The sequence below is a fragment of the Petrocella sp. FN5 genome, from assembly GCF_029210395.1.
Taxonomy (GTDB): domain Bacteria; phylum Bacillota; class Clostridia; order Lachnospirales; family Vallitaleaceae; genus Petrocella.
This window is the reverse complement of sequence record NZ_JARGDP010000010.1, coordinates 1-57,671: the sequence shown is the minus strand read 5'-3', so window position 1 is coordinate 57,671 and position 57,671 is coordinate 1. Positions and strand designations below refer to the sequence as shown.

Annotated in this window: 48 protein-coding genes and 1 pseudogene (1 of these 49 running past the window's edge); 33 read left to right on the top strand and 16 right to left on the bottom strand. The window is 38.2% G+C overall.

The features are described from left to right. The 6 genes from P0N36_RS04730 to P0N36_RS04705 all read left to right on the top strand — a co-directional run. Positions 1-758, top strand: the 3' portion of a protein-coding gene (locus tag P0N36_RS04730; protein WP_275841684.1) for a metal ABC transporter solute-binding protein, Zn/Mn family. Its footprint begins 259 nt before the window's first position; 758 of the gene's 1,017 nt are visible here — the last part of the coding sequence; its start codon lies beyond the left edge, outside the window; the stop codon is at positions 756-758. Between the two features lie 10 nt (positions 759-768). Continuing rightward, a complete protein-coding gene (locus P0N36_RS04725; protein WP_275841683.1) occupies positions 769-1,518 on the top strand; it encodes a metal ABC transporter ATP-binding protein in 750 nt (249 codons plus the stop codon). Next, on the top strand, positions 1,511-2,350 hold the full coding sequence (locus tag P0N36_RS04720; protein WP_275841682.1) for a metal ABC transporter permease: 840 nt from the start codon (positions 1,511-1,513) through the stop codon (positions 2,348-2,350). The genes P0N36_RS04725 and P0N36_RS04720 overlap by 8 nt, the downstream gene beginning before the upstream one ends. Before the next feature lie 19 nt (positions 2,351-2,369). Further along, the gene (locus tag P0N36_RS04715) at positions 2,370-3,926 is read left to right on the top strand and encodes an ABC-F family ATP-binding cassette domain-containing protein (protein WP_275841681.1); all 1,557 of its coding nucleotides are present in this window, start codon (positions 2,370-2,372) and stop codon (positions 3,924-3,926) included. Positions 3,927-4,093: 167 nt separating this feature from the next. Beyond that, positions 4,094-5,104, top strand: coding sequence for a fatty acid desaturase (locus P0N36_RS04710; RefSeq protein WP_275841680.1), 1,011 nt, complete (start codon positions 4,094-4,096; stop codon positions 5,102-5,104). A 131-nt stretch (positions 5,105-5,235) separates the two neighbouring features. Then, the gene (locus P0N36_RS04705) at positions 5,236-6,183 is read left to right on the top strand and encodes an AEC family transporter (protein ID WP_275841679.1); all 948 of its coding nucleotides are present in this window, start codon (positions 5,236-5,238) and stop codon (positions 6,181-6,183) included. 8 nt (positions 6,184-6,191) lie between these two features. Here the strand turns inward: P0N36_RS04705 and P0N36_RS04700 are convergent, their stop codons facing one another. Genes P0N36_RS04700 through P0N36_RS04690 form a run of 3 tightly spaced genes read right to left on the bottom strand, consistent with a single transcriptional unit; the run spans position 6,192 to position 11,029 of the window. Then, a complete protein-coding gene (locus P0N36_RS04700; RefSeq protein WP_275841678.1) occupies positions 6,192-9,215 on the bottom strand; it encodes an efflux RND transporter permease subunit in 3,024 nt (1,007 codons plus the stop codon). Further along, positions 9,208-10,455, bottom strand: a complete 1,248-nt coding sequence (locus tag P0N36_RS04695; RefSeq protein WP_275841677.1) for an efflux RND transporter periplasmic adaptor subunit — start codon at positions 10,453-10,455, stop codon at positions 9,208-9,210. Before P0N36_RS04695 ends, P0N36_RS04700 begins: the two co-directional genes overlap by 8 nt. Positions 10,456-10,465: 10 nt before the next feature. Then, positions 10,466-11,029: a TetR/AcrR family transcriptional regulator gene (locus P0N36_RS04690; protein WP_275841676.1), complete on the bottom strand. Its 564-nt coding sequence runs from the start codon at positions 11,027-11,029 to the stop codon at positions 10,466-10,468. Positions 11,030-11,167: 138 nt separating this feature from the next. Between P0N36_RS04690 and P0N36_RS04685 the strand changes: the two genes are divergently transcribed. The 11 genes from P0N36_RS04685 to P0N36_RS04635 all read left to right on the top strand — a co-directional run bounded on the left by P0N36_RS04685 (position 11,168) and on the right by P0N36_RS04635 (position 22,894). After that, positions 11,168-12,307, top strand: a complete 1,140-nt coding sequence (locus tag P0N36_RS04685; protein WP_275841675.1) for a CdaR family transcriptional regulator — start codon at positions 11,168-11,170, stop codon at positions 12,305-12,307. Positions 12,308-12,481: 174 nt separating this feature from the next. After that, entirely contained in the window at positions 12,482-13,390 is a 909-nt protein-coding gene (garR, locus tag P0N36_RS04680; RefSeq protein WP_275841700.1) for a 2-hydroxy-3-oxopropionate reductase, read from the top strand. A 42-nt stretch (positions 13,391-13,432) separates the two neighbouring features. Further along, positions 13,433-14,770 (top strand): enolase C-terminal domain-like protein, encoded by a 1,338-nt coding sequence (locus P0N36_RS04675; RefSeq protein ID WP_275841674.1) that lies wholly within the window; start codon positions 13,433-13,435, stop codon positions 14,768-14,770. A 74-nt stretch (positions 14,771-14,844) separates the two neighbouring features. Further along, positions 14,845-15,873 (top strand): tripartite tricarboxylate transporter substrate-binding protein, encoded by a 1,029-nt coding sequence (locus P0N36_RS04670; RefSeq protein WP_275841673.1) that lies wholly within the window; start codon positions 14,845-14,847, stop codon positions 15,871-15,873. Positions 15,874-15,999: 126 nt separating this feature from the next. Next, positions 16,000-16,410, top strand: coding sequence for a tripartite tricarboxylate transporter TctB family protein (locus P0N36_RS04665; RefSeq protein WP_275841672.1), 411 nt, complete (start codon positions 16,000-16,002; stop codon positions 16,408-16,410). A gap of 50 nt (positions 16,411-16,460) precedes the next feature. Continuing rightward, positions 16,461-17,951, top strand: coding sequence for a tripartite tricarboxylate transporter permease (locus P0N36_RS04660; protein WP_275841671.1), 1,491 nt, complete (start codon positions 16,461-16,463; stop codon positions 17,949-17,951). Between the two features lie 100 nt (positions 17,952-18,051). Next, complete coding sequence (garD, locus tag P0N36_RS04655; RefSeq protein WP_275841670.1) at positions 18,052-19,566, top strand: galactarate dehydratase; 1,515 nt, start codon at positions 18,052-18,054, stop codon at positions 19,564-19,566. Positions 19,567-19,620: 54 nt separating this feature from the next. Beyond that, on the top strand, positions 19,621-20,529 hold the full coding sequence (locus P0N36_RS04650; RefSeq protein WP_275841669.1) for a dihydrodipicolinate synthase family protein: 909 nt from the start codon (positions 19,621-19,623) through the stop codon (positions 20,527-20,529). A gap of 14 nt (positions 20,530-20,543) precedes the next feature. Beyond that, on the top strand, positions 20,544-21,791 hold the full coding sequence (locus P0N36_RS04645; protein ID WP_275841668.1) for a glycerate kinase type-2 family protein: 1,248 nt from the start codon (positions 20,544-20,546) through the stop codon (positions 21,789-21,791). A gap of 60 nt (positions 21,792-21,851) precedes the next feature. Beyond that, positions 21,852-22,199, top strand: a complete 348-nt coding sequence (locus tag P0N36_RS04640) for a CidA/LrgA family protein (protein ID WP_275841667.1) — start codon at positions 21,852-21,854, stop codon at positions 22,197-22,199. Further along, the gene (locus P0N36_RS04635; protein WP_330683953.1) at positions 22,187-22,894 is read left to right on the top strand and encodes an LrgB family protein; all 708 of its coding nucleotides are present in this window, start codon (positions 22,187-22,189) and stop codon (positions 22,892-22,894) included. The genes P0N36_RS04640 and P0N36_RS04635 overlap by 13 nt, the downstream gene beginning before the upstream one ends. Before the next feature lie 526 nt (positions 22,895-23,420). Here P0N36_RS04635 and P0N36_RS15655 read toward each other — a convergent pair. After that, a pseudogene (locus P0N36_RS15655) lies at positions 23,421-24,113 on the bottom strand (ISNCY family transposase); the annotation flags it as partial. Between the two features lie 564 nt (positions 24,114-24,677). Continuing rightward, the gene (locus P0N36_RS04625) at positions 24,678-25,376 is read right to left on the bottom strand and encodes a hypothetical protein (protein ID WP_275841666.1); all 699 of its coding nucleotides are present in this window, start codon (positions 25,374-25,376) and stop codon (positions 24,678-24,680) included. A gap of 409 nt (positions 25,377-25,785) precedes the next feature. On the opposite strand from P0N36_RS04625, the gene P0N36_RS04620 reads away from it, so the two are divergent. Together P0N36_RS04620 and P0N36_RS04615 are read left to right on the top strand one after the other, a co-directional pair. After that, complete coding sequence (locus P0N36_RS04620) at positions 25,786-25,995, top strand: hypothetical protein (protein WP_275841665.1); 210 nt, start codon at positions 25,786-25,788, stop codon at positions 25,993-25,995. A 183-nt stretch (positions 25,996-26,178) separates the two neighbouring features. Further along, positions 26,179-26,529 carry an NPCBM/NEW2 domain-containing protein gene (locus P0N36_RS04615; RefSeq protein ID WP_275841664.1) on the top strand — a complete coding sequence of 117 codons (351 nt, stop codon included), beginning with the start codon at positions 26,179-26,181 and terminating at the stop codon, positions 26,527-26,529. Between the two features lie 127 nt (positions 26,530-26,656). Here P0N36_RS04615 and P0N36_RS04610 read toward each other — a convergent pair whose 3' ends face one another. From P0N36_RS04610 to P0N36_RS04595, 4 genes are all read right to left on the bottom strand, one after another. Beyond that, positions 26,657-27,514: a thiamine pyrophosphate-dependent enzyme gene (locus P0N36_RS04610; RefSeq protein WP_275841663.1), complete on the bottom strand. Its 858-nt coding sequence runs from the start codon at positions 27,512-27,514 to the stop codon at positions 26,657-26,659. A 2-nt stretch (positions 27,515-27,516) separates the two neighbouring features. After that, positions 27,517-29,202, bottom strand: a complete 1,686-nt coding sequence (locus P0N36_RS04605; RefSeq protein ID WP_275841662.1) for a 2-oxoacid:acceptor oxidoreductase subunit alpha — start codon at positions 29,200-29,202, stop codon at positions 27,517-27,519. A 714-nt stretch (positions 29,203-29,916) separates the two neighbouring features. Beyond that, complete coding sequence (metH, locus tag P0N36_RS04600; protein WP_275841661.1) at positions 29,917-33,561, bottom strand: methionine synthase; 3,645 nt, start codon at positions 33,559-33,561, stop codon at positions 29,917-29,919. A gap of 107 nt (positions 33,562-33,668) precedes the next feature. Then, positions 33,669-34,853 carry an HD-GYP domain-containing protein gene (locus P0N36_RS04595; protein WP_275841660.1) on the bottom strand — a complete coding sequence of 395 codons (1,185 nt, stop codon included), beginning with the start codon at positions 34,851-34,853 and terminating at the stop codon, positions 33,669-33,671. Between the two features lie 274 nt (positions 34,854-35,127). Between P0N36_RS04595 and P0N36_RS04590 the strand changes: the two genes are divergently transcribed. Further along, positions 35,128-36,351 (top strand): patatin-like phospholipase family protein, encoded by a 1,224-nt coding sequence (locus P0N36_RS04590; protein WP_275841659.1) that lies wholly within the window; start codon positions 35,128-35,130, stop codon positions 36,349-36,351. A gap of 12 nt (positions 36,352-36,363) precedes the next feature. Here P0N36_RS04590 and P0N36_RS04585 read toward each other — a convergent pair whose 3' ends face one another. Beyond that, positions 36,364-37,044: an SOS response-associated peptidase gene (locus tag P0N36_RS04585; RefSeq protein ID WP_275841658.1), complete on the bottom strand. Its 681-nt coding sequence runs from the start codon at positions 37,042-37,044 to the stop codon at positions 36,364-36,366. Positions 37,045-37,095: 51 nt separating this feature from the next. Here P0N36_RS04585 and P0N36_RS04580 point away from each other — a divergent pair, with 51 nt between their 5' ends. The 4 genes from P0N36_RS04580 to P0N36_RS04565 all read left to right on the top strand — a co-directional run bounded on the left by P0N36_RS04580 (position 37,096) and on the right by P0N36_RS04565 (position 40,412). After that, the gene (locus P0N36_RS04580) at positions 37,096-38,097 is read left to right on the top strand and encodes an aromatic acid exporter family protein (protein ID WP_275841657.1); all 1,002 of its coding nucleotides are present in this window, start codon (positions 37,096-37,098) and stop codon (positions 38,095-38,097) included. Positions 38,098-38,101: 4 nt separating this feature from the next. Next, complete coding sequence (locus P0N36_RS04575) at positions 38,102-38,824, top strand: Crp/Fnr family transcriptional regulator (RefSeq protein ID WP_275841656.1); 723 nt, start codon at positions 38,102-38,104, stop codon at positions 38,822-38,824. A gap of 122 nt (positions 38,825-38,946) precedes the next feature. Beyond that, a complete protein-coding gene (locus tag P0N36_RS04570) occupies positions 38,947-39,186 on the top strand; it encodes a DUF1858 domain-containing protein (protein WP_275841655.1) in 240 nt (79 codons plus the stop codon). Then, a complete protein-coding gene (locus P0N36_RS04565; protein ID WP_275841654.1) occupies positions 39,183-40,412 on the top strand; it encodes a DUF438 domain-containing protein in 1,230 nt (409 codons plus the stop codon). Before P0N36_RS04570 ends, P0N36_RS04565 begins: the two co-directional genes overlap by 4 nt. A 63-nt stretch (positions 40,413-40,475) precedes the next feature. On the opposite strand, the gene P0N36_RS04560 is transcribed toward P0N36_RS04565, so the two are convergent. After that, positions 40,476-41,024 (bottom strand): CDP-alcohol phosphatidyltransferase family protein, encoded by a 549-nt coding sequence (locus P0N36_RS04560; RefSeq protein ID WP_275841653.1) that lies wholly within the window; start codon positions 41,022-41,024, stop codon positions 40,476-40,478. A gap of 164 nt (positions 41,025-41,188) precedes the next feature. On the opposite strand from P0N36_RS04560, the gene sufC reads away from it, so the two are divergent. From sufC to P0N36_RS04525, 7 genes are all read left to right on the top strand, one after another. After that, entirely contained in the window at positions 41,189-41,932 is a 744-nt protein-coding gene (gene sufC, locus P0N36_RS04555; protein ID WP_275841652.1) for a Fe-S cluster assembly ATPase SufC, read from the top strand. A 9-nt stretch (positions 41,933-41,941) separates the two neighbouring features. After that, complete coding sequence (gene sufB, locus P0N36_RS04550) at positions 41,942-43,348, top strand: Fe-S cluster assembly protein SufB (RefSeq protein WP_275841651.1); 1,407 nt, start codon at positions 41,942-41,944, stop codon at positions 43,346-43,348. 8 nt (positions 43,349-43,356) lie between these two features. Beyond that, positions 43,357-44,511 carry a Fe-S cluster assembly protein SufD gene (gene sufD / locus P0N36_RS04545; RefSeq protein WP_275841650.1) on the top strand — a complete coding sequence of 385 codons (1,155 nt, stop codon included), beginning with the start codon at positions 43,357-43,359 and terminating at the stop codon, positions 44,509-44,511. A 9-nt stretch (positions 44,512-44,520) separates the two neighbouring features. Next, positions 44,521-45,750: a cysteine desulfurase gene (locus tag P0N36_RS04540; protein ID WP_330683951.1), complete on the top strand. Its 1,230-nt coding sequence runs from the start codon at positions 44,521-44,523 to the stop codon at positions 45,748-45,750. Beyond that, the gene (sufU, locus tag P0N36_RS04535) at positions 45,740-46,183 is read left to right on the top strand and encodes a Fe-S cluster assembly sulfur transfer protein SufU (RefSeq protein ID WP_275841649.1); all 444 of its coding nucleotides are present in this window, start codon (positions 45,740-45,742) and stop codon (positions 46,181-46,183) included. The genes P0N36_RS04540 and sufU overlap by 11 nt, the downstream gene beginning before the upstream one ends. A 95-nt stretch (positions 46,184-46,278) precedes the next feature. After that, positions 46,279-48,876, top strand: coding sequence for a heavy metal translocating P-type ATPase (locus P0N36_RS04530; protein ID WP_275841648.1), 2,598 nt, complete (start codon positions 46,279-46,281; stop codon positions 48,874-48,876). 11 nt (positions 48,877-48,887) lie between these two features. Further along, complete coding sequence (locus tag P0N36_RS04525) at positions 48,888-49,151, top strand: metal-sensing transcriptional repressor (RefSeq protein WP_275841647.1); 264 nt, start codon at positions 48,888-48,890, stop codon at positions 49,149-49,151. Between the two features lie 574 nt (positions 49,152-49,725). On the opposite strand, the gene P0N36_RS04520 is transcribed toward P0N36_RS04525, so the two are convergent. Further along, positions 49,726-50,127, bottom strand: coding sequence for a hypothetical protein (locus tag P0N36_RS04520; protein ID WP_275841646.1), 402 nt, complete (start codon positions 50,125-50,127; stop codon positions 49,726-49,728). A 251-nt stretch (positions 50,128-50,378) separates the two neighbouring features. Here P0N36_RS04520 and P0N36_RS04515 point away from each other — a divergent pair, with 251 nt between their 5' ends. Beyond that, the gene (locus P0N36_RS04515; protein ID WP_275841645.1) at positions 50,379-51,371 is read left to right on the top strand and encodes an aldolase catalytic domain-containing protein; all 993 of its coding nucleotides are present in this window, start codon (positions 50,379-50,381) and stop codon (positions 51,369-51,371) included. Between the two features lie 497 nt (positions 51,372-51,868). Here P0N36_RS04515 and P0N36_RS04510 read toward each other — a convergent pair whose 3' ends face one another. From P0N36_RS04510 to P0N36_RS04500, 3 genes are all read right to left on the bottom strand, one after another. Next, complete coding sequence (locus tag P0N36_RS04510) at positions 51,869-53,473, bottom strand: peptide chain release factor 3 (protein ID WP_275841644.1); 1,605 nt, start codon at positions 53,471-53,473, stop codon at positions 51,869-51,871. A gap of 94 nt (positions 53,474-53,567) precedes the next feature. After that, entirely contained in the window at positions 53,568-54,815 is a 1,248-nt protein-coding gene (locus tag P0N36_RS04505; protein WP_275841643.1) for an EAL and HDOD domain-containing protein, read from the bottom strand. A 273-nt stretch (positions 54,816-55,088) separates the two neighbouring features. Next, complete coding sequence (locus P0N36_RS04500; protein ID WP_275841642.1) at positions 55,089-55,562, bottom strand: chemotaxis protein CheX; 474 nt, start codon at positions 55,560-55,562, stop codon at positions 55,089-55,091. A 176-nt stretch (positions 55,563-55,738) separates the two neighbouring features. Between P0N36_RS04500 and P0N36_RS04495 the strand changes: the two genes are divergently transcribed. Next, complete coding sequence (locus tag P0N36_RS04495) at positions 55,739-56,575, top strand: HDOD domain-containing protein (protein WP_275841697.1); 837 nt, start codon at positions 55,739-55,741, stop codon at positions 56,573-56,575. 186 nt (positions 56,576-56,761) lie between these two features. On the opposite strand, the gene P0N36_RS04490 is transcribed toward P0N36_RS04495, so the two are convergent. Then, positions 56,762-57,481: a helix-turn-helix domain-containing protein gene (locus tag P0N36_RS04490; protein WP_275841641.1), complete on the bottom strand. Its 720-nt coding sequence runs from the start codon at positions 57,479-57,481 to the stop codon at positions 56,762-56,764. Positions 57,482-57,671: the final 190 nt, after the last annotated feature.

Below are 57,671 nucleotides of genomic sequence, written 5' to 3'. Positions count from 1 at the left end.
AGCCTTCCCCAAAAGAAATGAATGCACTTGCTGAATCCCAGGTTTACTTTAGCATTGGTATGGGTTCGGAAGTGGCCAACATATTGCCTAATATGACAGCGTTAAATGAAAATCTAAAAGTGGTTCATTTGGATGAAGTGGTGGATTTGGTTTATCCGGCTATGTATTTTGAAGATTATGAAGATAATCATATACATGAAGAAAACCATGACCACGACCATGACCACGAAGATGAACACGAGGACGAAGAGGACCATGAACATAGTCATGAAGGTAGAGACCCTCATATGTGGATGTCACCCAAACGCGTTGTAGTTATGATAGAAGCCATAAGAGATGAACTCATAGCCCTTGATTCTGACAGTATTCAGATTTTTGAAGAAAATGCTAAAGCGTATATTCAAGAACTAACAGCTTTAGATGAGCAGATTCTGGGATTCATGACAACAGTATCAAACAAGAAATTTATAATTATGCACCCATCTCTGGGCTATTTTGCGGATGACTATGACCTTGAAATGGTTGCCATTGAAGAAGATGGGAAAGCAACGACAGCCAGACGCTTAGGTGAAATCATTGAATTTGCTAAAGCAAATGATATTAAAGTTGTATTGTATCAAAAAGAATTTGACAATCAACAAGCGAAAACATTAGCGGATGAAATCGGTGGTAGTACCATGGTTTTTGAGCCATTATCAAAAGACTATTTAGGTAGTCTAAAAAGTCTTATTGATGTTTTTGAAGCAGTATTAAAATAGAGGTGACAGTATGTCAGGCATACACATTCATAATTTGGAAGTTAGGTATGACCAAGTAACAGCTTTAAAAGACGTTACTTTTGATATCAAAGAAAATGAGTTTTTAGGTATTATTGGACCTAATGGCGGTGGCAAGACAACCTTGGTCAAAGCTATACTAGGTCTTATAGAGCCTGCTGTGGGAACAATAACTGTAGACCATCAGGATGTGATTGGCTATGTTCCACAGATGACCACCTTTGACCGTCAATTCCCGATTACAGTCTTAGAAGTCATCTTGATGGGGCATCTGCCAAGAACCATCAAGATCGGACATCGATTTAATGAGCATGATAAAAACCATGCTATGATGGTGATGAAACGCTTAAAGATTGAGCATCTAAGTAAGCGACAGATTGGTCAGCTTTCCGGTGGGCAAATGCAAAGGGTGCTTATTGCGAGAGCCCTTATGAACCATCCGAATATTCTGATTTTGGATGAACCGACAGCCAGTGTAGATGAAAAGACCAAAGAGAGCATCTACAGAATGCTGAAAGAACTAAATAAAAATATGACGGTGATTATGATTACCCATGATACAGCGCTTATGTGGCCATATCTAGATAGAGTTATCTATATCAATAAAACCGTTCATCTTCATGATCAGGCTAAAGAGGGTAAAACGGCGGAAGCCATGGATACATGCCCTATCGATTGGTTTGTTGAAGGTGAAAAAATACAAAAGGAATTACTGATTGGAAAAGGAGTAAAAAATGATTGAAGCCATACTCAAATACAATTATATGCAAAACGCATTAATGGCAGCAATCTTAACCAGCTTAATCTGCGGTATCATGGGAACAATTATTGTTGAAAAGCGTTTGGTCAGCATGAGCGGTGGCATTGCTCATGCTTCTTTTGGTGGCATTGGCTTGGGTTATTTCCTGGCTATTGAACCGATCATTGGTGGGCTACTTTTTGCCACCATAACTTCGGTTAGTGTTGGTGTCATACAAAGAAAAACAAAAAACAACGCAGACACCATCGTGAGTATGTTTTGGTCAGGGGGAATGGCACTTGGTATTTTCTTTGTAGCGCTAACACCAGGTTATCCCCCAGACATGACATCTTATCTTTTTGGAGATATTTTAGCTGTTAATCAAACCTATATTCGACTCATGATTATATTAACATTAATCATTCTATTTATAATCTTACCTTTGTTTAATTATTGGAAGCTCTATCTTTTTGATGAAGAGTATGCTAAAATAATGGGCGTTAAGGTGATTTTACTGGAGACGGTACTATATGTATTAATTGCCTTAAGCATTGTTATATTAATCAAGGTAGTAGGTGTCATATTATCTTTGGCCTTATTAACCATACCCCCAACCATAGCAAAACTATTCACCTATCAACTTAAATGGATGATGGGTTTGTCCGTTTTATTCGGGATCATCTTTAGTTTGATGGGGTTAAGTCTTTCATATTACGTCAATATTCCATCTGGAGCGACGATTATACTGGTAGCAATCGGCGGCTATTTTTTGGCGGTAATTACAAAAATAATGTGGCATAAACGCAAACATCCAAAAGAGGATGTAATGCTGTAAATAGAAATAGGAGTAAGCAATGAGTATATTAACAGTGGAAAATGTCAGCCATGATTTTGGTGGCAGAAAAATATTAGAAGACGCATCATTTAGACTCTTAAAAGGTGAACATGTAGGACTTGTGGGTGCCAACGGTGAAGGGAAATCAACTTTTCTTAACATCATCACTGGGAAACTTATGCCAGATGAAGGTAAGATTGAATGGTGTAAACGGATTACAACCGGTTATTTAGATCAGCATACTCTACTTGAAAAAGGTCAAACCATTAGAGATGTTTTGCGTATGGCCTTCAAACATATGTATGAAATGGAAGAGGAAATGTTGTCTATTTATGAAAAGATGGGTGATGCTTCTGAAGATGAACTGGTTGAAATGATGGAAGATGTTTCGGAAATCCAACATGACTTGGAGCATCATGGCTTCTATATAATAGACTCTAAGATTGAATCCATAGCCAACGGCCTGGGCCTTGGTAATATAGGACTTGATAAATTAGTAGACGAATTAAGCGGTGGACAACGGACAAAAGTCTTATTAACGAAATTGTTGCTTGAAGCACCTATGATTCTCATACTGGATGAGCCTACTAACTATCTGGATGTAGAGCACATTGAATGGCTAAAAAATTATTTAATCAACTACGAGAACGCATTTATTCTTGTTTCTCATGATGTGCCTTTTATGAATGCGGTTACTAACATTATATACCACGTTGAAGGTGCTGATTTGACAAGATACGTTGGCGACTATGAGAATTTTATTCGTATGTATGATTTGAAAAAACGTCAAGTTGAACAGGCCTATGATAAACAACAAAAAGAAATCAAAAAATTGGAGGATTTTGTTGCAAGAAATAAAGCCAGAGTAGCCACATCCAATATGGCCAAGTCCCGTCAGAAGAAGTTGGATAAAATGGATATGATCGAGTTGGTTAAAGAAAAAGTAAAGCCTAATTTTGGTTTCAAGGACACTAGAGCTTCAAGTAAGTTCGTTATTGAGGCTCAAGATTTGATAATCGGCTATGATGCGCCCCTAACTTCTCCTCTAAATATACAATTAGAACGAGGACAGAAGATTGCCATCAAGGGGGTCAATGGACTGGGTAAATCCACTTTACTAAAAACGCTACTGGGCAAACTAAAGCCTGTTGGAGGTAAAGTGATTCTTGGAGATTATTTGTCAGCTGGTTATTTTGAACAAGAGGCCATAAGAGATACGGATAACACCGCTCTTGAGGAAATATGGTCAAGCTATCCGTCGATGACCAATGCAGAAGTAAGAGCCGCATTAGCCAGATGTGGTTTAACCACAGAGCATATAACCAGTAAAATGATGGTGCTAAGCGGTGGTGAAAACGCTAAGGTAAGGTTATGTAAGCTTATGTTGGAAGAATTGAACTGGTTAGTTCTTGATGAGCCAACCAACCATTTGGATGTGGATGCAAAAGCCTCTCTTAAGCAAGCTTTAATAGATTTTAAAGGCACTATTATCTTGGTGAGTCATGAACCTGAATTTTATCAAGATTGGGTAACAGACGTTTGGAATGTTGAAGACTGGACAACGAAGGTCGTATAAAGAATAAATAAATCTCCCGGTGATGATAACACATCATGGGAGATTTTTATTTCTAAAGGGAAAGAATCTTAAGAACAGCTCGACATTGATAATCGTTTGCAATACAATAATATATAGTATATAATACTATGTATACCATTGAATGTATGACCATAAAGGAGATTATTATGTCAAGAAAAGAATGGAATATTTATCTAAAAGACTATGCGAAAGCAGACCATAAAAAAGTGATTTTACAGATGTTGAATACCGTCTTACCTTACATCTTGATTTTAGTTAGCATATTCTATCTGGCGAGTCAGGGTACAAAATTTATCATCTTATTCCCAATGAGCATCGTTGCTTCTGCGCTAATGGTTCGAACCTTTATTTTTTTTCATGATTGCACCCATCAATCCTATATAGGCAATAGCAAAGGGAATCAAGGCTTAGGTAATTTTTTGGGTATACTGGTTTTTACGCCCTATGAAGCATGGAAAAAAGAACACAATATTCATCACGGAACGGTAGGTAACTTAGATGAAAAAGGTGTTGGTGACATATGGACCATGACCTCTAAAGAATATGAAGCTGCATCAAAGTTTGATAAAATGATCTACAGGATCTTTAGAAATCCGGCTTTTCTTTTTACCATAGCACCGATATTTCTTTTTACGGTGTTACAAAGAATTCCAAAAAAAACAGCTACGAAAAAAGAAAGAAAAAACTATGTTCTAGTCAATAGCATTCTTCTTGTTTATGCGCTTACCCTTTCTTTTCTTTTTGGATGGCAAGTTTTTATCACTTACCAGCTGTTAATTTTAGGGATGGCCGCTTCAGTAGGGGTATGGCTATTTTATGTTCAGCATCAATTTGAAGAAGTATACTGGGCAGGCAAAGAAGACTGGGATTTGGTGGATGCTGCTTTGGAAGGTAGCTCATATTACAAGCTGCCTGCAATTTTAGAGTGGATTAGTGGTTATATTGGATATCACCATATTCATCATTTGAATGCAAGAATACCAAACTATAATCTAAAAGCCTGTTATAAATCAAACGTCAAACTTCAAGGCAACAAGACCGTCCGCTTTATCGAGAGCTTTAAGTTGGCTTTCTTGTTTATCTATAATGAAAATGAAAAACGAATGATGTCTTATAAGACCTATAAGAGTTACAAAGCTCAAAATAATCCGGCATAGCAGATATATGTTATGAATTAATAATGGCCTGTATATGCTGTACATAATATAAACGATTTTTGAGGCAGAAAAGACATGTCTTTAAGTGCCATATCCTATATAATAAAAACATTAGGATAAAGGAGAAGGATATGTTAGAAAATTTTATTTTTAGCTTGACCAGTGCCATACCTATTTTTATGGTTATGATTGTAGGCTATTATCTAAAAAAAAGAAAGCTGGTTGATGAGAACTTTGTAAAAATGGCCAATAAGTTGGTCTTCAATGTTGCATTACCCATAAAATTATTTAGTGATGTGTTTAAAACATCATTGAATCAGTATCTAGACCTTAAATTCATTATCTTTATACTTACCGGAACAGTTCTTAGCGTTGTTTTGGTCTGGATTCTGGTTCAGGGGTTCATCAAAGATAAGGCAAAACTAGGTGCTTTTCTTCATGGTTCCTTCAGGGGTAATTTCCTATATATTGGCTTATCTCTTATGGAGAATGTGACAGGGTCTATTGGTTTGAAGGCACCTTTGGCCATAGCTTTTATTATTCCGACCTATAATATTTTGGCGGTTATCATCTTAACACTAACCTGTAGCCATAAGGATTTGTCAAAAAATACATGGGGGGTTATAAAAAATATCATAAAAAATCCTTTAATCATTGCGGTATTAGTAGGTATACTTGCATCTAGAATTGAACTCACTTTGCCTCTTGTGGCGTCAAGGACTATGGGTTACTTTGAAGTGCTGGCCACCCCTCTTGCCCTAATCACCATAGGGGCTTCCTTTAGCTTTGAAAAATTGACAGCAAACCTAAAAGTATCCTTGTTGGCCAGCTTGTTTAAGTTGGTGATCATACCAGCTTTTGCTGTTGCTGCGGCGTTAATGATTGGTTTTTCGAATGAGGATATTTTATTGATTTATATTATTTTTGGTGTTCCAACAGCCACAGTTTCTTATATTATGACGGTAGCCATGTATGGTGATCGGGATTTGTCCTCGAACATTATTATGACCTCAACGATTTTGTCCAATGTTACCATGACTTTATTCATTTTTGCATTTAAAACAATGGGCATCCTATAAGTAAATTATTATTTATCAGTCTTTACCCTGTGCCCGGGGATTATTATGGTATACATAAGAGGTATGAAAATTAGTGTTAATAGGGTGGATACCAGTAGGCCAAAAACCAGTGCTACTGCCATAGGTTTAAACAACTCACTATTGGACAGTAATAAAGGTATTAGTCCGGAAATGGTAGTGATAGTAGAAAGCACAATAGGGCGTAAACGAATGCCAGAGGCCTCTTTTGCAGCTTCTTCTATGCTATTTCCTTCTCTACATTTAATGTTAATATAATCAATCAATACAATAGCGTTATTGACAACGATACCGATTAAACTAATAATACCAATAAGCCCTGTAAAAGAGATGGGCTGATTCATAAGAAACAGTCCGAAAAGTGCACCTGCAGAGGATAAAGGTACGGTAATCAGCACAATAAAGGGTTGTCGCATATCTTTGAACTGGAATAATAGAATCAGGTAAATGGCAAAAACTGCAAATACAGCAGCACTGCCTGCACTTCCAAAATTCTCCTTAATCAATTCAGCTTCACCATCAAAACTATAAGTTACATTTTTAAAATCTACATTTGAAAGCTTTAGGTATAGGTCTTCAAGAATGAGAGCCCTCTGATAACCTAGATAGATATCGCTATATAAGGAGATGGAATATTCACCCTTATATTTTTTTATAGTGGGTTGTTTTTCAACCAACTCAATAGTTCCAATGTCTTTTAATAAATATTTATGACCACTTACACTGGATTTTATCATAAGGTTTTCAATATCACCAAGTTGTCTACCATTACCTCTAAGGCGAATATCGTATTCTTTCCCCCCACTTCTATATGTGGAAGCTTCCCGTCCCCTTAGGGCGATACTAACCTCATTGAGAACATCGTATTTTAATAGTCCTAAATAGGAGAGTTCATTTTGATTCAATTTGATTTCATATTCTAGTTTTTTTCCATCATAGTCAGTTCGAACATTTTTGGTGCCTTCAATACTTTCTAGTAATGATTTCACTTCAGAAACAGTATCATAGATTGTATCAAAATCACTGCCGGTAAAGCGAAGCGCAATCGGCGCTTCACTGGGAAAAGCATTTTCTAGCTCTTTAACTGTGGCTTTGCCGCCTAAAAGTCGTTCATCGATTTTTGATTGAAGGTATTCAGCGTATGGCGTATTTTTGGTATAAGGGGTTTGACTAAGGTCCACTCGAAACATAATCTGGGCGTTTTGAGGCAGTTGGGTATAGATGTTCATGGCTGTGAAGAACTTGGGTATGCCACCACCAATGGCTGTGGTGTAGGAGATAACCCCTTTTTCATTAGCTAATAGGGCCTCTACTTGATCGGAAATGGTTTCTGTTGTTTCCAAATCAATAATTTTTTCGGAGACGATATCTACATACATAATATTCTTATCTGCTTTTGGGAAAAAAATAACTTCCAAGAAGAGCAGTGTGCTCCCTAGCAGAGCAATGATAGCAATAACACTTAGGACACTTAAGATTTTATGGTGCATCATACGGTCTAACATCTTATACCCGAATCTTGAATGGGCATGTTCTTTTCTGTTTTTGCTGGGCTTAAAAAACATATAAGCCAGTACCGGTGTTACAAATACCGCAATAATAAAGGAGGATATTAAAGCTATAATCACCACCAAAGGTAATCCGAGTATATAATCACCTACAATGGAGTTCAAAAATAATAAGGGTGAAAGGGTTGCAATGGTGGTTAAGGTAGAAGTGAAAATGGGTATGAGGACTTCTTTTGCACCAGTTTCACAGGCCATCAGTCTATCCATACCTTCGTCCAATTTATTCTGAATTGAATCACTTACAACGATTGCATTGTCAACAAGCATACCAAGTGCAACGATTAAAGCAATAATGGACACTTGATGAATGGGTGTGTCTACAATAGGCATAACAATAAAGGTCATAATGATGGCAAGTGGGATAGCCGTTGATACGATGATGGCATTTCTAAAGCCCATACCAATAAAGACAACCAGTATGACCAGGATAATACCTTGTAGTAGGTTCAGCATAAACTCATTTAAGGATATATTAACATCCTCCGGTTGAAAGATGACTTCATTAAATATTAAATCCTCAGGCATGTCCTTCTTAATGGCTTCAATCGTAGCTCGAACATCTTTACCAATAATTAATACATTTTCATCTTGTTTAAAGTAACCACTAAGCAAAATGGCATTTTGGCCATTGTCTTTATAGCGAATCTCATTTTCCCGCTCAACCATATCAACGCTTGCTATATCTTTAAGACGAAGAACAGAGTAATCTACATCCGACATACCGATGACGATATTTTCTATTTCAGTCAATGATTCGAAGGAACCGGTTATATTTAGAGCGATTTTACTGGATTCGTTTTCTATAAGGCCGGAGGGTATTTCTAGATTTTGACTTCTAAGAAGTTCCACTAAGTCCTGATAAGACAGACCAAGACGGTTGAATTGCCTATAATCGACAGTCACTTGGACCTCACGAGCAATCTCACCCATGAGTTCAAAACGTGTAACCCCTTGAATATCTGCTAGGCGCTTTATAATCAGTTCACCGTATTCGCCAAGTTCCTCATAAGTATAATCACCACCGGATAAAGCAATAATGAGACCGGTGGTCTCAGCTAAATTGGTTGCAACTTGAATATCATGACATTCAGGTGGCAAATCAGACTGTAATTGCTGCATTTTTGTACCTAAATCTGCCCAAACTTTATCAATATCTTTACCATACTCAATTTGGAGGACAATGGTAGAGACGCTGTTGTTTGAGTAAGAGATACTGAAACTATAGCCTTCAATGGTTTTGATTTCCTTTTCTATTTTACTTGTAACAAGGTTATCCACATTTTCTTGAGAAGCACCGGGATAAATCGTTGTAATAATTGCAACAAAGGGTGTGACGTTTGGTGACGCCTGTTTTGGCATATGATAATAGCTGTATATGCCAAGTAGTATGATAAGCAGAATAAAAAGAAGCAAAATTTTACGATTAACAATAACCGATTTAATCATCGTCTTTCACCTCATTTACAACTGAAATGATTGTTCCATCCTTAATTTTTTTTATATTTTGAAGAATCAATGCATCACCCACATCCAAGCCGGATACCATGATGTGATCATCTAGTATTTCTTCAATAATGATGTTCTTGCGACGTGCCTCATGGACCACTTGAATATAAACGTATGTCTCTCCATCTACGATAACGGATTCTATTGGAATCAATATACCTTCTTTTTGGCCAACTATAATCTCACATTCAACAATCTCACCCATAAGAAAATCTTGCTCATTTAGTGATACCTCTAGTTGGTAGAGGTGGGTGGTCAAATCAGGGATATTGGATTTTCTAGAAACCACGCCATCCATTGTTTTTGTATTTTTTAAAATACGGACATTGTCGCCTAGTTCAATTTTGGCGTAGTCTTCCTGGGTAATCCCAAGGGCTACGACGGCTCCATCTTTTCGAATGTGAATCACCGGTTGGCCTGCAGGAACTAAAGTGTTAACTTCATAGGGCAGACTGACCACGGTACCGGTAATTGAAGATATAAGGGATGCATCTTCAATTAAGGCTGCTTTTTGATCATACATGATTTTGGCTTGTTGGTACCGGCTATAGTATAGATCCAACAGTGATGGATCCGTTCCTTCCATGACAGTTATATAAGCTTGATTGGCGGTCTCATAATCATTTTGTGCCATTGTTGTGTCAAGAACCACTTGATCATAATCCTTTTTTGATAAAATACCTTCATCATAAAGTAGCTTCATTTCACCTAAGGTATTTAATTTAAAGTCATAGACTTCTTTAGCTTTTTTAAGTGCCAGACCTGCTTGTTCAACCTCTTGAGGTGTTGGGCCTTTTTTTGCCAGCTGATACTGAGCATAAGCGCCTTCCATGGCTTGCCTAGCCCCATCAAGCTCATAAGTGATATCGACAGTATCAAGCGTAATCAATGTTTCACCTGCTTCTATAAGGTCACCTTCTTTAACATGGATTGTCTTTATCTTACCAGGACTTTTAAAGCTTAATGATTGTATGCCATCGGATTGAACGGCGCCAATGTAGGATAGAACTTCCTCATATATGGTTATTTCTATGGGCATAATGGTAACAGGAATAATGGATTCAGTTTCTTCAACCATTTTCTTTAACTTGGTTTGATTTCTTTGTACAACAATAATAGCAATAATGGAGGCGATTACGGCAAAAACAATAAGCACCTTCGTTATTTTTTTCCACTTCATGGTACGCCTCCTATTCGCAGATACCTTTTAATAAATAACCATATGCAGTTTTACTTTTTTCTACAAAACGTTCACCTGTATAACCTAACCGGATAAATTCTGTACTAATGCCGCGCAAACAATTAAAGAGTAATTCAACATCAATATCAGCTCTTAGATGACTACGTTCTCTCACTAACTCAAATAGTTCAGCTAGAAGCCATCGCATTTCATTAATCTGATTCTCAATACGTGGTCCGTTTCCGGGAAATTCTATTAAGACTTCTTTTAAGTATTTTCCGTGTAAGTTGGAAAAGGTCAGAAGAAAGGTATCGATTAAGTCTTCAATCATAATGGTATCAGCTTCTGTTTTCAATCGTTTTTTTAGATGATGTTGTACTTCATCCATATCTCTATAGATAACGCTCAAAACGGCTTCTTTTTTTGAACCAATAATCTTATAAAGTGTATTCTTAGCAAGGCCGGAAGCCATAGCCAACTGATCCATACTCCATCCCTTGACGCCTTTTTCATTTAATAGTGTCTTTGTATTGTCCAGTATTAACTCAAATATATGCTCATTATTGTATTTCAAACCATCACCTCTTTATACTAATATAGTATATTCGGTATAAAAAAGCAAGAGAGATACAAGTTAATTTGGATTTGACAAAATAATAAATCCTCTATACAATAAAGCCATTAGAGTGGTTTTTGAAAGAAGGTATATTTTATGTCCATCCTAGAACCGGCACTGGCACAAAAATTTATTGAAAAAACAGCTAAAAATCTTGAGTTCAACATTAATATTATGAACGATCAAGGCATTATCATAGCAAGTAAAGACGCTTCTCGTATTGGTGATTTTCATGAAGTTGCATCGAGTATGTTAAACGGCACTTTAGATACCGGGGTGGTGGATGAGAATCAAAAGTTCCTCGGCACCAAACCGGGTGTAAACATGTTTATAGATTACAAGAACAAACATGTAGGTGTCATCTGTGTAACGGGTAATCCGGAGAATGTTAAGGCGTTTGCCGGTTTGGTAAAAACATCCATGGAGGCCATGCTTGAGTATGAGCTTCAGATGGAAGGGGAGCGTCGAAGGAAAAATAAGGCAGAACAGTTTTTATATTACTTACTGTTTAATGAGACGGTGGACTTTGCTGTTGCAAGTAAAATGGCAGAAGGTTTAGAGTTGAAAAAAGACATCCTTAGAGTATGTATATTGATCAAGTATGATGCCCAGTATCAGCCAAGAAAGATGATTGAGGCACTTACAAAAGCGGAAGGTCATTCTTATCAAGATATTATTACAGTAGCCAGAAACGATGATATCATTCTATTTAAGGCTTTAAGTGGCGACTTACAAGTGTCTATTCAAGAATATAAAGAATTGCTGGATGGGTATATATTGTCTTTTATTAAAAAGTTACCGGAAGGCTATCAAAAGGATAAGATTTGCTTTTTTGTTGGTTCCTTGCAGATGGACATTAATCATTTTAAAGAGTCATTTGTTCATGCTCAAGAGTTGGGTCTTCGAATTAAAGCAGACAAGGGTACCTATTATTTTAATGAGCATGTTCTGGATTACTATAGAAGTCTTGCGACAATCAAAGCCTATGACAATGCCTTTAATATCTACGATATGTTACTTTCAGATGATGATCAGATGCAACTGGTTGAGATTGTAGATGCTTTGTATAAGAACAATTATAATGTTGTCTATACCGCTAAAGACCTTTTTATTCATAGAAATACTTTGCTCTTTAGGCTGAACAAGCTAAAGGGGCTACTGAATATAGATCCTGTTGCCAATGCAAGTGACCGAGAGTTTTTAAATGAATTGGCCTATTATTTTAAACACAAATAACCCCCCCAAAAAAAAATTGTAATCTTACTAGGCATAATAGACGAAATAATTTAAAATGAGACCGATATTTGTACATACCATACAAGTATTGGTCTCATTTTAATATAGGAAGGACATGTTCATTCATGTTGACCCACGTTATAATGATATTAGTCAAAAAAAGAACCCTTAATAATTGGAAATAGGAGGCACAAGATGAAAGTAGGATTTATTGGACTTGGCATCATGGGTAAACCCATGAGCAAGAACTTAATTAAAGCGGGACATGAACTGGTGGTTTGTGATTTTAATAAGACTGCTGTAGATGAGATTGTATCTCTTGGGGCGTCATCTGCAGAGAATGGCGCAGAGGTAGCAAAAGTGTGTGATGTCATTATAACCATGTTACCAAATTCACCTCACGTTAGAAGTGTGGCACTAGGAGAAAACGGCATCATGGAAGCGGCAAAATCAGGTACAGTCGTGATTGACATGAGTTCCATTGATCCGGTTGAGAGTAAAGCAATTGGTGATGCACTGGCGACAATTGGTGTAGATATGTTGGATGCACCTGTAAGTGGTGGTGAACCCAAGGCTATTGACGGCACACTATCCGTTATGGTAGGTGGTAAAAAAGAAACCTTTGATCGTTTCTATGATTTATTAATGACCATGGCAGGTTCAGCCGTCTATGTTGGTGAACTTGGATCCGGTAATATTACAAAGCTGGCCAATCAGATTATCGTAGCCCTTAACATCTCAGCTGTATCAGAAGCTTTGACTTTTGCTAGTAAAGCGGGGGCAAGTCCGGAGCTGGTTTATCAAGCCATTCGTGGTGGATTAGCAGGATCTACAGTACTGGATGCTAAGGCACCTATGATGTTAGATCGTAATTTTAACCCGGGCTTTAAGATAGAATTACATATCAAAGATCTAACAAATGCTTTAAATGCCAGCCATGCAGTTGGGGCAGCCGTACCACTCACAGCTCAAGTCATGGAAATGATGCAAGTACTTAAGATTGATGGCTTTGAGAAAGAAGATCATTGTAGCCTATTGAAGTATTATGAGAAGTTAACCAACGTTGAGATTAAAAGAGCTTAAGTAAGATTAGATTATTAATCTAGGATTGAAAGGAAGTATAAGATGACGCCAACAATTGTGAAAATGGATGTTTACCCTGTTGCAGGTAAAGATTGCATGTTATTAAATCTTAGCGGTGCACATGCACCTTATTTTACCAGGAATATTGTCATACTGTCAGACAGCAATGGCGATACAGGCCTTGGAGAAGTACCGGGTGGAGAGAAAATTACCAAGGCACTAGAAAAGATCAAAGAACTGGTCGTCGGTACCAGTATCGGTGATTATAAGAATACGCTTCTTAAGGTTCAAAAAGCTATGCAAGGTGACAAAGAAGATGTAAGGGGTCAACAGACCTTTGATCTTAGAACAGGTGTACACGTTGTAACAGCTATTGAAGCCCCTTTACTGGACTTGCTAGGCAAACACTTGGGTGTTCCTGTGGCTTCACTTCTTGGTGAGGGTATGCAAAGAGATAAGGTAAGAATGCTGGGCTATCTATTTTATGTAGCCAATCGAAAAAAGACAGATTTACCCTATGACAGCAATCCTGATAGCGATTGTGATTGGTACCGTTTACGCCATGAAGAAGCCATGACACCGGAGGGTATTGTTGCTCTGGCTAAAGCATCCAAAGAGAAATATGGCTTTTCAGATTTTAAGTTAAAAGGCGGCGTACTTGAAGGTAAAGAAGAGATTAAGGCGGTAAGAGCTTTAAAGGAAGCTTTTCCAGAAGCTAGGATTACTTTAGATCCTAATGGTGGTTGGTTACTCCAGGATGCTATAGAGCTTTGTAAGGACCTACATGGTGTATTAACTTATTGTGAAGATCCCTGTGGCGCAGAAGGGGTATTTTCAGGTAGAGAAATCTTGGCAGAATTTAGAAGAGCAACAGGCCTGCCGACAGCTACCAATATGATTGCCACAGATTGGCGGGAAATGACCCATTCCATGGCCTTACAGTCCGTGGACATACCACTGGCAGACCCACATTTTTGGACCATGTCCGGATCGGTTCGTGTTGGTCAGATGTGTCATGATTTTGGTTTGACTTGGGGTTGCCATTCGAACAATCATTTTGATATCTCATTAGCTATGGTGGCACATTCAGCAGCAGCTGTACCGGGTAACATAAATGCCATAGATACCCACTGGATATGGCAGGAGGGTGCCGAGAGACTTACGAAAGCGCCAATGGAAATCATAGATGGCTGTATAGAAATCTCAGCAAAGCCAGGACTTGGCGTTGAGGTGGATATGGATCAAGTCAAGCGTGCCCATGAAGTCTACATAGCCAATTGTCTTGGCGGTAGAGATGATAGTATCGGTATGCAATACCTTATACCGGGATGGCAATTTGACCCCAAGAAACCTTGTTTGGTTCGACAAGTAGTAGAATGAAGCAAATTAAAGCACCTATAACTTGAAATGATTCAAGTTTATAATAGGAATATGATTGAAAAAGGAGAAGAGAAATGAAAAAAGTATTGGTACTGTTTATGGTGGTGTTATTAGCAGCAACAAGTTTGGCGGGATGTAAAAAAGAAGAAACAACGACCTTTGATGGGAAAAATGTAAGAGTCGTCATCGGTTCCACATCAACAACAGGGGATTCGTATATGATTGCTGACATGGCCATGCGTTATTTGTCAAAAGCCCTTAATGCAAACACAAAAGTAGATGCTGTTGGGGCAGGACCTGCATTTGAGACATTGGCTAAAGCAGATCCGGATGGCAACACAATTATGATGTTCCATGATATGACCTATCTTGGCATATCCTTTGGCGCCTTTGATGAGCAATATGGTCTTGAGAATATGGTGATTGGTCCCCGTATCGGACTGAACCCTGGTGGATGTTTTGCGGCATCGGCAGATGCGCCTTATGATGATATGAAAGAAATGGCGGACTACTTAGCAGCCAATCCAGACGAAATCGTACGTGCAGCAGTTGAAGCCGGCGGTGTATCTCATATCGGTTTTATATCTTACTATGAATGGGTTGTAGAAGCTTATGGTCAAGATGTGGCCGATCGAATTGTCGTCGTAGTCGGTGGGTCCACAGCTGAAAAATCTCAAATGCTTTGGGATGGCAACACCGATATTATTTTTGCTGACTATTCTTCTTTACTTCAATATACTGAGGAAGGTGTCGAAGACCAACTTAAGATGAAGTTTGTAGCTTTACTAGATAAGATTGATGGAACGGATATCCCTACTTTTGCAGATCTTGGTGTAACTTTAAACGGCGCGCCATTTGCCTTTTCAAAAGAGTTTATCATCTATCTTCCAAAAGAAACACCTCAAGCTTTTGTAGATGAACTGGATCAAGCTGCTCTTGAGATTTCAAAAGACCAAGCCTTTATTGATGATATGGCAAAACAGAAGTACAAGGTGGCATATTTACCATCAGCAGATACAAAAACACATATTATGGCTAAAAGAGATTCATTAGATGCTTTAATTAAGGCAGCACCTTCTCTTGATGTATTAACTGTACAATAAGGTGACTGTGATTTAAAATAATGATAAAAGACTTATGAGGGTAGAATGTACATCCTTCTACCCTCATTATTCCTTTAGATAACACTTAGAAAAGATCTTAAGTAACATATAGAAGGAGCTTAAACAATGTCAGACTTATTTAGAATTAAAATTGTTTACTCACAATCCCATACCATAGGACCCAAAATTATTTTCGGCATATTGATTATTTTTTCTATAATTCTGTTGATTCAAGCAATTATGAAAGCGAAGAAAGAGAACCGTCCCTTATTGAGTTTGAAGCACAAACATTTTTTTATTGAAAATTATGATCGAGTGAAGCTACTTGGAACAGGCATACTCTTGATTTTATATATCATGACCATGAACCTTTTAGGTTTTATTCCGGCCGGTATCTTATTTATTTCTTTGTTCAACGTGCTTTACAAAGGCAGTCGAGAAATAAAATCGATTCTTATATCCATAGGTATCGCCACTATTGAAACGATGTTGATATGGTTCATATTCGGTTACATGTTCGGCGTTACTTTACCATAAAGGTTGAGAGGTCAAATTTATATTGATTTGAACTCATTTAGAAAGGGAAGATGATAGAGATGATAGAGTTTGGTATTTTAGAAGGTGTCATAGCACTCCTTGGTGTGGTTATAGGGATCATATTTGGTGCCCTACCGGGTATGACAGCAACAATGGCCATTGCAATATTTTTGCCTTTGACCTATGCTTATGACTTAACAACATCGGTATATTTATTATTAGGATTGTATGTTGGTGGTATCAGCGGTGGTCTTGTACCTGCGATTCTCATGAATATACCAGGGACACCATCATCGGTTACAACGGGTTTTGACGGACATCCCATGGCAATGAAGGGTGAAGGGGTAAGAGCACTTAGAATAGGGATTACAGCGTCTTTGTTCGGTGGTATACTCAGCTTAGTGGTATTAGCCTTATTCACGCCGGTATTGGCACGACTTGCCATTAAGTTCTCCGCAGTTGAAAAATTCTTAATTATACTTTTTGCCATGACGGTTATTGCTGCATTATCCAAAGGAAAAATGACCAAAGGTATATTTACTGGGTTTTTAGGTGTTTTTATATCTTTAATGGGGGTCTTTCCGGACAATCAAACACTTAGATTGGTGCCATCGATGTTCTCTATGGAACTGCGAGATGGATTCCAACTCCTACCCGTACTGATTGGACTTTTTGCTTTTTCCCAGCTATTCCAAGAAGCTGAAAAAGGGATGAAGCAAACCATGATGCATACGGATATACTAAAAGGAGATCAGTCCAAAAAGTTTTCATTTAAAGATTTTAAAGGACAATTTATCAATATGCTAAGATCCGGTTCTATTGGTACTTTTATGGGTATTTTACCTGGCATTGGTGGTAGTGCCGCTTCCTTGTTGGCCTATTCTCAGTGTAAAACCTTTTCAAAAGACCCTGAAAAATTAGGTACAGGCGCTGTTGAGGGTTTGGTTGCCAGTGAGTCGGCTAATAATGGTCTAACCGGTGGTGCCTTAGTGCCGCTCTTGTCTCTTGGGATTCCAGGTGACAGTACAACAGCCGTTTTAATTGGTGCCTTTATCCTCCAAGGCATACAAGTTGGGCCTTTATTCATAACGCAGAATCCTGTGATATGGAACACCATATTATTTGCCTTATTGATTGCCAATATTTTCATGTTCATTGTTATGTTCTACCCCATTAAATACATCGCTAAGATAATTAATATACCCAAAAACAAACTGTATCCTGGCATTGTTTTGCTATGTGTCGTTGGCGCTTTTTCAACCAGAAGTGGGAATATGGTGGATGTATTTACCTTGGTCATCTTTGGACTTGTAGGTTATATATTTTCTAAGTTGGATTTACCGGTTACAACTTTCTTAATTGGTTTTATCTTAGGACGTGATCTTGAGAAATACTTCATTGATTCTCTAAAAGGATCAGGTGGTCATTTAAGTGTCTTTTTCTCAAGACCGATTGGATTGGCTGTTTGGGTTCTTATTCTTGCCTCCTTAGCCTATGCTTTTTATGACAATAGAAAACATCATAAAGAAACACGAGTATAGAGTGGTTATTACACAATCTTAGAGTTCAGTCATGAAATAAGTAGAGAAAGATCTTAAGAAGAATACAAATGTGAGTGGCAAAAATATAGAGGAGATCAATATGAGTAAAAAGCCATTATTAATAAGAGTGAATCCCATGGATAATGTGGAAATTGTCGTAGATGAAGCGGGTATTAAAGCCGGTACAATCCTATCGGAAGATTTAACCGCAGGTGAAGACATACCTCAAGGCCATAAAATAGCCCTTCAAAATATTGAAGTGGGTGACACCATCATACGATATGGTGAGGTCATAGGTTATGCCAAGTCAACCATACAAAAAGGCAGTTGGATTGATGAAACCATGGTGGTGCTTCCGGCAGCCAAGCCACTTGAAGAACTGTCCGTAGCCACCAAAGTGCCCAAGCCCCTGCCTGTACTGGAAGGTCAAACCTTCCTAGGCTATAGAAACAAGGATGGTCGTGTGGGTACCAAAAATATGCTCGGCATTACGACCAGTGTTCAATGTGTTGAAGGTGTACTTAATATTGCCGTTGAACAAATAAAAAGCCTATTGCCAAATTACCCCAATGTGGACGGCATTATGCCGATTAATCATAATTATGGTTGTGGGGTAGCCATTAATGCACCGGAGGCAATTATACCCATTAGAACCCTTAGGAATCTATCCACACACCCCAACTTTGGTGGTGAGATGTTGATGGTAAGTTTGGGATGTGAGAAGCTTATGCCGGAGCGATTGTTTTCGGATATCATACCTGAAAATTTGGTGATGTTACAAGATGAGATGGGCTTTATGCCTATGGTTGAAGCCATCGTTTTTAAGGCAAAGGTCATCTTAGAGCGTTTGAACAAAAGGGTTCGAGAAGTATGTCCTGTATCGGACTTGGTTATAGGGTTACAATGCGGCGGTAGTGATTCTTTTTCAGGCGTAACCTCTAATCCGGCGGTTGGCCACACAGCAGATCTACTGGTTCGAGCCGGTGCTACCGTACTTTTTTCTGAGGTATCCGAAGTCCGAGACGGTGTGCACTTATTAACCCCTAGAGCCATCAATCAAGAAGTAGGAGACAAACTCAAAAAAGAAATGGCATGGTATGATGATTATCTAGCCAGAGGTTGTGTGGATCGTGATGCCAACCCCACACCCGGCAATAAAAAAGGCGGCTTGGCCAATATTGTAGAAAAATCTCTAGGTTCAATAGCAAAATCAGGATCATCAGCGATTGTTGAAGTCTTGTCACCGGGTGAGAAAGCCACAAAAAAAGGCCTTGTTTATGCCGCAACACCGGCCAGTGATTTTGTATGTGGCACATGTCAGCTTGCCTCAGGTATCACGTTGCAAGTATTTACAACAGGCAGAGGCACCCCTTATGGACTTGCTATGGCACCGGTCATAAAGGTTGCCAGTCGCAACGCGTTGGCAGACAGATGGCGTGATCTTATTGATATCAATGCCGGAAAGATTGCTACTGGAGAAGCGACCATAGAGTCGGTCGGACAGGAAATCTATGATATGATCTTAGACGTTGCCAGTGGTAAAAAGCAGACCTGGGCAGACCGTTGGGGCATAGAAAATGCTATTTGTCTTTTTAACCCGGCCCCTGTAACCTAAAGTATAGGTGAATAGGCATCATTAACAGAGCCATACAATCAAGGAGGTAGTAAAATGTTGAGCATAGATGATTTAAAAGGCGTGATTCCACCGATTATTACGCCGGTAGATGAAAATGAGAAGGTGGATGAAGAAGGGCTTAAGAGGGTCATTGACTATGTTCTTGAAGGCGGCGTCCATGGTATTTTTGTCCTTGGAAGCAACGGTGAGTTCTATGCCCTTGATGAAGCCAGTCAGAAAAAAGCAGTTGAGATCACCGTAGCTCATGTAGACAAGCGGGTACCGGTTTACGCCGGAATAGGCGCAATCACCACCAGTGCTTGTATAAAAACAGCCCAAATGGCTGAAGCGGCAGGTGCAGATGCGGTCACTTTACTGACCCCTATGTTTATCAATCCCAATGAAGAAGAGATGTTGCATCATTTTAAAGCCGCTGCAGACGCTATTAAAATACCGGTAATCTTATATAACAATCCCGGTAAAACCACCAACAATATTTCTCCAGCCTTACTTAGAAAGCTGGCTCAAATAGAAAATATTATTGGCGTAAAGAATACATCTTTAGATTTTGCACAAACCATTGAATACATTAGAGTAACGGAAGACATTTCAAGCTTTAAGGTTCTAAGCGGAACAGATTATTATATCTATGGTACTTTAGCTTATGGTGGTGTGGGATGTGTTGCCGGTACCGCTAATGTGGCACCTAAACTGGTTGTATCCATCTATGAAAAATATATGGCTGGCGATTTAAAAGGGGCCATGGAAGACCAATACAAGCTTATACCCCTTAGAAACACTTACAGCTATGGCAGTTTTCCAGTAGTTATGAAAGATTGTATGAACCTGCTAGGTCTAAAGGTGGGTCATCCTATTAAGCCTATAGACCATTGTAGTGAAAGTAGAATGAATGACATAAGAAAAGTACTTGTGGATTTGGACTTGATTGAACCCTCGATTTGAAAGGTGATGGATGGATGAAAACAATGAGAGAAGATGGTAGTACAATTATAGGGAGCGCCATAGAAGCCGTATTGCCGGAAGCGGCAGTAATCAAAGCCCTTGAAAATAGGAAATTCTCAGGAAAAGTTGTGGTAATTGCAATTGGAAAAGCAGCATGGAATATGGCAAAAGCTACACAGCTAACTTTAGGTCAACAAATAAATGTCGGTCTTGTTATTACCAAATATGACCACGCAAAAGGACCTATTGATGGTTTTGAGATTGTTGAAGCGGGACACCCAATTCCAGATGGAAATTCAGTATTAGGTGCTTCAAAGGCCATCGCATTGGTCGAAAATCTAAGTGAAGAAGACCATGTTATTTTCCTTGTATCAGGTGGTGGTTCAGCTCTTTTTGAAAAGCCAATGCCCGGTATTATGTTAGAAGACATCATGGATATAACGGAGCAACTCTTAGGATGTGGCGCTGATATTGTAGAGATTAACACGGTTAGAAAGCATCTATCAGGTGTGAAGGGTGGCAAATTCGCCCTACATTGTAAAAAAGCGTCTATTTTTGCCATAGTTCTATCCGATGTTATTGGTGATCGATTAGATGCCATCGCTTCTGGACCGGCTTATCCGGATGGATCCACCTCTGAAGAAGCCCTTAAAATCATTAATAAGTATGATTTGACGGTTACAGATGAGATGTTAGAGGTTCTAAGCATCGAAACACCGAAGGAAATTACCAACTGTGAAACAGTGATAACCGGTAGTGTCAGCGCTTTATGTGACGCTGCGTCTGAATCAGCAAAAGCTCTGGGTTATCAGCCGATTATATTATCCTCCACCTTAGACTGCGAAGCCAAAGAGGCGGGTAAGTTTTTGTCCGCCATTGCGAGAGAAATACATAGTCATAAAACCCATCTCAAAAAACCAATTGCCATGATTGTAGGCGGTGAAACAGTGGTAAGAATTATCGGTAAAGGTATGGGCGGACGCAATCAGGAACTGGCCTTATCTGCAGCCCTTGGCATTGAAGGTCTTGAAGGAACTTTGATTTTTTCTGTCGGTTCAGATGGAACGGACGGTCCTACAGACGCTGCAGGGGGTATGGTGGACGGCACCACCGCAATGAAGATCAGAGCAACCGGCATGGAACCGGAAGTTTATTTGGATAACAACGATTCTTACCATGCACTTCAAGCCAGCGGCGATCTCATTATGACCGGTTCGACCGGTACCAACGTGAATGATCTCATCGTTCTGCTGTGTAAATAAATAGACAGACAAGTAATTAGAAACATTTAGAAACATGTTTGCATAAAGAAAGGCATCTCTATGAAATGGATTAGACAGATTATCATATTACTACTGATGGTGGTACTGGGTGAGATTCTTAATAAAGTTTTTAAGATACCCATACCAGGCAACATTATGGGTATGATACTTATGTTGCTGGCCCTTCAAACCGGTCTCGTCAAATTAGATCAAGTTGAAGGGATCAGCAAATTTCTGCTGAATCATCTTGCCATCTTGTTTATACCGGCGGGCGTTGGTTTGCTAGCCGTAACGGGCATGCTAAAAGAGAGCTGGCATATACTGGTTTTTATAGCCATTGTTACAACGATTCTGGTCATGGTGATGACGGCATGGGTGGTTCATGCTCTTAGGAGGTGGATGACATAGATGTAATTCTAACAACACCCATTTTTTGGGTACTGATTTCCTTAATGGCCTTTGAGATTGGTATTTGGATCAATAAGAAAACGAAAATATCACTACTGAATCCTTTGTTAATTGCCATCATTCTGGTTATCGTTGTACTGACATTCTTAAATATAGATCTTGAAACCTATAACCAAGGTGGGCAAATCATAAGTTTTTTCCTAGGACCTGCAACGGTTGCTTTGGCCGTGCCACTTTATAAGAATAGAGCCTTGCTGAAAACAAATGGCATACCCATACTAGTAGGCATAACCGTCGGCTCCTTTGTGAGCATTCTATCGGTCATTCTACTGTCGAAGTTATTTGATATTGAGCATATATTAGGCCTATCTCTGGTGCCCAAGTCCATAACAACACCGATTGGGATAGAAGTATCTAAGCAGATTGGCGGTATACCGGAGATTACCGTAGCGGCCATTGTCATGACCGGCATTACCGGTGCCATTATTGCTAGACTTGTATTTAAAGTATTACGACTTAAGGATTCTGTAGCCATCGGCGTGGCAATTGGCACATCAGCTCATGCCCTTGGAACAGGTGAAGCCATAAAAATGGGTGAAGTAGAAGGTGCCATGAGTGGCTTATCCATAGGCATAGCCGGATTGGTAACGGTCATATTGGCGCCCTTGGTGATTCGAATGCTAGGTTATTTTTAGGTTATAAATGAGAAAACATGAATAAGGGAGTGCTTGATAGAGTTCGTCCAAGTAGAAAGTCTAATTGATTATAATTAGGTTGCCTACTTGGATTTTTCAGTATTTTAATATCTTTTGAAATATGTAATTGACTTTGGCTATCTTTTAGCTAATTAAGGTCTATTTTTTGCATATTTTTTTTGTATTTTACCAATAGTTACGGACGGTTATCAGCTCTGTCATATAAGAAAACATAGGTATGACAGTATGAAATGAAATAGTAAAGTTGTGACCTTAGAAATAAAAGATAGGGGAATCAAAACTTGCATTTTCATTTGCGCCAACCCAAGATGATACCATCCAAAACATATATATATTGATTTATATGAGCAAAATTACTAGTAACCATTGGTACATTGAATGAAGGATTGTTTGAAGATTCATCATGGATTTATATAGGTAATTGCGAAACTCATTAGTTAAGAATAGTTAGAGACCCAGAAAACTAGGTTGTGGATAAAAATTTATATCTGAACAAGCATTGTGATTAACATGCAATTAATGGTTTCATGCTCCTGATGTATTTATGATTTTGTATCTTATCAGCAAGTATAATGGTGAGTAGTTGAGTAATTCCAGATAACAATAAGTCTGCATGTAATGTTTTAGCATTTTGAGTTTTACGATTAGCGATACAAAAACTATCTTTAAAATGATTGATGGTTTTTTCTACAACGCCTCGTTCTTTATAGGTAGTAATCCAATCATCCGTACCGCGAATTGTACCAGGATAAGCCCGAAGATCTTGTTCAGGATATATATAGATCATCCGCCCGCAGAGGGAATCGGTACTAGGGTTATCGCAGTTGTGACGCCGGCAACTCACGCCATCATCACACTTAGTCCACTTCATTTTGGGACAGACAAACTTGAATGTAGGCACTTTACAATGAAGATGTGATGTATTTCCTTCAGGTTTCATGGGAAGATTTGAATCATTCGGACAACAAGGTATACCATCATTGTTAATAGTATAGCTATTATTTTTTAAGGAAGATCTACTATTAAGAGGTATGTAAGATTTGTTGAAATTAAGGTCTGAAAACAATCTTTTATAAAGATGTATAGCATCAAAAGCAGAATCACCAAGGACGACGTCAGGTCTGATAAGTGGATGCTTGATGAAGAAATCAGTCAGGACGGGTAATAATGCTTTCGAGTCACTAAGAGATTTGTCATCAGCTTTCCTAAAAAAATTAATGTCAGTTCCATCACATGCAATAAGATTATATCCTTCATATTTCCTTGAACCTGGATAAAAATCATTGAACTCATGAAAAAGGAACTCGAAAGCTTCCGGCATGATTTTTTTGCGTTGTGGGTTGAATGCAGAGACGGTAGGCGTATCAGAAGAAAACCGAAAATACTCAAGCATCTCTTTAGAGAGAGATGCTCCTTCCATAGTGAGCATCATATGGATCATTGTTTCGAAATTTAATTTTCTATTTCGTATAAAATCACTTTCTGGATTTTCAGAAAACAAATAAGATACATTTGATACGTCGTGAATCAATTGAAATAGAACACTTTTTACCTCTGTTGCATAATTATTCTTCATAGAGAAACCTCCTTAGAATCTTATATATTCAAAGGGCTTCGCCACATTTTTTCGGGAATTTATCAAGTGTTTTTATATATTTTGTTAAAAAAAAAGAGTCTTATACTACTTAATTAGTATAAAACTCTTATGGTTTCTTAACTAAATGACATTGCTTTTTTGAGGGGTTTATTTTTGGTTGGTTAACTAGTAGATTCTATCAAAAGAATATGAGGCATATCTTACTGGTTCTTTAAATGTACCTTTTGACGTAATGTTATTACCGTATACTTTTGTAACCTGAGACCAAGTTCCTCTGTTTTCATAAAACTTACACCTAAATTCTCTTGAGTTGTAAGCAGAATCGTTTGGAGGTCCAGAAAATTGGCTGCCAACATAGACAACATAAGATGCGGTTCCAGCTAAATTAAGAGAACCATTTGGTATAGTACCTGTTATCGACGGACTTAATGAATAAGACTTAGTTGATGTTGCAGTGTAAACTTGTCCTCTTGCTGCAGATGCTATAAAACGATCAGATTGTAGTGCTGAATATGCTGTATATTTTTTTATTAAAGGACCAAATGTTACAGCACCATAATTTTGTACTTGAATTAATTCCGGAGAAGATTGGCTAATTAAAATTGACTCTCCTGCAATTCCAATTTCTTCAATTATTACATTAGCGGCATATAAATGGGCATTAATGATTTCTTCGATTTCTTTATCAGTAATGTCTTTTTTATATTCATTAGGAATTGTAACTGATACAGTTTGACCTTCAGAGTTTACAAATTGTTTTTTTGTTTCTTTTATTTCTTTAGTTGATGCAGCATAACTAATACTTGATGCAAATAATATGCATACAAAAACCAATACTAAAAGCTTTGTTAAATATTTTTTCATATTAAATTCTCCCTAACCCCTCCGATAGAGAATATCTTATACTTACCAAATAGTCAATAACATCTGTAAAAGAACACACAAAAGACACAATTATCAGGATTTATATTGATATATTAGTAGACGTAAGTATACTGCAATGTTTGTACTCGAAAGTGTGGTAAATACAATTAGCTTTAATAAAGAACTGGTTGGTGGCTAGTTAGATCTTTCAGGTGAAGGCTTTCTTTTTACTAGTAGTTGATATATAAGCATATAAGAAAATGGAATACAAGTAGTAAGCTTTGTATAAAGCTTACAGAGTTTTCGCTATTAGAAAATAAAAAAATTCATAGCTTTACGCGGGGAGTTAAATGGGTTAAACTGAATCTTAATAAAGTATGATGACGCTTGCGTCGCATAGGAGGAGATTATGAAATTTAATAAAGAGAACTGTTTCATTTTTTTATCGGGTATAATCCTGCTTTCTTCATGTGTATTGGCAACTGGATTATATAGTATCAACATGTATAATAGCTTAACAGGTGAACTATATAGACCAATTAGTTTAGGCTATATCCTGAGTTTTATCATTATTGTGTTTGGAGTTATACTTATGCTTGAAAGAAAAAGTAAGTTATAGCATGAAATGATAACTTAATAAAAGTTGTAATTGTCAGTTGACACAAGTTTTTTATACTAAATTAATGAAAAAGGCTGAATTGTAAGAATAAAATCTAAAAAGTTGGCGGATTTAATGTTTAATTATTCTGTTAATTCAGATGAATCAGAAAGTTTTAACAACAAATTCTAACTTGAAGGAAAGGTGTATAATCAAGGGTTGGGGTCAAATGGAATTACAATAGATGGATTAGACAAAAGAGGCTATTCTTCTCTTGATTATACAATTATAAAGGGTCAGGTTGATAATATAAGTGGAATTTTCGGATTTGATGACAACACTAAAATCAAACCCAATAGCAAACTTATTATTTTGGCTGATGGAAAAATCATTTTTGAGAGTAAGTATATTAATGACATTACAAACAGTTTAGAAATAAATACAGATATAAAAAAAGAAACCAAAGTAATTACTTTTAGATTTGAAACAGAAATAAAATCAGATGTTATACCATCTATTTTATTTGTTGATATTAAAGTAAGAAAATCATCTTAATTTTAGAGGGACAGTTCTTTCGGTTAAATTAGATTCTAGTAGTCATAATCTTAGGTTCCTTCGTTACTGTTTAAATGCCATCATAGAAAAAAGAAGCGGCCATTAACTTGGCGGCTTCTTTCTTGTTTTATGCTTCTATTTTCAGTAGAGCGTTGACTTTGTCGATGTCTCTTTTACGTTGAACTATTGGTGTATCATTTTGTTGGTATAACCAAGTACGATTGTTGAAAGAGACTTTATTCTTATTCTGATAGATGACACCTAATGCGAATTTATCTGTGTCTAGGGCTTTTTTCATAGCGGACTCAAAGTCACTTGAGTCATAACCTTCTTCAAGTGGATAACTATGTTCTTTATACCACTTAAAGGTGTTGACCTTATTAAAGGTAACGCAGGGATGAAGGACATCAACGAGGGCATAGCCTTCATGATCAAAAGCAGCCTTTAATATTTTCTTAAGTCCCTCCATGTCACCGGAGAAGGCTCTAGCAACAAAAGTGGCGCCAAGGGTCATGGCTACAGGTAAAGGATTGATGGGGTCGTTGATGACGCCGTTGACTTGGACAGGGGTCTTGAATTCTAAGGGACTGGTCGGTGCTGCTTGTCCTTTTGTTAAGCCATAGACCATGTTGTCATGAACGATGTGGACAATATCCGGATTACGCCTGACATTGTGGATAAAATGGTTACCGCCTTCACCATACATATCCCCGTCACCGCCTTCTGCAATGACTGTTAGATGTGGGTTGGCTGCTTTTATAGCGACGGCTACCGGTAGACCTCTACCATGAAGACCGTTGAAATAATTCGTATTAATGTATTGGGGCATTTTAGCCGCTTGACCGATACCGGAGGCCATGACCACTTGGGTTGGATTTAAATCCATTTCTTGCAGGGTTTCTATTAAGACCTTACGGATGGAGAAGTTCCCACAACCGGGGCACCATGCTATATCTGTTGATTGATCCATTTCAAAATGTTTCATGATTATACCTCCTTCATATAGGCAACAACTTCTTCAATAGAAAAAGGTTCGCCATTGTATTTTAATAGATTTTGATTCACGGTAACACCAAGTTCTAATAAAAGAATTTTGGAGAATTGAGCCGATGCATTGTTCTCGACGTTGATGATGGTATCCGCTTGATCAAAATATTTTTTAATATCTTGATGGAGTGGGAAAGGTTGCTTTATATATAAATAAGCGGTTTCGCCATCACCATATTGGTCTACATACTCTTTGAGAACACCATAAGTAGAGCCCCATCCGACAATGAGCTTCTTATAAGACTCAGGACCGATTAATTCAGGGTACTGATAGTCTGCCATAAGTAAGTCTTTTTTGGATAAACGCTTTTCATTCATTTGAATTCTAACATCAAAAGATTCGGTGATGGTACCTTCTTCAGTATGTTCATCACTGTCACACTTGACCAGACCGTCACCATAACCCGGTATGGATCTAGGAGAAAGACCATCTTCTGTTATGGTATATCTTTTATAATCTTCTGTACTTTTAACAATCGAAGATTCCAGGTATTTTGCATCCAGTTCAAAAGGTGCCATCTGGAATTTGGAGTCCACTAGGAATTGATCGGTTAATAAAAAAGTAGGTACTTGATATTTATCAGCAAAATAGAAGGCTTTCTGAGCCAGTTCAACAGCATCCTTCATATGTCCGGGTGCATAAATAATACGTGGGAATTCACCATGACCGGCATAGACAGCTAGGTTTAAGTCTTCCTGAGCGGTTCTTGTAGGTAAACCTGTACCAGGTCCTGGTCTTTGAGCGATATGCGCAACACAAGGTGTTTCTGTAATACCGGATAAACTCACGGCTTCTTCCATAAGAGCAAACCCACCACCAGAGGTCGTGGTTAAAGCTCTTGCACCGGCATACCAAGCGCCAATGTTCATATTAAGGGCCGCAATCTCATCTTCAGCTTGTTCTACAAAAATACCGAAGTCATTGGATTTGCCAGCCAAATAGGTGAGTAAACCGGTACCTGGGGACATAGGATAAGCCGATATGAAATTGCATCCACCGCCAAGAGCGCCAATGCCAAGAGCTTCATTACCGGAGAGTACCATAAGGGGCTCATCCTCTCGGGTCTGCAAATCATGATGCTCTTGATAAGCCTGTCCCAGTTCATAACCGGTTTTAAAAGCTTTAATATTACCATCTAAAATCTTATCTTTTTTGTGTGAAAAGCGCTCATTAATTAAAGCATGACAGTGATCCTGATCTAGAGCCAGCATACCGGCAATATGACCAAATAGGACTGTATTACCAAAAAGAACACTTCCGGCTTTCTTCGCATAATCATTCAGTGTAAAAGGCACAAAAGTACCAACCAATTGGTCCCGTTCTTCATCACTTAGAAAATCTTCTTCACCAAAAATCTTGGCATCATCAGAAACTCTTTTTGTAACACGATAAAAGCTATGATTGTTGAGCAGATAAAGGAAATCAATATGTGACCTATAAGCAGCAACCGGGTTATTGCTTATACGAATTTCCAAAGTGTTGTTACCGCCTCTAACGCGGCTCATGACTTCTTGAGTAGCAAATACATAATATGATTTTGAAATGGCCTTAACCAAAAAATCTTCTAAGGTTTGAAGGCCTTGTCCGGCTTCGCCGGATAAAACGATTGAAAGTTCTTGTTTCATTCTCGTACCTCCTAAAGTAAAATATTGTCCGACCTCGTCAAGTCGAAAGATTATTGATGAATCCAGTTAAATATATAGTAAAGATACAGTAAAAGATATAGTAATTGAAATTAATTATCAGTTAATTACAATTATAGTCGAGCACGATTGGAAATGCAACCCATTAGAAAAAGAAAAAAGTTTTATGATTTTTATTTACTTCTAAGCACTATTCCTTTAGATCAGGTTTTTTATTAGTTTTACTTCGGATAAACATCACAAAGTAATATTGTATATGCCATATGACTAGTTAAGGCTAACAGTAATACCAAAGTAGCCAACACCGACCATGAAGTTCCTGGAAGCAGGTCTGTATGGTGAGGCTCATAAGAAAGTAACCTCATGCATCATGTCAGTCTTCAAGACATGATGCTAGAATGAAAACTTTCTTATGAAATTTGCAAGTCAGCATGGATGCTGACCGTCGACTTTTGGTGCATGGATGCACCAATCGGAGACCGTAATCATACAGTCTGTGGAAGGGTTTTCATGGGACCCCTCTAAAAAATACTTTTGTATCATAATAGTATTTAATACAATATATAAAAAAAACAGGATTCAAGCGATACTCACTTAGAAACCTGTTTTCATATTTATCATAGACCGTAATCATACAGCCTGTGGAAGGGTTTTCATGGGACCCATTTAGAAACTAAATCTTTTATTCCTTGACCCCTAATACTTAATCCGTGTCCGAATCTGTTTCTGCGCTTCCTCCACAGAAACACCCTTCCTCTTAGCATAATCTATAACTTGATCTTCACCAATATGATACAAATCAAAATAATAACTGTCCTTGTGAGCCAGATATAAACCACAAACACTGGCCCCCGGTATCATCATATAATTCTCTGATAAAGTCATACCAATACGATCCTCTACCTCCAACATCTCAAAGAAAGCCTTCTTCAGGGAATGATCAATAAGAGAAGGATAGCCAAAAGCAGGGCGAATACCTCTATATTTGGCCCTTAGCAAATCATCAAGAGATAAGCTTTCATCAGCCGCATAACCCCAATAAATTCTTCGTACATCCTCATGAAGCTTCTCAGCAAAAGCTTCCGCAAGACGATCAGCTAAGATCTTAATCATAAGGCTCTTGTAATCATCGTTTTCATTGTCATAGGTCGCTAACATATCTTCAATGCCAATACCGGCAGTAACCGCAAAAGCACCAACATAATCTTTAAGACCACTGTCTTTAGAAGCAACAAAATCACATAAAGACACATAATCAGAATCCTTTTTCTGTTGACGGTACATAGGATAGGTAACAAGACTTTGGTCCGTCTTTAGAACCAGATCATCATTCTCCTCATAAGCTTCGTAGAAACCAAGAACGCCTTTACAGGTCAAGGACCGATTCTTACTTAGATCAGCCAACATATCATGGGCATCCTTATAAAGCTTAACAGCTTCAGGACCGATAATCGGATCATCTAAAATATCGGGATATTTTTTCTTCATTTCCCAAGCCATAAAGAAGAAAGTCCAATCGATATAAGGTAGTAAAGCATCGATACTGGTTTCAATAACTTTCTCACCTAGAAAAGTTGGCTTGACAATTGCATCCTCACTAAAATCATAGTTAGGCTTTAAAGACCGAGCGGTTTCAAGGGTTACTAGAGGTGCAATATTCTTACCGGATAAATCTTCTATTCGTTTATACTCTTTATAAACATCGGTAACAAAATCAGCTTTTTTATCATCGTTCTGTAAAGCTTTGGCAGCTTCAACCCCTTTGGTAGCATCTTGCGCATAGATAATCGGATAATCATAAGCAGGACAGATTTTTAGAGCTGTATGAAGTCGACTGGTAGTAGCACCGCCAATAAGAAGAGGTATGGTCATACCGGCGTCCTTCATCATGGAAGCCATCGTAACCATCTCATCTAAGGAAGGGGTGATAAGACCACTTAAGCCAATCATATCCACCTTTTCTTTTTGAGCGGTTTCAAGGATTAACTCCGGTGACACCATAATACCCAAGTCAATGATTTCAAAGTTGTTACATTGAAGCACCACACTCACAATATTTTTACCAATATCATGAACATCACCTTTAACCGTAGCCATCAAGATTTTACCGGAGGAATTGGACTTTGAGGTAACATTTTCTGCTTCAATATAAGGAAGCAGATGGGCAACCGCCTTCTTCATAACCCTCGCACTCTTGACCACTTGAGGTAAAAACATCTTACCCTCACCAAAAAGGTCACCCACTTCACTCATGCCGGCCATAAGTGGTCCTTCAATAAGATCGATGGCAGATGGAAAGGAGGATCTAGCCTCTTCTAGGTCCGAAGTAACATAATCAGCAATGCCTTTTATCAACGCTTTTTTAAGTCTAACTTCAACAGCCTCAAGACGCCATGGGTCCTCTTTTACTTCATTTTGACTACTTTTAGCTTGGGCGGTACTGGCATATTCAATTAAAGCATCTGTAGCGGTATCCGTTTTATTAAAAATAACATCTTCAACTAACTTAAGAAGCTTAGGTTCAATATCATCATAAATCTGAATCAAACCTGGGTTCAAGATGGCCATATCTAGACCGACCTTAATGGCATGATAGAGGAAAACTGAATGCATAGCTTCACGAATGGTATCATTGCCTCTAAAAGAAAAAGATAAATTACTTAGACCACCGCTGGTTTTGGCAAAAGGTAGATTTTTCTTAATCCATTCAACAGCGTAGATAAAGTCAAGGGCATAATTATTGTGTTCTTCTATACCTGTGGCAATGGCAAGAATATTGACGTCAAATATAATGTCTTCCGGTGGGAAACTAACTTTTTTGGTAAGCAAGTCGTAAGCACGTTTTGCAATATCTATTTTACGGGCAAAACTATCGGCTTGACCTTTTTCATCAAAAGCCATAACGACGACTGCGGCACCAAAAGTCTTGATGATCTTCGCCTGATATAAAAATTCTTCTTCTCCGTTTTTTAAAGAAATGGAATTGACGACCGGTTTGCCCTGAATGGCTTTTAGGCCGGCCAATATAATGGACCATTTTGAAGAGTCTATCATGACAGGAACTTTGGAAATGTCCGGCTCAGATCCAATCAGCTTTAAGAAAATCTCCATTTCCTTTTCACCGTCTAAGAGACCGTCATCAAGATTAACATCGATAATCTGTGCACCATTTTCTACCTGTTGACGGGCAATGGTTAAAGCTTCTTCGTATTGTTTTTCACGGATTAAACGGGCGAATTTTCTGGATCCTGAGACATTGGTACGCTCACCTATGTTAACAAAATTAATGGCTTTTGTAATATGCAGCGGCTCTAAGCCGGCCAAGGTCGTCTGTGGAATCAATGGATTTGGTATATGGGGCACACTTTTTTTTACTGTACTTGCAATGGCTCTGATGTGTTCAAAAGTTGTACCGCAACAACCACCTACGATATTGACATGACCGTTTTGAATCAGTTCTAAAAGAAGTGTGGCGGTTTCTTCCGGCAACTCATCATATTCACCCAGTTCATTTGGAAGACCTGCATTGGGGTAGACACTAATAGGTAAATCGGTCAAGTGACTGATCTCCTTAACATATGGAATTAAGTCCTTAGCACCGAAAGCGCAATTTAGACCGATGCAAAAAACATGGTCGTTTTTCATGGATTCAACAAAAGCTGCCAGCGTTTGGCCAGACAGAGTACGACCGCTTTTATCGGTTATGGTTCCGGAGATCATGATGGGCAATTGAACACCCTTTTGCTGATAAACGGTTTCACAGGCGATGATAGCAGCTCTGGCATTGAGACTGTCAAAAATGGTTTCAATCAGTAAAAAATCCACACCGCCGTCAATAAGTCCTTCAATTTGAAGGACATAGTTATCATGAACATCTTCAAAAGTGACAGCTCTATAGCCGGGATTCTCGACATCCGGTGAAATAGAAAGGGTCTTGTTGGTCGGTCCGATTGCACCGGCAACAAAACGTGGTTGATTAGGCGTTAACTCGGTAAACCGATCAACACATTTTCTGGCTATCTTAGCAGCCTCCCTATTTATTTCATAAACATAATCTTGGGTATCGTAATCCGCTTGAGAAAGACTTGTGGCATTGAAGGTATCTGTTTCTATGATATCTGCACCGGCCTCAAGAAATTGGTTATGTATGGTTTCGATGATTTTTGGATTGGTTAAAACAAGAATGTCGTTGTTGCCCTTAAGAGAAGAAGGGTGATCTTTAAATCGCGCACCTCTAAAATCAGCTTCACTGAGTTTAAAGCCTTGTATACTGGTGCCCATGGCACCGTCGAGTATGAGAATTCTGGATCTTAATACATTGATAAGTTGATCTTTATTCATAGTGAGGCTCCTCATCCTTGATGCAATCTGGGGTTTGATTGATAGCATTATACCACGGACTTTAATAGGGTGCAAGATGAGAGGCATTGGTGTAATTCTTAAGAAGGTTATAGAATACTTGAAGCGTATTTTTCTTTTTCTTCTGCTGTCATTTGGTAGAAGGCGTTCTGATCAATGGTGGCCCTAAAATCTTTGGCAAAATCAGAAGGGTTCCAAGTATCAATAATGAACAAAGTGAAGTGTTTGGTTAAGTCGACTTCTTGGACATCGATGCTTCCTTTTTTCACATTAAAGTCAATAATCTGGACGTTTGGTCTAGTAGGGTTTTGATGCCTATATAGGGAAACGATGCCGATTCTACCATCGGACAATAAAACACCCTGTCCGTTAGGAAAGATGCAGATGGTACTTGTCATCTGACGATAAACCTCAGGGTCAATTTTATAAACGGCATCCTTCATGAGAATCTCAAGAGCCGTATGTATAGGCATTTTTTTTCGGTAGGTTCGGTTGGAGGTCATGGCATCGTACATGTCACATACAGTGATGAGTCTTATGTACAAGGGAATTTCCATACCTACTAATCCGAAAGGATAGCCGGTACCATCCATCTTTTCATGATGGTAGCGGATGATTTGCTTAACAGAATAAGGCAAAGTTTCGATATCTTTAACCATCTGATAGCCATATTCAGGGTGCATTTTCATTTCTTTTTTCTCAAATTCAGTCAGTTCAGCTGGCTTACGAACCAAGTTAACTACTTTGGCCTTACCAATATCATGAAGGAGAGCACCTAAAGCTATATCTTTGATTTCTTTCTCATTGTAGTGCATGGATTTAGCTGTTAATATACTTAAGATTGCGACGTTCACACTATGTCTATAAGTATAGTCATCTGAATCCATAAGTTCTGTTACTGTATATAGAAGCTTTTCAGAAGTATAAAGGGTTGCCATTAGAGACTCAACAACGTTCACCACTAAATCAATGTGTTCGTTAGGTATGGCTGGATTCAATCCTGTTTTTTCATTATGAATCATATCTACAAAAACGATTTGAACCGCCTCGATGGATGTTTTTATATTTTCTTTACTAACAAGGTCATTTGGCTTTAGAGACTGAGACAGTTGATCGAGGGTTCTGAAATAATTACCATTATGCTTCTTAAGCTTTGATAAAAGTTCATAACTAATAATGGCACCTTTACTGATTAGAAGGTGACCCTCATCATTATAAACAGAATCTGTAATTGTCTCACCTAGCCCTAGGTCATGCAGTGTGTAATCATCCATAAGTTTTGCTCCAATGATGATATGAGTTTAGTAGTCTTACTTATAAAGCCATTGCACCATGCAACGGATAGTTGCTTGTGCCTATATTGTACCACTAAGTGGAATGAGAATACAATTCGAATCGTTGAAATCAGCCAATATTTCTCATATTTCATACATATTATCGGCTTAAACGTATAAAAAATGAACACCTAAAAGATAAAACGTCAATTTTTTTTAATTTCCTAGGATGTTGACTATGATATAATGAGAATAAGTATTTAAGGAGGTGTTTATGGTGGTGGGTATGGTTTTAGAAGGTGGCGGTGCAAAAGGCGGTTATCAGATTGGTGTCTGGAAAGCTCTAAGAGAATTGGAAATAAAAATTGGTTGCGTGACAGGCACATCCATAGGTGCCATTAACGGTGCCTTGATTGTTCAAGATAAGTTCGATGAGGCATACAAATTGTGGTACAATGTGGATTCACGTTTGGTGATTAAAGATGATCCGGAGATTTACCAACAGTTGATAAACCGTGACATAGATATTAAAAATATCCAGATGTATTTTGAATATGTAAAAAAAATAGTCAAGCAAAAAGGTCTTGATGTAGAACCTTTGAGAGATCTTATTGAAAAAGAGGTCGATGAAAGACGTATTCGTAGCTCAAACATTGATTTTGGTTTGGTGACGGTCTCACTATCGGATTGGAAGCCTATGGAGCTGTACGTGGATGATATAGAAGAAGGAAAAATCAAAGATTATTTGTTGGCGTCTTCATTTTTACCCGGTTTCAAACCTCAAGTCTTAGATGGAAAGAAATTCCTAGATGGTGGCTTTTTTGATAATTTACCCATCAATATGATGGCGAAAAAGGGTTATAAAGAGATTATCGCAGTAGAACTTAATGCAATGGCCCTTGTACAACCTGTTAAGAACAAAGAGCTGGTTATTAGAAGAATCAGGCCTTCAGGGGATGTAGGTAGGTTGTTGGAGTTTGATAAGGAACGTTCTAGGAACAATCTAAAAATGGGATATCTAGATACGATGAAGTCATATGGTAAATGTCAGGGCAGTGCATATTATTTGACGGACATACCTGAAGAATCTGTTTTCTTTAATAAGTTGCTTCAAGTGTCCGATGAACAGATTCTATCCATGGGGAAAATCATTGGCTATGAAGCAGGCTATCCTAAAAGAATCATGCTGGAAGTTATTGTATCGGAGTTGTGTGAGATGCTAGGGTTTGACTTGTCCATGACTTATGGGGAAATTGTTCTTGGGGCTTTGGAGTATTTGGCTGCAGCAACCAATATAGAGCGTCTAAAAATCTATGATTATGAAACATTTTTAAGTATGATTCTAAGAAAATGTGAGAAAGCACCTCAGAAAACTTTTGACATTGAGTTCATGCCGAGTATATTAAGAAGACAAAGTTTGGTGCAAAAAACCTTCAAAGAAGAACTATTGATGAAATGGTTGGTTATGATGGCCACTCAAGAAAATAGTGCATCATAAAGACAATTCACCTTATAAAGGTCGAATACAATCTACATGGTCAATCTTGGTATTATTGACAAGAGTTGAAACGGGGTACATGGTCATTTGCTGTGAGGCATAAGGCGATAGCATGGATGTAAGCTCTAAAACATTCCTATTAGAAGGGTTTAACCAATTAGAGATTTGATTGGGTTCTAAAATAACAGGCATACGGTTGTGGATGTTCTTAATCATATCATTAGCTTGGGTCGTTATGATCGTGCAGGTAAATATAGTGGTATTGTTTGCTGTCTTATTAGAAGACCAGAGCCCAGCCATGGGCATAAGGAGGCTATCTTTTAAGGTGATTCTGTAGGGGGTTCGATCTTCGCTGTGACTTTGCCATTCATAAAAACTGGAAACCAGAATCAAACACCGCTTAGAAATAAAAGCATCTTTGAATGTAGGCTTATGGGACAAGGTCTCACTTCTGGCATTGAATAATTTGTTACCAATCTTCTTGTCTTTTGACCAGGAAGGTACAAAAACCCATTTCAAATAACCGGCCCGGTTGGAGGCACCATCATTGATAACGGACAAGACAGGTTGACTTGGGGCTATGTTGTATCTGGGTTTGTAATGGTCCAGAGACATTTTTTTAACGCCATAGGCATCGTTTAAGATATCTCTTAAAAGCTGTATATCTAGTTCCAAGGTTACACGTCCACACATAGACTGACCTCCTTAATTATTTTGTCAACTTTCCCATGAGAGGAGAAATTCATGAAACTGTTGATGTATAGATCCGTTAAAATTGCTTTAGGGGTAATTGGCGCTATTTTTCTGGCAGAAGCGATTGGCCTAATGTATAGTACAACAGCAGGGGTCATAGCCATGCTGAGCATATTAGACACCAGAAAGCAAACGCTTTATGTGGGTTTCAAACGTATTTGGACTTCATTAATGGCAATCCTCATTGTAACGGCACTCTTTGCCATATTGGGGCACACTCTTTTAGTATTTGGGCTTTTTTTACTATTATATGTACCCTTGATGACATGGCTCAAAGCCTCAGAAGCCTTAACGGTAAATACTGTTTTGGTGACCCACATCTATACCCTTCAGTCATTAGGGGTGGGTATACTAGTAAATGAGATGGCCTTAACCATCATTGGTGTAATGGTTGCTTGGGTTCTTAACATACATATGCCCAATCTGGAAAATGAAATCAGAAATCTTCAGATGGAGGTAGAAGATAGGATTAAGGTCATACTTGAACAGATCAAAGCAAAATTAATGGGTCAGGAAAAATCTGTGTCAACAGAGTTGCTTAAAGAATTAAAAAAGCAATTGGATGAAGGCACAAAAAAAGCCTATATCTATCATAATAACTATATTTTAAAAGACCATCGTTATTTTATCAAGTATTTTCAAATGCGAAAAGAACAGTATCGTGTGCTTAGACATATGGACGAGCTTTTCCATGAGACATTTATAACAGTTAAAGAAGCCTTACCCATCGGTGACTTTACCCATCGCCTTGCTACTGAATTGAATGAGTGTAATGATGGTCAAGACTTGTTAATGGTCTTGAAAGCCTTAAAAAATCATTATAAAGCGTCTGAATTACCTAGTACAAGGGCAGAATTCGAGCATAGAGCGACACTATTTCAATATTTGAACGACTTAGAACACTTTATTGAGATAAAATCCAGGTTTATGGTGGACTATGGTGAGATTGTGTATTGTCATCATGCTAACAGAGCAATTAACGGAAGGATGTGATTAAATGCAAGTCACCCGTCAATGTAAACACTGTCAACATAAGCTTTGCGCCAAACGTGTTCCAATTTTCAGCACGATGTCAACGGAAGAGATTAATGAGATCACAGACTTGATAATCCGAAAAAGCTATGCCAAAGGCGAAGCCATTATAACAGAAGGAGAGACGATTGACCGTCTAATCATCATTAATTCAGGGAAGGCCAAAGGCTGTAAATACAGCATAGATGGTAAAGAACAGATTCTCTATCTCTATTCGGATGGCGATTTTTTTGGAGAAAGAAATCTACTTACGAATCTTAAAGCAAGTTATAGTATTGTAGCCTTAGAAGCGGTGCATGTGTGTATGATCTTAAAAGCAGATATACGACAACTTATAAAAAATCATCCGGAAATAGGCCTTAAGATTATGGAAGAGTTGACGATAAAATTGGAACGTCTTGAGAATACCATTGAACAAATGGGAACGAGAACAGTGGAAATAAGAGTTATTGGAGCGCTTCTTGAGTTTGCAGAAAAATTTGGGATGGAAAAAGAAACTGGAAGGATGGTAGCATTGCCATTAAGCCGAGAAGGTATAGCCAGCTATATTGGTGTTACCAGAGAAACTGTAAGTAGAAGTATGAATGCCCTTGATGAAGAAGGTTTGATTAAAATAATTGGCAATAAAAAAGTATTCATTGAAAACATGGCGGCCTTGAAGAACAGATTTAGCGAAACTAAGTTGTGACCTATAGATCAATTAATCAATAAAAAAAATGTGCGCTAGCTCACAGTTTTTATTTGAAATAAATGTAAAATGGTTATAGAAAGAAAAGTGAGAATCATAGCTGTATTGAATGAGGTGATTGTATGAATATTGATTTTAACAAAAGCATTTATGAATTATGTAAAGAAGATTCGAAAATTATAGAAATTATGATGTCTTTGGGCTTTACAGATATAACGAAACCGGCAATGTTAAATACAGTTGGTAAAATGATGACCATAACCAAAGGTGCCAGAATGAAAAATATGGACATCACAACCATTAAAAAAAGATTTATTGAACAGGGTTATACCATAGGTGAGGAAAAGGAGGAACCAAAATGAGTGAATTTATTGATAACCAATCAAAGAAGCAAGAGGTACTTAAAGGACTGATTAAAAGACTACACGAAGGACAAACCGTAGATGAAGTCAAAGCAGAATTTGCAAAGCATTTTGAACATGTATCACCAACAGAAATCAGTACACTTGAAGCAGCACTTATTCGTGAGGGCATGCCAGTTGAGGAGATTCAGAGTCTTTGTGATGTCCATGCAGAAGTATTTAAGGGATCCATTGAAGAAATACATGCACCAAGAGAAGAACATCAGATTCCGGGTCATCCTGTAGGCACGTTTATAAAAGAAAATAGGGCTATTGAAGCTTTAATTGATAAAAAACTTTTGCCTGTTCTGGGCGCGTATGAGTTTGAACAAAGTCAAGCCAATAAGAATGCCCTGCAAAGTATCTTAAATCAACTGAGACAAATAGATATACATTATGCCCGTAAAGAGAATCTGTTATTCCCTATTATGGAAAAGCATGATATAACAGCACCACCTAAAGTGATGTGGGGTGTGGATGATGAAGTGCGGCAAGAACTAAAAGGCATAGCTCTACAACTAGAAGCCGACGAGAATATCAACTATATTATTGACGCTATACATGAGACTGTTCATAAGATAAAGGAAATGATCTTCAAAGAAGAAAACATATTATTTCCAATGGTGATTGATACTTTCAGTGAAGAGGAATGGCTAGAAGTCCTTGAAGGCAGCGATGAGTTTGGCTATTTAATTGAACCGCCTATAAAAATATGGCAACCCAATATGGGTAAAGAGACAAAGCCTTTAGAACAGCCTTTTGGCGCACCGGATGTAGACAATAAGCTCATAAAGTTTGATGCAGGTGTACTGACGCCAGAAGAAATCAACGCTATTATGAATACCTTACCGCTAGATGTTACTTTTGTAGATGCCAATGGTTTAGTAAAGTACTTTTCTCAAGGAGAAGAACGTATATTTCCAAGAGCAAAGACCATCATCGGTAGAGAAGTGAGCAATTGTCATCCACCGGCAAGTGTCCATATCGTTGAACAAATTGTTGAAGATCTTAAGAGTGGTCGAAAAAGTCACGAAGATTTTTGGATAAAAATGGGTGAGCAATTTGTCTATATTCGTTACTATGCTGTACGTAACAGTGAAGGCACTTACTTAGGCGTTCTTGAAGTTACCCAAAACATTAAGCCGATCATAGCGCTTGAAGGAGAAAAACGCTTGATGACGGATTGATCATTGGCCCAAAATAATAAGACGGTCACTGTTTTTTAGTGGCCGTCTTTTTTGTTCTACTCATTACTTATTACCCAAATTGGGTTTTATATTTATAAAATAATGTCGAATATAGGAAATGAGTGCGACGAGCTTTAGTAATATAGCGGACCCAATGAGTAAAATACTGACAAAAGAACCTGGATAAAGTATAGTGATAAAAATAGCAAAGGAAAACAAAACAGTTGCAGCCTTACCAAAGTAATTAGAAGCCATGACCGTGCTCTCTTTTCTAAAGTACATGTAGATTCCGGTGATGATCATGGTTAACTCCTTGAAAATGACGATGAGTGTCAACCAGACAGGGATGGCTTCATCAATAGCTAAACAAGTAATGGCCATCAGTTGCATTAGTTTATCAGCAAGTGGATCTAGGACAGTACCAATCTTGGTAATTAAATTATAGTGCCTTGCCAAAAACCCATCAAGAACATCAGTGACACCGGCTAAAACAAAAATGCCAAGAGCCAGATAATGGGCGTTTGGCAGATTCGAAAAATAAACATAAGCAAATAGAGGTACCATGCCGATTCGTAGAGTCGAGAGTATGTTAGGTACGTGCTTAAGCATCATTCTTACCTCCATAGTAGATCGATTGTAGAAAAGGTCCTATAAAAACAGTATAGCTTAAGGGTTCGAACTTGTAAATTGTTTGTGCATTATAACCCGTGCAAAACCGTTGTTATAGTGCTATAATATGTAAATAATAATCATTATCAAATAAAGGAGAAACGACTATGTCAAAATTATTACTTAAGATAGAAGGGCTAAGAGCCCAAATTGATAACAAGGAAATCATAAAAGGTGTGGACTTGAAAGTGCATGCAGGAGAAATTCATATTATTATGGGACCCAACGGTGCCGGTAAATCCACTCTTGCCTACACACTTATGGGGCACCCAAATTACAAGGTGCTCGGTGGACAGGCCTTCTTAGAAGGGGAAAATTTACTGGAAATGAAGGTGGATGAGCGGGCTAAAAAAGGCCTCTTTTTAAGCTTTCAGTATCCGGAAGTCATTCCCGGCATTACAGTGGAAAACTTTCTAAGAACAGCTAAGAATGCCGTTGAATCAAGAAAACTATCGATTGTCGCTTTTAGTAAGTTATTAAAAGAAAAGATGGCCACCCTTGGGATTGATGAAAGTTATGCTAAACGATATCTGAACCAAGGTTTTTCGGGTGGTGAGAAAAAGAAAAATGAAATACTCCAGATGAAGGTTCTAAACCCCAAAGTGGCCATATTAGATGAGACGGACTCAGGTCTGGATGTGGATGCCATTAGAGTGGTGGCAGAAGGTGTCAATCAGTTTGCTAATAAAGACAATGCAATGATTATCATCACCCACTATAAGAAGCTGCTGGATTATATTAAACCGGATTATGTTCATATTCTAAAAGACGGTCAGATTATCCAGACCGGTGACATAGGTCTTGCAGCCACCATCGATGAAGAAGGCTTTGCTGGGGTTAATACCAACTAGGAGGTAAAAATGGAAAGAAAGAGAACCGTAATTGAAGATGTTGATCGAGGCGTCTATGACATAAAAAATGCAGATATAGCTGCTTATAAATCTGAAGCAGGGCTTACTGAAGCGATTATCCGGGATATATCCAGGGAAAAAAAAGAACCGAAATGGATGACAGACTTTAGGCTAAAATCCCTTGAGATCTTTAACAGTAAGCCGGTACCCACATGGGGTGCCGATCTTAGTGAACTGAATATGGATGACATCGTCACATATGTTAGGCCCAAATCAGATATGAAAGCATCTTGGGATGATGTGCCGGAAGATATTAAGAACACTTTTGATCGATTGGGTATACCCAAAGCGGAACGTGAATCACTGGCTGGGGTAGGGGCTCAATATGACTCGGAAGTGGTTTATCATAGTATACAAGACAACTTATTAAAGCAAGGTGTCATTTATACAGATATGGAAACGGCAGTTAGAGAACATGAGGACATCGTTAAAGCTTATTTTATGAAGTTGGTTAGACCACAAGATCATAAATTTGCGGCCCTACATGGTGCGGTATGGTCCGGTGGATCTTTTGTATACGTACCGGAAGGCGTTGAAGTGAAGTTTCCTCTTCAGTCCTATTTTAGATTGAATGCACCGGGAGCCGGTCAGTTTGAGCATACTTTAATCATAGTTGAAAAAGGCGCCAGCTTACACTTTATTGAAGGTTGTTCAGCGCCTAAGTATGATGTTGTGAATCTACATGCCGGTTGTGTTGAGTTAAATGTTAAAGAAGGGGCCAAACTGCGTTATTCGACTATAGAAAATTGGTCTAGAAATATGTATAATCTAAATACCAAAAGATCGATTGTAGATAAAGACGGTATTATGGAATGGATTTCAGGATCTTTTGGTTCAAGGGTTTCTATGCTCTATCCAATGAGTATCTTAAGAGGTGAAAGAGCTAGGTGTGAATTTACAGGCATAACGTTTGCAGGACAAGGTCAATACCTAGACACCGGTTCAAAGGTTATACATGCAGCACCCTATACAACCTCAAACATCAATTCTAAATCCATATCAAAAGATGGGGGACATGCTTTTTATAGAGGTCTTATGCGGGTGACACCAGGTGCTCATCACTGTAAATCTTCGGTCTCATGCGAGTCTTTAATGTTAGACAATTTATCGGTTTCAGATACTTTGCCTATCATTGAGCTTGCCAACGATGACATCGATATCGGCCATGAAGCCAAAATAGGGCGTATCAGTGATGAGGCCATCTTCTATCTTATGTCCCGTGGTATTAGTGAAGTGGAGGCCAAGGCTATGATCGTAAGAGGCTTTGTTGAACCCATAACCAAAGAGCTACCACTGGAATATGCAGTAGAGTTGAATCAACTGATCAATCTTGAATTTGAAGGCAGTATCGGATAGGAGGCATTATGTATAATAAAACATTATTAGATAAAATCATCATTCAAAGCAAAATAAAGGAACCAGGTCAAGAGAGTAGAAGAAGAAGCTTTGAAAGATATGAAAAAGAAATATATCCAATTTGGCAAAGGCTGAAAATCAAAAAAACAACTTTGCCGGACTATCAAAAATACAACAATCAAAAAACCCTGATGTACCGACAAGAAGGACTTCATGTGGTCCCTATACATAGTCAAGAAGTACTTTTCCCCAGTGAATTGTTAGAGAAATCTTATGGACCAAGTATCAAGCATAGAACCTTGACTGAGGCTTTTAGTAATACAGGCACTTATATAAGTGTAGATGAAAGCATAGAAATAACTGAACCTATTATCATTCAAATGTCCTTAGATCAGAATAACCCACTGCTCTTAGACCATCATGTGATTCACGCCATGAAAGACAGTCATGTAGTGGTTGTGCTGGATTACCGGGATGAAAATGTGGATGGTTTTCATAACGGCGTGTTGAACATCATTGCCGAGGAAGGCGCCGATATTCAAGTTATAAAATTACAGAATTTCTCTAAAAGAAGTACTCATATCTTTAGTGGTTTAGCACTTGTTAAGAGAGACGGGAAAGTTACCTTTAATAGTATTGACCTAGGAAGCACGCTTGCTGTAACTGATTTTTCCACCTATCTTCAAGAAGATAACAGTGAAGGCATTGTAGAGAGTATTTATTTAGGTGACGGTAAAATCAAAATGGATTTAAGCTACAATATGTATCATGAAGGTAGACGCTCAGAAAGTAATATACTGGTCAAAGGTGCTTTACTTCATGAAGCCCATAAGGTATTTAGAGGCAATCTATTTTTTAATAAAGGTGCTAAAAGAGCCAGTGGTTCCGAGCAAGAATATGTTATTTTATTAAACGATACCGTTAAGTCGGATTCTATCCCGGCGCTTATGTGTCAAGAGGATGATGTTCAAGGTGAACATGCAGCCAGCGCCGGCCAAGTGGATGAGAACAAACTGTTCTATTTGATGAGTCGTGGATTAACAGAAAAAGAAGCGAAGCAACTGATGATCATGGCATCTTTTGCACCTGTAATTGATCAAATACCCATTGAAGGACTTCAAGAGATGCTGGAAAAAGAAATCAGCACAAGACTGTCATCTTAAGGAGGATTGATGATGATTGCTACTAAAGCGTGGGTGGAAGCTCAGTTTCCCTTAATTAAACATCAGGGGTCTTTGGTTTATCTAGACAGTGCGGCTACATCCCAGAAACCGGACCAAGTCATTAACCGTATATCCAAATACAACAGGCAAGAACACGCCAATATTCACAGAGGCGTCTATGATCTCAGTCAAAAAGCAACGATGGCCTATGACCAGGTTAGGCAGCAAGTCAAATACCTAATATCGGCACGAAGAGATGAAGAAATCATCTTCACAAAGAGCACAACAGAGAGCATAAATCTAATCTCTTATAGCTATGGTACGCCTATGTTATCAGAGGGCGATGAAGTCGTCTTATCTATAGCAGAACACCATAGTAACATCTTGCCTTGGCAACAACTGGTGAAAAGTAAAAATGCTGTATTGAAATATTTGCCGGTGGACATCGAAGGCAAAATCATGGAGAGCGGGATTCATACAGTCATTACAGAAAAAACAAAGATTGTATCGGTAACGATGATATCTAATGCCTTTGGCACTCTTCAGCCCATTGCTTCGATTATTAAACGGGCTCATGAAGTGGGTGCCGTTGTGGTTTTAGACGCTGCTCAGAGTGTACCCCATAAAAAGGTGGATGTGAAAGCCTTAGACGCAGATTTTCTTGTTTTTTCATCTCATAAGATGTTTGGTCCTACAGGCGTAGGGGTTTTGTATGGTAGATATGAATTATTAGAAAAAATGATACCCTATCAAACAGGTGGGGATATGATTGAATATGTAGAGGAACAAACATCCACCTTTGCACCTATACCTCAGTGTTTTGAAGCAGGTACACCCAATATTGAAGGTGTCATTGGTTTTGGTGAAGCCATTCGTTTTATTGAACAGATTGGCTATGATTTTATATATGAAGAAGAGATGAGACTGACAAAATACGCTTATGATCAACTCAGTTGTTTAAATTATATTCAGATTTATGGACCCCTTAATATTGAGGACAGAGGGCCGGTGATATCCTTTAACGTGGAGGGGGTTCATCCCCATGATGTGACCACCATCTTAAATCAAGATCATATAGCTATTCGAGCTGGACATCATTGTGCTCAACTTTTGATGAAACGCATAGGTCTTTCCAGTACCTGTCGTGTGAGCTTTGCGGTTTACAATACAAAAGAAGACATCAATCGGCTTATAGAAAGTTTGAAAAAAGTAAGGAAGTGGTTAGGTTATGAATCTTAGTGATATATATACAGAATTTATCATGGAACACAATCAAAGTAAACATAACAAGGGCATATTAGAAGATGCCGACCAATTTGCAAGAGGACATAACCCAAATTGCGGGGATGATTTGACGGTGTATATTAAAGTGGAAGGAGATAAACTAACAGATATTCGATACGAAGGCGTTGGCTGTGCGATTTCGGAAGCTTCTGCCTCAATTATGATTGACTTAATCAAAGGGCGAGCGATAGATGAGGCACGTTCGAAGATTCTGACTTTCTTGGGCATGATCAAAGATGAAGTAGATGAAGATGAAGCCCTTGAAGTTCTAGAAGATGCTTCAATTTTAGGAAATATTAAAAATATGCCGGCAAGGGTAAAATGTGCAGTCTTGGCTTGGCATGCCCTTGACGAAGCTTTACTTAAGCATCACATTCCTCCCATGTGATAGACAGTTGACAGAAGGGGTAGATACGAGTATAATCATAAGAAAGACCCCCCCCTAGGAAGGGGTGGCTGTGATTTTGTAAGGAGGATCGAATAATGAATGAAAAAAAGTTTGATATTAACGGTATGACATGTACAGCATGTGCTTTGACCATAGAAAAACAACTTGGGAAAATGGAAGGTGTACAGTCTGTAGCCGTGAATTATGCAACAGAGCAGATGCAAGTGACTTATGATGACCAACAACTGGATACTAAAGCCATCCAGGATGCGGTTGTTAAGGTGGGTTATGAGGCGGTAGATGCTGAAAAGGTAGAACATAAGGATGAAAAGGATGCATCTTCCAAAGCTGAAAAACATCTAAAATATATGGAACGACGCTTGGTAATTTCAATGATTTTCACATTGCCGGTATTCTACTTGGCTATGGGTCCTATGGTAGGACTGGCTGTACCTTCCTTTTTGACGGGAGAGAAGAACATATTGATGATGGCTTTTACTCAGATGCTTCTGACGATACCAGTCATGTTGGTTGGTGAGGAATTTTATCGAGTTGGTTTTAAGACGTTAGTTAAAAGAGCACCTAATATGGATTCATTAATAGCGGTTGGAACGAGCGCCGGTTTCATTTATGGTGTTTTTGCTATTTACAGATTAATCTATGGTTATGCCTACGGTGACATGGACCTAGTACATCACTATGGTCATGAGTTATATTTTGAATCGGTAGCGGTTATTATTGCATTGATTACTTTAGGTAAGTATCTGGAGTCTAGAGCTAAAAGTAAGACGAGTGCTGCGATTAAAGAACTTATGGCACTAACACCGGATGAAGCCATTGTGTTAGTAGATGGAATAGAAAAAACAGTACCGACCACCCAAGTGAAGGTGAATGATTTGTTAGTCATTCGTCCGGGATCAAAGATTCCGGTGGATGGTATTGTTACAGAAGGACATTCGACAGTGGATGAGTCGATGCTAACAGGTGAGAGTCTGCCGATTGAAAAAGGAAAAGAGGATAAGGTTATTGCAGGTACTATGAATCAAACCGGTAGCCTTATTTTTAAAGCAACAGCGGTTGGAGATGATACAGCTTTAGCCAAAATCATTCAGATGGTAGAAGACGCTCAGGGTACGAAAGCGCCGATAGCAAAATTAGCGGATCAAATCAGTGGCTTCTTTGTACCGGTGGTGATTGTCATTAGTTTAGTGAGTTTCGCCATATGGTTACTTCTTGGCTATGAGTTTGAGTTTGCCTTTAGAATTGGTATATCGGTATTGGTTATTTCCTGTCCTTGTGCCCTAGGACTGGCAACACCAACTGCCATCATGGTGGGTACAGGAAGAGGTGCCAAATATGGAACCTTGATAAAAAGTGGTGAAGCCCTTGAACTCATGCATAAGGTTCAGACGGTTGTTTTTGATAAAACAGGTACCTTAACCAATGGTAAGATAGAAGTGGCAGATCTTAACGCACTTGATGATGAGACAAGCTTATTGACACTAGCGGCTTCGGTAGAAAAGCATTCCGAACATCCACTTAGTCAAGCCATACTCAAATACGCAGAGTCCAAAGGTGTAAGTCTTAAAAAAGTAAGGAATTTTGAAGCGGTTATGGGTCACGGTGTCACAGGAACTGTTGAGGACGTCCAAGTGGTTATCGGAAATGAGAAGTTGATGAAGGATAATCATATTGATTTTGTAGGTCATGAAGGTCTGATCAATCAATATGCGAAAAGCGGTAAAACTCCAATACTGATTGCTTACCATGGAAAACTACAAGGGGTATTTGGTTTGGCAGATACCATTAAGCCAGATGCCATTAGAGCGGTTAAACAGCTGCAGGCTATGAACATCGAAGTGGTTATGTTGACCGGTGATCACCAAGTCACAGCTGAAGCTATTGGTCAACAGCTGGGTGTGGACAAGATTTATGCCCAAGTATTACCGGGTGAAAAGTCAGACATCGTCAATAGCCTAAAATCAGATGAAAAAAGGGTTATGATGGTTGGCGACGGTATCAATGACGCCGTTGCTCTAGTAAGTGCCGATGTTGGTTTAGCTATAGGTAGCGGTACGGATGTGGCCATTGAGTCTGCCGATGTGGTCTTAATGAAGAACGAAATCATGGATGTGGTAACAGCCATTCAATTAAGTAAGGCCACGATTAGGAATATTAAGCAAAATCTATTTTGGGCTTTCATCTATAATATTATAGGTATTCCTATAGCAGCGGGTGTGTTGTATAAAGGATTTGATATACTCCTAGACCCAATGATTGCAGCTGCAGCCATGAGCTTTAGTTCCGTTTCAGTTGTGACGAACGCATTAAGACTAAGAGGGTTCAAACCTAAATTAGTAGAGGATTCATTTGTGAATCAGAAGGATGTTCAGATGATACATCAAAATGAGAATCAAAAAAAAGATAACATACAATCAGAAGTAACAGTAGTGGCACAAAACAAGGAGGATCAAGAGATGAATGAAAAAATATTAACAGTAGAAGGTATGACATGTATGCACTGTGTAGGTCGCGTAGATAAAGCGCTAAGCGGTATTGAAGGCGTTAAAGAAGTGCAAGTGGATCTTGAAGCGAAACGTGCCGTGGTTAAAACCATTCAAGATATTAGTAATGCAACATTTGAACAAGCGGTTGAGACAGCAGGCTATGAAGTAACAGAAGTTAAAGGATAGAGGTGCGTGCTTTGAATGAGGAACAAACAAAAGCCCTTAATCTATTGAAGACTGCAAAAGGTCAGATAGCAGGTGTTATTAATATGTTAGAAGAAGATCGTTACTGCGTGGAGATATCAACACAGATATTGGCGGTACAAGGTCTTATGAAAAAAGCCAATCTATTAATACTAGAGCAACATATGAACCATTGTGTTAAAGAGGCTTTTGAATCCGGTTCCGGTGATGAAAAAGTCAAAGAAATCATGAAGCTTCTTGAAACGTATACGAAGTAACAGATATTTGTAAATAGGTTTTATAAAATGGGTCCCATGAAAACCCTTCCACAGTCTGTATGACTACGGCCTCCGGTTGGTGCGTCCTGCACCAAAAGTCGGCGGACAGCTTCCTGCTGTCTTGCTTAAGTCACACAGCCAGTTCCAGGAACTTCATGGTCGATGTTGGTAAAATATGGGATTATAAGCTGCTAGAGCACGTCATATAGAAAAGAATTAACCTATTAAATAACACATGTTCGAAACCGAATGAGGAAAGAAAAAGCGTTGATTAATCACAGTTCTACATGGATGTAGAACGTCCTTCATTTTTACATGGATGTAAAAAAGAAGGATGATTAAGCAGCGCTTTTTCTTGACGAAATGACGATCTATTACCGAGTGGATGTGATACATAGCTTTTCCGATGACCGTACGAAGTGTAAGGCGAGGAAAAGCTGTGTGTTATATCTACGATTATTACCGATAGTTACAATCAATCGATTTCTAAACAAAAAGGAACTCAGTTGCGATTTGCTTGTAATTTTAAGCTAGCCCTTTTTGTATTATTGTTCATGAAAATCCCCGATACTAACTATGAACAAATGGAAGCATCAATCCCTTTACCATGATCAATAGCATACTTCAACTCATCAGCAGTAGGTACATAATTGTTAGCGACCAGTCGGCCATCAATGGCAACAATAGGTGCCAACTTACTAAGAATAAATCGAATATTGGATGCTGTTATAATTAATTGTTCTCCGGATTGTATATAGACGGCTTGAAGCTTATCTGCAACTTGCTCCATGTTATGCTCTTCCAGATCAAAACGCGTAATATCAGCGAGAGCCCCATAGACTTCTTCAAAAGCTGTAATCGTCGATGTAATTGTATGGGATATGGGTTCGCAACCACTGTTACATGCGCTACATCCGGAATTTAAGGTTGCTGTATCTTGTCCTTTAACGGTGAAGATTTCTATATTTTTTTTCATAAATACCTCATTTCAACATAAAAAATTGAGTGACATGGACAGCTATATTATATTATAATAGCATATATCATTCAAGGGATAGGCTGAAAAAGTAAGTCATCCTTTCTATTCAGTATCCAAAATTATAGAAGAATTGATGTATAATAAATGATTAAACAGGTAATGCATAAAAAAAAGATTGACGAATCACTTTAACAATGTTACACTTTAAAGCAATAACGTGAAAAGTCAAAAAACGAAAGAAGGAATGGATGATGTTAGAAGAAATTAATAAGGTTGGTAGTTTACTTTCCTATAGAGAAGATATCAAGGTCATGGATTGTACCGTTCGCGATGGCGGACTAATGAATGATTTTAGATTTGATGAAGAATTTGTGAAGAATGTTTATAAAGCTTGTGTTAAATCGGGTGTGGATTATATGGAGTTTGGTTATAAGTCTTCAACAGAGTATTTTAATGAAGATGATTTTGGCCCTTGGAAATTCAGTAAGGAAGCAGATCTTAGAAGAATTGTAGGGGACAATAATACAGAGCTTAAAATATCTGTGATGGCAGACGTGGGTCGAACCAACTATAAGGAAGATATCTTACCAAAATCAGAGAGTGTCATCGATATAATTCGTACAGCGTGCTATATTCATCAAATTCCTTCAGCGATTGAGATGGTAAATGATTTTCATCTGAAAGGGTATGAAACCAGTATTAATGTTATGGCTGTTTCTCATGTTAATGAACGAGAACTGGATGAAGCACTTCATCTATTGGGACAATCGAATGTGGATATCATATATTTGGTGGATAGTTTTGGTCATTATTATCCTGAAGAGATTCGTTTACTGGCTAAAAAATATTTGGATGTGGGAAAGCAATACAACAAGAAGATCGGTATTCATGCCCATAATAATCAACAGCTAGCATTTGCTAATACGATAGAAGCCTTAACCCTTGGTATTAGCTACTTAGATGCGACTGTATCCAGTTTAGGACGAGGTGCCGGTAATTGTCCGATTGAATTGTTATTAGGCTTTCTAAAGAATCCTAAGTACAGTTTGAGACCGATGTTGAATGTAATTGAGAATGATGTAGCAAAAATCAAAGAGCAAGGGATTATATGGGGGTATGATGTTCCTTATATGATTACCGGTCAGATGAATATGCATCCAAGATCAGCCATGAAGATCGTAGGAACACCGGCGTGGGGTGAATTTACTAAGTTTTATGATGAGATTATGGATGAGGATTAAATGAGTTAATTAGTTTTCTAAAGGGGTCCTATGAAAACCCATCCGTGGATTAGCTACAACGGCCTCTTGTTCCTACATCCATGTAGGAAAAGTCGGCGGTCTGCATCCATGCAGACTTGCTTATGTAGCTAACGCCACTCCTGGAACTTCATAGTCGATGTTGGCTTACTTAGGTATTACTGGTTATATTAACACATCATATGGAGTATGTGAATTTAAGCTTATTGAAATGACACATTTTCGAAACCGAATGAGGAAAGAAAAAGCGCTGATTAATCACAGTTCTACAGGGATGTAGAACGTCCTTCCTTTTTACATGGATGTAAAAAAGAAGGATGATTAAGCAGTGCTTTTTATTGACGAAATGACGACTTATTACCGAGTAGATGTGATACACAGCTTTTCCGCTGACCGTACGAAGTGTAAGGCAAGGAAAAGCTGTGTGTTACATCTACGATTATGACCTAACATTACACTCAGTCGATAATACCTGTGATTTACAAAGTCACTAGTGACGTTTCTCTTAGTACCAAACCTTTATTTCTCTCTTGAATCATTCTAATAGACCATTCATTTTGGAAGAAGATGACGGGTCGGTCATCTTTATCATGTCCTACTAAAGAATCCATAGTCAGATTCAACTTGTTCATATCAAAATCATCATTGACCCAACGAATAAAACGATAAGGCATACGCTGGGTATTGATTTCTACACCATACTCATGGGTAAGACGATATTCTAACACTTCAAATTGAAGCACCCCAACAACACCAACAATTAATTCCTCAGTCCCAGCAAAAGGCCTGCGATAAACCTGAATCGTACCCTCTTGAGCCAATTGATTTAAGCCCTTTAAGAATTGTTTTCTTTTCATGGCATTAATGGTTGAGATCTTCATAAAGAACTCCGGCGCAAATTGGGGAATACCTTCATATTCAAGGGCAACATTGTCGAAGGTTAGCGTATCGCCAATGTTGTAAATACCCGGATCATGTAAACCAATAATATCGCCTGAGTAGGCAGACTCAACAATGACTCTGTCTTGTGCCATAAACTGTTGAGGCTGAGCCAGTTTGACCTTTTTCCCCATATTTACATGATTGACAGTCATACCTTTTTCATATTGACCGGAACATATCCTTAGGAATGCGATACGATCTCGATGGTTTGGGTCCATGTTGGCTTGTATCTTAAAGATAAAACCTGTAAAATTTTTATCTTCAGGATCAATATAGCCCATATTACTCTTTCTGGCCATAGGCGGTGGTGTTATATCAAGAAAACTTTGAAGAAAAGGCTCAACACCAAAATTGGTTAAAGCACTACCAAAATAAACCGGTGTTAACGCCCCGCTTAAGATTTTATGAAGATCAAAATCATCTCCGGCCATATCCAGTAATTCAATATCTTCTAATAGTTTATCATGTAAGTCGGAACCAAGAAGTAGCCTAAAAGCATCATCCGTGACTTCTCCGGTGACGATGTTGGCCATGGATTGACCATGATTACCTTCATTAAAGAGCTCAATACGCTTTTCTAAACGGTTGTAAACACCACGAAAGTCCTTACCGTTACCGATTGGCCAGTCTACGGGGTAAGAGCGTATACCCAAGGCTTCCTCTAAATCATCAATCAAATCAAATGGATCTCGACCTAGTCGGTCCATCTTATTAATAAAAGTAAAAATGGGAATACCGCGCATTTTACAGACTTGAAAAAGCTTTTTTGTTTGCGCCTCAACACCCTTATTACTATCGATAACCATAACAGCACTGTCTGCGGCAATAAGTGTACGATAAGTGTCTTCACTAAAGTCCTGATGTCCAGGTGTATCTAAGATGTTGATGCAATGGTCTTGGTAGTTAAATTGAAGAACGGATGAGGTAACGGATATACCTCTTTGTTTTTCGATTTCCATCCAGTCAGATACAGCATGTTTGTTAGAACGTCTGGATTTTACGGAGCCAGCCTCACGGATAGCACCACCATAAAGTAGGAATTTTTCGGTCAAAGTTGTTTTTCCTGCATCAGGATGGGAGATGATGGCGAAAGTACGCCTTCTTTGAATTTCTTCACTATAATTATATTTTTTACTTGACATGAGATAGCCTTTCTAATAAAAGTTCAATGCCCTTGTGGGCAAATAAGCGACATTCTTACTTCAAGATGTTATAACGTATGAAAGAGATTGTCAATTATTTTATTACAAACTCGTTGTCAATATCATTCATATACAGGAAGAGTCCTTCAGCCCATTTAACAGCATCAACATAGTCAGAGGAAAGTTGGTGGAGATTATATTCTATCATATCAGCATAAGCTTCAAGTCTGGAAAAATCCCCTTGTTCATATGCTAAGCATAATTGATATGGATAGAGATAGAGGTTTTCCTGCCCGAGAAAAGTTTTTTTCACATCCGGCGTTAGAGGAAGATTTTTTACGACTTCTGTCATAGGTTCTTGCAAGAGCACATCGATAACAGAGAGAATGCCCATAAGCGCCAGTTCGTCTTCATGACCTTCCAGTGAAGTGGCATGAAAAGCCATATGTTCTAAAAACTTAGACCGTATCATTGCGGTCTTGACCAACTCACTAGCATGTGACTTACTCAGAACTTGTAGGGATGCTAAGGAGAGCCACTTGCTAAAAGCATTGATTCCTAAAATGGAAAGGGCTTGATGTACAGAGGCTATTTGAGTACCCAGTGAAAAGCTAGAGTTTACAATGCGTAATAGTTTATAAGTTAGAAAAACATCTATTTCAATGATACTGGTGATTTTTTTAAAATCCGGTTCCGGTTCCTGTAGCGCTTCAAAAAGACGAAGAAACTGGGCAGAACTTCCAGTAAGATCTTTGCTTTTTATCATATGAGGTCTCGCAAAAAAATAACCTTGAAAGTAGTCAAAACCTAGCTTCTTGGCCCATTCAAAGTCTTCGTGGGTTTCGACTTTTTCTGCAAGAAGTAACTTACCTTGCTTACTGAATTTGTAGCATATTTTTCGAATATCTTCTCTAGAGTTATTTAAAAAATCTACTTTGATGATTTGAGATAGACTTATGATTTCACGGTATGGATAGTCCAAGACAAAATCATCAATAGCAATGGTATAGCCATCTCGTCTAAGTTTTTCTAACTTTTCTAGGGTGTGTGGTTCCGGTTTGACATCCTCTAATATTTCAATGACCACGTTTTTTGTGGATAAGAGTTGTGGAATGTCCGAATGAATTAAGCGCGCATCAAAATTAATAAAAGCCGTCGACTGTCCAACCAAATGATCAATACCAAAGTGAAAGTAGCTGTTCATGAGAAGTATGGCTGTAGCGATATCAGAGGCAATGCTTGTATTAAAAAAATTCTGGTCACTATCACGGTATAAGAGTTCATACGCAATCACGGCAAGATTCTTATTAAATATGGGCTGACGCGCAACAAAAATATCCAATTTGAGACCTCCTTATAGTAGCTCAATGGTGAGATTCGACTGTATCAAATATACTTTTGGCCATTACATGAGGAATTTAGCCTAAGCAAGTTAGACAAGACAGTCTCATTGTACTATAAATATAATATTTTGCATAGAAAAAAGGATTAAGATATCAAAAGTATATAGTTGAACTTTCCCATTCAATGTATGGTTATGAATGTATCAAGATTCTAAGGTAGCGAACATAAAAAAGACGGCTTCATTTTTGAGAAAATGTAAACCGTCCGAATATTATTCTTTGGATTTGATAGCAATGTTTAATTCTAATGCATGATCGCCTTCGTAAGTCAAAGGAACACAAATGGTTTTTGAATCACTAACCGTAATGGTCATGTCTTTTCCCACTAGAATAGATGGTGGTGTAATATCAATGATAATACCTTGGGTTGAAAAAATGGTTGCGGTGTTGCCAAGAATCATGTTGGCCAACTCGCTAACAGCACTTGCTGCCATATCATTCAGCTCAGGAACGGGCATGCCCATCATCATATGTGAAGCAATATTACAAGCCGTATCATTGGACATACTGAGTATAACTTGTCCTGTGAGTTGTCCTGTTATACCAACTAAGATGACAAACTTATCACCTTCAAAAACTGTTTTTGTAAGATAGGGCTTACCCATCTCTGTATCGATATTGCAAAAATCTTTCATAACCCTTTTAGATGCAGATATGAAAGGATTGATATATTCAACATTTGCCATGGTATATCCTCCTAAATCGAATGTAATTGACCTCATGATTATAACATGAAAATATTGTCATTGACAAACTTTCCTTAAAATAAAACATTAATAGTTTTAAAGATGATAGATTATAGTGTATAATAGTTGTAACCTATATACTAAGGAATGACTTCGAGGTGAAAAAAGTGGCAAAAATGACATTGGAAGAATTAATAGAAAAAGTAGATGATATACCGGCATTTCCTCAGACGGTCATCAACATCATGGCATTGCTAAAGGAACCAAAATCCGCTGCGGTGGATATAGAACGTGAAGTCATGAAAGATCAAGGATTAACAACAAAGATGTTGAAAATGGCTAATTCTGCTTTTTATAGTGGAAGGCGTCAGATAAAGACGGTTGCAGATGCGACTGTTCTTTTAGGTTTCGATACAGTCCAATCTTTGGTATTGGCTTCCACGGTTGGAAAAGTAATGGAAAAAGAACTAAAAGGCTATTCTTATGAACGAAATGCCCTTTGGCGACAATCTCAGATTTCAGCGATTATGGCAAGAGCTATTGCCAAAAAAGCCAAATACCCTAACCCAGATATTGCATATACAGCAGGTTTACTAAAAGATGTTGGAAAAGTTATTCTTGATGAGTTCGTTCATGAATCTTACCAAGAGATCTTAAAGAAGATTAGTAACGAAGTCATGCCCTATGTTGCAGCTGAAGAAGAGATTTTAGGTTTTAATCATGGTCAAGTAGGTGCCCGTATTGTTGAAAAATGGAATCTGGCATCTGAACTTGTGGATGCTATTGAATTTCACCATAAGCCTTTTCAGTCTATGGAGAATATCGAACTGGTATCTATTGTACATATATCCGACGGCTTGGTCATGATGATGGGTATTCATGAAGGAATAGATACCCTAGGCCATGAATTTTTTACGGATGCGGTTAAGATTCTAGACTTGGATGAAGGGGATTTGAATCAAATTATGATGAATGTTGAAAAAATTATTTCAGAAGAGCAAATATTTATATAGAAGGTTAAGGTGTCAAAACTATATAGTTGAACTTTTGCATACAATATATAGTTATGAATGCATCAACGTAATCTATATATTGTATGTAAATTTAGTGAAACTTAGTTTTGACCCTTTAACCATAGAAGTAGCAACACAAAAAAACGCTATACATTTAGGCGTTTTTTTCGTGTTTGAGAAGTTGACTTAAGTGTCAATGGTGGTAGACTTTCGATATAAAGCCGGACTCATTCCTGTATGATTTTTAAAAACATTAGAAAAGTAACCTGGATTACAAAATTCAAGAAGTGTTGCGATATCCGTTACTTTCATTTGTGAAAATTCTAAAAAGTTTTTTGCAACCTCCACTTTTTGCTTTTGTATATAATCAGTAATGGATACGCCAACCTCTTTGTAAAAAAGCTTTGAAAGATAGTCGGGTGATAAATGGGTTAGTTCCGCCAAAGTGGAGACGGTTATCTTAGATGTGGCGTTTTCATATATATGCTTAGCCACCTTAGAGATTGGAAATGGATAATTGAAAATAACAGCATTTTGAATAAGCTTAATACAGGTTTCAAGCATCTCGTATTCAAAGGCGATAAGATCGTCTTTTTTATCCAAACTTTCTATATGTTTTATAAAGACATCGCTTAAGTCGAAGGCATCTTCTGAATTAACACCGGCTTCAATAACAGCACGGGTAAATAATGTGCATGAGCCTATTAGAGAGTTCTTTGTAGAGCGAATGGAATCTCTAGCCAAGCTTGGTTTTTCTAAGGCATTAATTTCTTTGAGGGTGTGTGCGGCACTTGACAAATAACCTTGTCTAATTTCTTTCAATAATTTGCACTCAAGAGCATAGGATGGATGTTTATAATGTATATCAAGATTTTTAAGTTTTTCTTTTATCAAGGAATTTTTCACAACTAAACCTCATTTCACATCGGATTTATGTAAATTATAACAGATTTTTAAAAGAATATAAAGATAATTAATACTATACTAGACAAGTAGATGAAAGCAGATGGCTATTTAACTTGGTAAATCTTTTGTATTTCTCTTTAGAGCAAACGGTTGCCCAACTTTTAAGCGATTTGCATAATACCAGATTTTA

What these genes read in the sequence shown, in the direction of transcription:
- P0N36_RS04725 (WP_275841683.1), top strand. Translation starts at nt 769, where the DNA reads ATGTCAGGCATACACATTCATAATTTGGAAGTTAGGTATGACCAAGTA.
- P0N36_RS04720 (WP_275841682.1), top strand. Translation starts at nt 1,511, where the DNA reads ATGATTGAAGCCATACTCAAATACAATTATATGCAAAACGCATTAATG.
- P0N36_RS04715 (WP_275841681.1), top strand. Translation starts at nt 2,370, where the DNA reads ATGAGTATATTAACAGTGGAAAATGTCAGCCATGATTTTGGTGGCAGA.
- P0N36_RS04710 (WP_275841680.1), top strand. Translation starts at nt 4,094, where the DNA reads ATGTCAAGAAAAGAATGGAATATTTATCTAAAAGACTATGCGAAAGCA.
- P0N36_RS04705 (WP_275841679.1), top strand. Translation starts at nt 5,236, where the DNA reads ATGTTAGAAAATTTTATTTTTAGCTTGACCAGTGCCATACCTATTTTT.
- P0N36_RS04700 (WP_275841678.1), bottom strand. Translation starts at nt 9,215, where the DNA reads ATGATTAAATCGGTTATTGTTAATCGTAAAATTTTGCTTCTTTTTATT.
- P0N36_RS04695 (WP_275841677.1), bottom strand. Translation starts at nt 10,455, where the DNA reads ATGAAGTGGAAAAAAATAACGAAGGTGCTTATTGTTTTTGCCGTAATC.
- P0N36_RS04685 (WP_275841675.1), top strand. Translation starts at nt 11,168, where the DNA reads ATGTCCATCCTAGAACCGGCACTGGCACAAAAATTTATTGAAAAAACA.
- P0N36_RS04675 (WP_275841674.1), top strand. Translation starts at nt 13,433, where the DNA reads ATGACGCCAACAATTGTGAAAATGGATGTTTACCCTGTTGCAGGTAAA.
- P0N36_RS04670 (WP_275841673.1), top strand. Translation starts at nt 14,845, where the DNA reads ATGAAAAAAGTATTGGTACTGTTTATGGTGGTGTTATTAGCAGCAACA.
- P0N36_RS04665 (WP_275841672.1), top strand. Translation starts at nt 16,000, where the DNA reads ATGTCAGACTTATTTAGAATTAAAATTGTTTACTCACAATCCCATACC.
- P0N36_RS04660 (WP_275841671.1), top strand. Translation starts at nt 16,461, where the DNA reads ATGATAGAGATGATAGAGTTTGGTATTTTAGAAGGTGTCATAGCACTC.
- garD (WP_275841670.1), top strand. Translation starts at nt 18,052, where the DNA reads ATGAGTAAAAAGCCATTATTAATAAGAGTGAATCCCATGGATAATGTG.
- P0N36_RS04650 (WP_275841669.1), top strand. Translation starts at nt 19,621, where the DNA reads ATGTTGAGCATAGATGATTTAAAAGGCGTGATTCCACCGATTATTACG.
- P0N36_RS04645 (WP_275841668.1), top strand. Translation starts at nt 20,544, where the DNA reads ATGAAAACAATGAGAGAAGATGGTAGTACAATTATAGGGAGCGCCATA.
- P0N36_RS04640 (WP_275841667.1), top strand. Translation starts at nt 21,852, where the DNA reads ATGAAATGGATTAGACAGATTATCATATTACTACTGATGGTGGTACTG.
- P0N36_RS04625 (WP_275841666.1), bottom strand. Translation starts at nt 25,376, where the DNA reads ATGAAAAAATATTTAACAAAGCTTTTAGTATTGGTTTTTGTATGCATA.
- P0N36_RS04620 (WP_275841665.1), top strand. Translation starts at nt 25,786, where the DNA reads ATGAAATTTAATAAAGAGAACTGTTTCATTTTTTTATCGGGTATAATC.
- P0N36_RS04610 (WP_275841663.1), bottom strand. Translation starts at nt 27,514, where the DNA reads ATGAAACATTTTGAAATGGATCAATCAACAGATATAGCATGGTGCCCC.
- P0N36_RS04605 (WP_275841662.1), bottom strand. Translation starts at nt 29,202, where the DNA reads ATGAAACAAGAACTTTCAATCGTTTTATCCGGCGAAGCCGGACAAGGC.
- metH (WP_275841661.1), bottom strand. Translation starts at nt 33,561, where the DNA reads ATGAATAAAGATCAACTTATCAATGTATTAAGATCCAGAATTCTCATA.
- P0N36_RS04595 (WP_275841660.1), bottom strand. Translation starts at nt 34,853, where the DNA reads ATGGATGATTACACACTGCATGACCTAGGGCTAGGTGAGACAATTACA.
- P0N36_RS04590 (WP_275841659.1), top strand. Translation starts at nt 35,128, where the DNA reads ATGGTGGTGGGTATGGTTTTAGAAGGTGGCGGTGCAAAAGGCGGTTAT.
- P0N36_RS04585 (WP_275841658.1), bottom strand. Translation starts at nt 37,044, where the DNA reads ATGTGTGGACGTGTAACCTTGGAACTAGATATACAGCTTTTAAGAGAT.
- P0N36_RS04580 (WP_275841657.1), top strand. Translation starts at nt 37,096, where the DNA reads ATGAAACTGTTGATGTATAGATCCGTTAAAATTGCTTTAGGGGTAATT.
- P0N36_RS04575 (WP_275841656.1), top strand. Translation starts at nt 38,102, where the DNA reads ATGCAAGTCACCCGTCAATGTAAACACTGTCAACATAAGCTTTGCGCC.
- P0N36_RS04570 (WP_275841655.1), top strand. Translation starts at nt 38,947, where the DNA reads ATGAATATTGATTTTAACAAAAGCATTTATGAATTATGTAAAGAAGAT.
- P0N36_RS04565 (WP_275841654.1), top strand. Translation starts at nt 39,183, where the DNA reads ATGAGTGAATTTATTGATAACCAATCAAAGAAGCAAGAGGTACTTAAA.
- P0N36_RS04560 (WP_275841653.1), bottom strand. Translation starts at nt 41,024, where the DNA reads ATGATGCTTAAGCACGTACCTAACATACTCTCGACTCTACGAATCGGC.
- sufC (WP_275841652.1), top strand. Translation starts at nt 41,189, where the DNA reads ATGTCAAAATTATTACTTAAGATAGAAGGGCTAAGAGCCCAAATTGAT.
- sufB (WP_275841651.1), top strand. Translation starts at nt 41,942, where the DNA reads ATGGAAAGAAAGAGAACCGTAATTGAAGATGTTGATCGAGGCGTCTAT.
- sufD (WP_275841650.1), top strand. Translation starts at nt 43,357, where the DNA reads ATGTATAATAAAACATTATTAGATAAAATCATCATTCAAAGCAAAATA.
- P0N36_RS04540 (WP_330683951.1), top strand. Translation starts at nt 44,521, where the DNA reads ATGATGATTGCTACTAAAGCGTGGGTGGAAGCTCAGTTTCCCTTAATT.
- sufU (WP_275841649.1), top strand. Translation starts at nt 45,740, where the DNA reads ATGAATCTTAGTGATATATATACAGAATTTATCATGGAACACAATCAA.
- P0N36_RS04530 (WP_275841648.1), top strand. Translation starts at nt 46,279, where the DNA reads ATGAATGAAAAAAAGTTTGATATTAACGGTATGACATGTACAGCATGT.
- P0N36_RS04520 (WP_275841646.1), bottom strand. Translation starts at nt 50,127, where the DNA reads ATGAAAAAAAATATAGAAATCTTCACCGTTAAAGGACAAGATACAGCA.
- P0N36_RS04515 (WP_275841645.1), top strand. Translation starts at nt 50,379, where the DNA reads ATGATGTTAGAAGAAATTAATAAGGTTGGTAGTTTACTTTCCTATAGA.
- P0N36_RS04510 (WP_275841644.1), bottom strand. Translation starts at nt 53,473, where the DNA reads ATGTCAAGTAAAAAATATAATTATAGTGAAGAAATTCAAAGAAGGCGT.
- P0N36_RS04500 (WP_275841642.1), bottom strand. Translation starts at nt 55,562, where the DNA reads ATGGCAAATGTTGAATATATCAATCCTTTCATATCTGCATCTAAAAGG.
- P0N36_RS04495 (WP_275841697.1), top strand. Translation starts at nt 55,739, where the DNA reads ATGACATTGGAAGAATTAATAGAAAAAGTAGATGATATACCGGCATTT.